The 57,671-nt window shown below is 42.0% G+C and carries 54 protein-coding genes, 1 pseudogene and 1 riboswitch (1 of these 56 running past the window's edge); of the genes and pseudogenes, 15 read left to right on the forward strand and 40 right to left on the reverse strand.

Translation table 11 applies throughout. The features are described 5' to 3' along the window. The first annotated feature begins 508 nt into the window (after positions 1-508). The gene (locus EGC86_RS18875) at positions 509-952 is read left to right on the forward strand and encodes an RNA recognition motif domain-containing protein (protein WP_123778590.1); all 444 of its coding nucleotides are present in this window, start codon (positions 509-511) and stop codon (positions 950-952) included. 47 nt (positions 953-999) lie between these two features. On the opposite strand, the gene murI is transcribed toward EGC86_RS18875, so the two are convergent. Further along, positions 1,000-1,779 carry a glutamate racemase gene (gene murI / locus EGC86_RS18880; protein ID WP_011635618.1) on the reverse strand — a complete coding sequence of 260 codons (780 nt, stop codon included), beginning with the start codon at positions 1,777-1,779 and terminating at the stop codon, positions 1,000-1,002. A gap of 129 nt (positions 1,780-1,908) precedes the next feature. Here murI and trmA point away from each other — a divergent pair, with 129 nt between their 5' ends. Continuing rightward, positions 1,909-3,006 (forward strand): tRNA (uridine(54)-C5)-methyltransferase TrmA, encoded by a 1,098-nt coding sequence (trmA, locus tag EGC86_RS18885; protein WP_123778592.1) that lies wholly within the window; start codon positions 1,909-1,911, stop codon positions 3,004-3,006. A 79-nt stretch (positions 3,007-3,085) separates the two neighbouring features. On the opposite strand, the gene fabR is transcribed toward trmA, so the two are convergent. Beyond that, on the reverse strand, positions 3,086-3,703 hold the full coding sequence (gene fabR / locus EGC86_RS18890; protein ID WP_011635616.1) for an HTH-type transcriptional repressor FabR: 618 nt from the start codon (positions 3,701-3,703) through the stop codon (positions 3,086-3,088). Positions 3,704-3,859: 156 nt separating this feature from the next. Here fabR and EGC86_RS18895 point away from each other — a divergent pair, with 156 nt between their 5' ends. Continuing rightward, positions 3,860-4,969, forward strand: coding sequence for an acyl-CoA desaturase (locus EGC86_RS18895; protein WP_123778594.1), 1,110 nt, complete (start codon positions 3,860-3,862; stop codon positions 4,967-4,969). A gap of 80 nt (positions 4,970-5,049) precedes the next feature. On the opposite strand, the gene EGC86_RS18900 is transcribed toward EGC86_RS18895, so the two are convergent. Both EGC86_RS18900 and EGC86_RS18905 read right to left on the reverse strand, forming a co-directional pair. After that, positions 5,050-6,906, reverse strand: a complete 1,857-nt coding sequence (locus tag EGC86_RS18900) for an MFS transporter (RefSeq protein ID WP_011635614.1) — start codon at positions 6,904-6,906, stop codon at positions 5,050-5,052. Then, positions 6,893-7,507 carry a TetR/AcrR family transcriptional regulator gene (locus EGC86_RS18905; RefSeq protein WP_123778596.1) on the reverse strand — a complete coding sequence of 205 codons (615 nt, stop codon included), beginning with the start codon at positions 7,505-7,507 and terminating at the stop codon, positions 6,893-6,895. The genes EGC86_RS18900 and EGC86_RS18905 overlap by 14 nt, the downstream gene beginning before the upstream one ends. Before the next feature lie 197 nt (positions 7,508-7,704). On the opposite strand from EGC86_RS18905, the gene selD reads away from it, so the two are divergent. Next, positions 7,705-8,760 carry a selenide, water dikinase SelD gene (gene selD, locus EGC86_RS18910; protein ID WP_123778598.1) on the forward strand — a complete coding sequence of 352 codons (1,056 nt, stop codon included), beginning with the start codon at positions 7,705-7,707 and terminating at the stop codon, positions 8,758-8,760. Next, complete coding sequence (gene mnmH / locus EGC86_RS18915) at positions 8,760-9,860, forward strand: tRNA 2-selenouridine(34) synthase MnmH (protein ID WP_123778600.1); 1,101 nt, start codon at positions 8,760-8,762, stop codon at positions 9,858-9,860. The genes selD and mnmH overlap by 1 nt, the downstream gene beginning before the upstream one ends. A 255-nt stretch (positions 9,861-10,115) precedes the next feature. Here mnmH and cysQ read toward each other — a convergent pair whose 3' ends face one another. The 5 genes from cysQ to EGC86_RS18940 all read right to left on the reverse strand — a co-directional run bounded on the left by cysQ (position 10,116) and on the right by EGC86_RS18940 (position 18,860). Continuing rightward, complete coding sequence (cysQ, locus tag EGC86_RS18920) at positions 10,116-10,925, reverse strand: 3'(2'),5'-bisphosphate nucleotidase CysQ (protein ID WP_123778602.1); 810 nt, start codon at positions 10,923-10,925, stop codon at positions 10,116-10,118. A 116-nt stretch (positions 10,926-11,041) separates the two neighbouring features. Continuing rightward, positions 11,042-11,629: an ADP compounds hydrolase NudE gene (gene nudE / locus EGC86_RS18925; protein WP_102036084.1), complete on the reverse strand. Its 588-nt coding sequence runs from the start codon at positions 11,627-11,629 to the stop codon at positions 11,042-11,044. Between the two features lie 227 nt (positions 11,630-11,856). Beyond that, positions 11,857-17,673 carry an Ig-like domain-containing protein gene (locus EGC86_RS18930; protein WP_165872461.1) on the reverse strand — a complete coding sequence of 1,939 codons (5,817 nt, stop codon included), beginning with the start codon at positions 17,671-17,673 and terminating at the stop codon, positions 11,857-11,859. Positions 17,674-18,400: 727 nt separating this feature from the next. Further along, positions 18,401-18,607 (reverse strand): GNAT family N-acetyltransferase, encoded by a 207-nt coding sequence (locus tag EGC86_RS21245; RefSeq protein WP_165872462.1) that lies wholly within the window; start codon positions 18,605-18,607, stop codon positions 18,401-18,403. 10 nt (positions 18,608-18,617) lie between these two features. Then, on the reverse strand, positions 18,618-18,860 hold the full coding sequence (locus EGC86_RS18940) for a hypothetical protein (protein ID WP_123778605.1): 243 nt from the start codon (positions 18,858-18,860) through the stop codon (positions 18,618-18,620). Between the two features lie 249 nt (positions 18,861-19,109). Here EGC86_RS18940 and yrfG point away from each other — a divergent pair, with 249 nt between their 5' ends. Continuing rightward, positions 19,110-19,775: a GMP/IMP nucleotidase gene (gene yrfG / locus EGC86_RS18945; RefSeq protein ID WP_123778607.1), complete on the forward strand. Its 666-nt coding sequence runs from the start codon at positions 19,110-19,112 to the stop codon at positions 19,773-19,775. A gap of 168 nt (positions 19,776-19,943) precedes the next feature. Here yrfG and EGC86_RS18950 read toward each other — a convergent pair whose 3' ends face one another. From EGC86_RS18950 to gspC, 12 genes are all read right to left on the reverse strand, one after another. After that, positions 19,944-20,705: a type II secretion system protein N gene (locus EGC86_RS18950; protein WP_123778609.1), complete on the reverse strand. Its 762-nt coding sequence runs from the start codon at positions 20,703-20,705 to the stop codon at positions 19,944-19,946. A gap of 9 nt (positions 20,706-20,714) precedes the next feature. After that, a complete protein-coding gene (locus EGC86_RS18955; protein WP_123778611.1) occupies positions 20,715-21,191 on the reverse strand; it encodes a type II secretion system protein M in 477 nt (158 codons plus the stop codon). Between the two features lies 1 nt (position 21,192). Then, the gene (gene gspL, locus EGC86_RS18960) at positions 21,193-22,398 is read right to left on the reverse strand and encodes a type II secretion system protein GspL (protein WP_123778613.1); all 1,206 of its coding nucleotides are present in this window, start codon (positions 22,396-22,398) and stop codon (positions 21,193-21,195) included. Between the two features lie 51 nt (positions 22,399-22,449). Further along, a complete protein-coding gene (gspK, locus tag EGC86_RS18965; protein ID WP_123778615.1) occupies positions 22,450-23,436 on the reverse strand; it encodes a type II secretion system minor pseudopilin GspK in 987 nt (328 codons plus the stop codon). Beyond that, entirely contained in the window at positions 23,436-24,092 is a 657-nt protein-coding gene (gene gspJ, locus EGC86_RS18970) for a type II secretion system minor pseudopilin GspJ (RefSeq protein ID WP_123778617.1), read from the reverse strand. The genes gspK and gspJ overlap by 1 nt, the downstream gene beginning before the upstream one ends. Further along, positions 24,073-24,510 carry a type II secretion system minor pseudopilin GspI gene (gspI, locus tag EGC86_RS18975; RefSeq protein ID WP_011635602.1) on the reverse strand — a complete coding sequence of 146 codons (438 nt, stop codon included), beginning with the start codon at positions 24,508-24,510 and terminating at the stop codon, positions 24,073-24,075. Before gspI ends, gspJ begins: the two co-directional genes overlap by 20 nt. Further along, positions 24,503-25,075, reverse strand: coding sequence for a type II secretion system minor pseudopilin GspH (gene gspH / locus EGC86_RS18980; protein ID WP_011635601.1), 573 nt, complete (start codon positions 25,073-25,075; stop codon positions 24,503-24,505). Before gspH ends, gspI begins: the two co-directional genes overlap by 8 nt. 1 nt (position 25,076) lies before the next feature. Continuing rightward, complete coding sequence (gene gspG, locus EGC86_RS18985; RefSeq protein WP_011635600.1) at positions 25,077-25,511, reverse strand: type II secretion system major pseudopilin GspG; 435 nt, start codon at positions 25,509-25,511, stop codon at positions 25,077-25,079. Positions 25,512-25,607: 96 nt separating this feature from the next. After that, positions 25,608-26,840 carry a type II secretion system inner membrane protein GspF gene (gspF, locus tag EGC86_RS18990; RefSeq protein WP_123778619.1) on the reverse strand — a complete coding sequence of 411 codons (1,233 nt, stop codon included), beginning with the start codon at positions 26,838-26,840 and terminating at the stop codon, positions 25,608-25,610. A gap of 3 nt (positions 26,841-26,843) precedes the next feature. After that, on the reverse strand, positions 26,844-28,388 hold the full coding sequence (gspE, locus tag EGC86_RS18995) for a type II secretion system ATPase GspE (RefSeq protein WP_425376053.1): 1,545 nt from the start codon (positions 28,386-28,388) through the stop codon (positions 26,844-26,846). Positions 28,389-28,395: 7 nt separating this feature from the next. Then, positions 28,396-30,528 (reverse strand): type II secretion system secretin GspD, encoded by a 2,133-nt coding sequence (gene gspD, locus EGC86_RS19000; RefSeq protein ID WP_123778623.1) that lies wholly within the window; start codon positions 30,526-30,528, stop codon positions 28,396-28,398. Positions 30,529-30,552: 24 nt separating this feature from the next. Continuing rightward, positions 30,553-31,467: a type II secretion system protein GspC gene (gene gspC / locus EGC86_RS19005; protein ID WP_123778625.1), complete on the reverse strand. Its 915-nt coding sequence runs from the start codon at positions 31,465-31,467 to the stop codon at positions 30,553-30,555. Between the two features lie 264 nt (positions 31,468-31,731). Between gspC and hslR the strand changes: the two genes are divergently transcribed. The 4 genes from hslR to EGC86_RS19025 all read left to right on the forward strand — a co-directional run bounded on the left by hslR (position 31,732) and on the right by EGC86_RS19025 (position 36,875). Next, positions 31,732-32,130 carry a ribosome-associated heat shock protein Hsp15 gene (hslR, locus tag EGC86_RS19010; protein WP_011635595.1) on the forward strand — a complete coding sequence of 133 codons (399 nt, stop codon included), beginning with the start codon at positions 31,732-31,734 and terminating at the stop codon, positions 32,128-32,130. Between the two features lie 25 nt (positions 32,131-32,155). After that, positions 32,156-33,016, forward strand: a complete 861-nt coding sequence (gene hslO / locus EGC86_RS19015) for an Hsp33 family molecular chaperone HslO (protein ID WP_123778627.1) — start codon at positions 32,156-32,158, stop codon at positions 33,014-33,016. Positions 33,017-33,270: 254 nt separating this feature from the next. After that, positions 33,271-34,827: a phosphoenolpyruvate carboxykinase gene (locus EGC86_RS19020; protein ID WP_123778629.1), complete on the forward strand. Its 1,557-nt coding sequence runs from the start codon at positions 33,271-33,273 to the stop codon at positions 34,825-34,827. 188 nt (positions 34,828-35,015) lie between these two features. Beyond that, a complete protein-coding gene (locus EGC86_RS19025) occupies positions 35,016-36,875 on the forward strand; it encodes a M14 family metallopeptidase (RefSeq protein ID WP_123778630.1) in 1,860 nt (619 codons plus the stop codon). 41 nt (positions 36,876-36,916) lie between these two features. On the opposite strand, the gene EGC86_RS19030 is transcribed toward EGC86_RS19025, so the two are convergent. Together EGC86_RS19030 and EGC86_RS19035 are read right to left on the reverse strand one after the other, a co-directional pair. Next, on the reverse strand, positions 36,917-37,810 hold the full coding sequence (locus EGC86_RS19030; RefSeq protein WP_123778632.1) for a hypothetical protein: 894 nt from the start codon (positions 37,808-37,810) through the stop codon (positions 36,917-36,919). A gap of 102 nt (positions 37,811-37,912) precedes the next feature. Next, positions 37,913-38,182: pseudogene (locus tag EGC86_RS19035) on the reverse strand (GIY-YIG nuclease family protein); the annotation flags it as partial. 160 nt (positions 38,183-38,342) lie between these two features. Here EGC86_RS19035 and moeA point away from each other — a divergent pair. Together moeA and moeB are read left to right on the forward strand one after the other, a co-directional pair. Then, entirely contained in the window at positions 38,343-39,596 is a 1,254-nt protein-coding gene (moeA, locus tag EGC86_RS19040) for a molybdopterin molybdotransferase MoeA (protein WP_011635589.1), read from the forward strand. A gap of 7 nt (positions 39,597-39,603) precedes the next feature. Next, on the forward strand, positions 39,604-40,374 hold the full coding sequence (moeB, locus tag EGC86_RS19045; protein ID WP_011635588.1) for a molybdopterin-synthase adenylyltransferase MoeB: 771 nt from the start codon (positions 39,604-39,606) through the stop codon (positions 40,372-40,374). Positions 40,375-40,406: 32 nt separating this feature from the next. On the opposite strand, the gene EGC86_RS19050 is transcribed toward moeB, so the two are convergent. Both EGC86_RS19050 and EGC86_RS19055 read right to left on the reverse strand, forming a co-directional pair. Then, a complete protein-coding gene (locus tag EGC86_RS19050) occupies positions 40,407-40,613 on the reverse strand; it encodes a DUF2986 domain-containing protein (RefSeq protein WP_123778634.1) in 207 nt (68 codons plus the stop codon). A gap of 114 nt (positions 40,614-40,727) precedes the next feature. After that, entirely contained in the window at positions 40,728-40,895 is a 168-nt protein-coding gene (locus EGC86_RS19055; RefSeq protein WP_011635586.1) for a YqaE/Pmp3 family membrane protein, read from the reverse strand. Between the two features lie 172 nt (positions 40,896-41,067). On the opposite strand from EGC86_RS19055, the gene EGC86_RS19060 reads away from it, so the two are divergent. Then, a complete protein-coding gene (locus EGC86_RS19060; protein WP_165872463.1) occupies positions 41,068-42,297 on the forward strand; it encodes a GGDEF domain-containing protein in 1,230 nt (409 codons plus the stop codon). Positions 42,298-42,373: 76 nt separating this feature from the next. Here EGC86_RS19060 and EGC86_RS19065 read toward each other — a convergent pair whose 3' ends face one another. From EGC86_RS19065 to moaA, 11 genes are all read right to left on the reverse strand, one after another. Continuing rightward, positions 42,374-43,051 carry a TIGR01621 family pseudouridine synthase gene (locus tag EGC86_RS19065; RefSeq protein WP_123778638.1) on the reverse strand — a complete coding sequence of 226 codons (678 nt, stop codon included), beginning with the start codon at positions 43,049-43,051 and terminating at the stop codon, positions 42,374-42,376. A 38-nt stretch (positions 43,052-43,089) separates the two neighbouring features. Then, positions 43,090-44,331, reverse strand: a complete 1,242-nt coding sequence (locus EGC86_RS19070; protein WP_123778695.1) for a sensor histidine kinase — start codon at positions 44,329-44,331, stop codon at positions 43,090-43,092. Positions 44,332-44,398: 67 nt separating this feature from the next. Beyond that, positions 44,399-45,076 (reverse strand): response regulator transcription factor, encoded by a 678-nt coding sequence (locus tag EGC86_RS19075; RefSeq protein ID WP_041413271.1) that lies wholly within the window; start codon positions 45,074-45,076, stop codon positions 44,399-44,401. Positions 45,077-45,089: 13 nt separating this feature from the next. After that, positions 45,090-45,566, reverse strand: coding sequence for a hypothetical protein (locus EGC86_RS19080; RefSeq protein ID WP_102036526.1), 477 nt, complete (start codon positions 45,564-45,566; stop codon positions 45,090-45,092). A 415-nt stretch (positions 45,567-45,981) separates the two neighbouring features. Continuing rightward, positions 45,982-47,103, reverse strand: a complete 1,122-nt coding sequence (locus EGC86_RS19085) for an ABC transporter ATP-binding protein (RefSeq protein WP_123778640.1) — start codon at positions 47,101-47,103, stop codon at positions 45,982-45,984. Continuing rightward, positions 47,084-47,764 (reverse strand): molybdate ABC transporter permease subunit, encoded by a 681-nt coding sequence (gene modB / locus EGC86_RS19090; protein WP_059745246.1) that lies wholly within the window; start codon positions 47,762-47,764, stop codon positions 47,084-47,086. Before modB ends, EGC86_RS19085 begins: the two co-directional genes overlap by 20 nt. Then, entirely contained in the window at positions 47,764-48,615 is an 852-nt protein-coding gene (gene modA, locus EGC86_RS19095; protein ID WP_123778642.1) for a molybdate ABC transporter substrate-binding protein, read from the reverse strand. The genes modB and modA overlap by 1 nt, the downstream gene beginning before the upstream one ends. A gap of 39 nt (positions 48,616-48,654) precedes the next feature. After that, positions 48,655-49,125, reverse strand: a complete 471-nt coding sequence (moaE, locus tag EGC86_RS19100) for a molybdopterin synthase catalytic subunit MoaE (protein WP_123778644.1) — start codon at positions 49,123-49,125, stop codon at positions 48,655-48,657. 1 nt (position 49,126) lies between these two features. Then, on the reverse strand, positions 49,127-49,375 hold the full coding sequence (gene moaD, locus EGC86_RS19105) for a molybdopterin synthase sulfur carrier subunit (protein WP_011635576.1): 249 nt from the start codon (positions 49,373-49,375) through the stop codon (positions 49,127-49,129). A 64-nt stretch (positions 49,376-49,439) separates the two neighbouring features. Next, positions 49,440-49,916 carry a cyclic pyranopterin monophosphate synthase MoaC gene (gene moaC, locus EGC86_RS19110; protein ID WP_011635575.1) on the reverse strand — a complete coding sequence of 159 codons (477 nt, stop codon included), beginning with the start codon at positions 49,914-49,916 and terminating at the stop codon, positions 49,440-49,442. Positions 49,917-50,002: 86 nt separating this feature from the next. Then, positions 50,003-50,983, reverse strand: a complete 981-nt coding sequence (gene moaA, locus EGC86_RS19115) for a GTP 3',8-cyclase MoaA (protein ID WP_123778645.1) — start codon at positions 50,981-50,983, stop codon at positions 50,003-50,005. Continuing rightward, positions 50,971-51,103: riboswitch (molybdenum cofactor riboswitch) on the reverse strand. (Overlaps the previous gene by 13 nt.) 236 nt (positions 51,104-51,339) lie before the next feature. On the opposite strand from moaA, the gene EGC86_RS19120 reads away from it, so the two are divergent. Next, positions 51,340-52,989 (forward strand): electron transfer flavoprotein-ubiquinone oxidoreductase, encoded by a 1,650-nt coding sequence (locus EGC86_RS19120; RefSeq protein ID WP_011635573.1) that lies wholly within the window; start codon positions 51,340-51,342, stop codon positions 52,987-52,989. A 218-nt stretch (positions 52,990-53,207) separates the two neighbouring features. Continuing rightward, positions 53,208-55,118 carry a methyl-accepting chemotaxis protein gene (locus tag EGC86_RS19125; RefSeq protein WP_123778647.1) on the forward strand — a complete coding sequence of 637 codons (1,911 nt, stop codon included), beginning with the start codon at positions 53,208-53,210 and terminating at the stop codon, positions 55,116-55,118. Between the two features lie 97 nt (positions 55,119-55,215). On the opposite strand, the gene EGC86_RS19130 is transcribed toward EGC86_RS19125, so the two are convergent. The 4 genes from EGC86_RS19130 to EGC86_RS19145 all read right to left on the reverse strand — a co-directional run. After that, positions 55,216-55,575 (reverse strand): DUF4870 domain-containing protein, encoded by a 360-nt coding sequence (locus EGC86_RS19130; protein WP_102036998.1) that lies wholly within the window; start codon positions 55,573-55,575, stop codon positions 55,216-55,218. A 56-nt stretch (positions 55,576-55,631) separates the two neighbouring features. After that, on the reverse strand, positions 55,632-56,324 hold the full coding sequence (locus EGC86_RS19135; RefSeq protein WP_011635570.1) for an MOSC domain-containing protein: 693 nt from the start codon (positions 56,322-56,324) through the stop codon (positions 55,632-55,634). Between the two features lie 293 nt (positions 56,325-56,617). Next, entirely contained in the window at positions 56,618-57,463 is an 846-nt protein-coding gene (locus tag EGC86_RS19140; protein ID WP_011635569.1) for a PfkB family carbohydrate kinase, read from the reverse strand. 88 nt (positions 57,464-57,551) lie between these two features. Further along, on the reverse strand, positions 57,552-57,671 hold the final stretch of the coding sequence (locus EGC86_RS19145; RefSeq protein WP_011635568.1) for a coproporphyrinogen III oxidase family protein. The gene runs 1,218 nt beyond the window's last position; 120 of the gene's 1,338 nt are visible here — the last part of the coding sequence; its start codon lies off the right edge, out of view — the gene reads right to left on this strand; its stop codon occupies positions 57,552-57,554.

Raw genomic sequence — 57,671 nt, forward strand, 5'->3', positions numbered from 1 at the left:
ATTCCGAAGAACAGAAGACAATTTCGAATAACTCAATACCTGTGAATGTCCACACAGATTACTTGATAAATTGTTAAAGAGCGTTGACCGTTTCAGTAGGTCAGGGCTGCGTATTCTACGCATTCCCCTTATGGCGTCAAGTGTTTTTTCAAACTTCTTTTTGCCTGTTATCAACATCACTAAGTGACTGTTAATAACGCTAACTGGTTTTCGCTTTCGCTGTATGCCGTGTCAGTGGATGCGCATTATAGGCAGCTTAAGATTTAGTGCAAGCGCTTTTGTGCAAGATATGTTTCGAGCGTTGAACTTTTATGCAGATCGTTCTTTTTTTAACTTTTTTGATTAAAGAACCACCTTTGGTTAATTAGTAAATTACTTGTTTTTGATATTTAAGTCGCTTTTGAGCTCAATTTTTCAACAGTGGTCTGGTTTATCTGGTAATTTTTAATTAGTATGTAATAGTATTTAACAGTTATTTATCATTTTTATATTCATTAGAGATTATTTTATGCAGAAATCATTCGTGATTGTTTTGATTGCGGCGCTTCTTGGCGCTTTTGTTTTTTCTCAGTTTGGCGGCACATCATCTTCGGTAGCGTTTATTGCTGGTGTAGTCGTTGCAACGTTAATTTTCACCTTTATGCCATCTAGTGGTTCAAGCTCTTCTGACGAACCTTATGTTGGTCCTACAATGACACTATATGTTGGCAACTTGCCTTATCGTGTTCATGAGGGAGAAGTAAAGGCATTGTTTGGTGAGTACGGGCCTGTTAACTCAGTTCGTTTAGTACGAGACCGTAAAACTGGACGTCGCAAGGGATTTGGATTTGTTGAGATGTCTGAGGCGGGAGCTCAAAAAGCAATGTCGAAATTAAACGACTATAGCTTTCAAGAGCGCACGTTAAAGGTAAGAGAAGCTAAATCACAAGAATCTGATTCAGAAAATAGCTAATCGTTATTGAACTAGGTTCTTAGCACTATCGTTAATTAATAGTGTTGTTAGTCGGTTATGGTTACCAGCGAAAAATCACTAAAACCATAATCGACTAATGCTGCTTTCAGCCCTTGGCCAATATCTTTGGTATAACACGCTTGTAATTGTTTATTACTATTACTTTCTTTACTCAGTAAAAACCTTACCCGCTTTGCTACCGCCTCCCCTGAATCTAATAGTGTTACCCCTTCACCAAGATAATGACTTATTTCTGTCGCTATCATAGGGAAATGGGTACAGCCCAATACTAGGACATCAATATTTGATGCCGCTATTGGTGCTAAGATTTCGTTTAGCTTGTCCATATCTATTTGCTGTTGAGCAACATACTGCTCAGCAAGTAATACTAAATCTGAAGTCCCAAATAATTCAACTTTACAGTTTCCTGCAAACTGATTGATTAATGCTTGAGTGTAATCTCGTTTCACTGTTCCAGGCGTAGCCAATAAGCCAATGTGCTTTTTCTTCGATAACATTGCCGCAGGTTTAATAGCAGGAACAACTCCCACGATAGGAATGGTTAATTGCTGGCGTAATAGAGGCAATACCAAAGTGCTGGCGGTATTACAGGCAACCACCACAATACTGGCATTCAAACGTCGCGCATGATGAGTAATAAGTGCAACACATCCAGTTATTAACTCTTGCTCTGATAAATTGCCATAGGGTAAACGTGCATTATCAAATAAGTAACAATAATCATGCAGTGGTAGCTGTTTTCTAATTTCGTTCATTACCGACAATCCGCCGATACCAGAATCAAACACTAAAATAGGTCCAGACAATATGGGCTCCAAATATGTATATGCTCAGCATTAATCGTCGGGTCACTTTATACTTAGGTGCGTAATACTAGACATCAGCGTCATTTAGTATAATATTTGCGCCCTTTTTTACGTAATTAGGTGGACGATATGAATTTAGCTGCAATGGATCCTAAAAACTACGATGCACAATTACAACAAAAGCGCATCAAGCTAGAAAAGGCCTTTGCCGATTTCAATCCACCAGCACTTGAAGTCTTTGCTTCTGAGCCTATGCATTATCGTATGCGTGCTGAATTTAGGATGTGGCATCAAGGTGATGACTTATATTACTACATGTTTGATAAAGCACTGAATGTAAAAGTGCGTTGCGATCAATATTTACCTGCGGGTTTAATCATTAATCAAATGATGGCTGCATTAATTGCAGAATTAACACCTAACCCTGCATTACGTTATCGGTTGTTTCAAGTTGATTTCTTGTCGACGTTAAGTGGCGAAATTTTAGTGTCTTTGTTGTACCACCGCCAGCTTGATGAAGAATGGCGTGAACAAGCGACTCAATTAAAAGCTAAGCTATCTGCTCAATTCAATGTCAACATTATAGGCCGTGCGCGTAAGCAAAAAATCGATTTAGACAAAGATTTTGTTGTTGAGACCTTAACGGTTAATGAACAGGTATTGCATTACAAACAAATTGAAAACAGCTTTACTCAGCCGAATGCAAAAGTCTCTGTAAAAATGTTGGAATGGGCTATTGATGCGACTAAAGACAGCCAGGGTGATTTACTAGAATTGTACTGTGGTAATGGTAATTTTACGATTGCACTGGCACAAAATTTCAATCGTGTATTGGCAACAGAGCTGGCCAAGCCTTCAGTTGATGCAGCGCAATACAACATCGATATTAATCACGTTGATAATGTTCAAATTATTCGCATGTCTGCTGAAGACTTTAGTGATGCTATGGCGAAAAAGCGCCAATTTAGACGTTTAGAAGGCATCGACTTAGACAGTTACGATTGTAATACTATCTTTGTTGACCCTCCTCGTGCAGGCATTGACCCTGAAACATTAAAGCTTATCCAAGGTTATGAGCGGATTTTGTATATTTCATGTAATCCAGAAACACTGAATGACAATTTGTTAACCTTAGGCCAAACGCATAAAATAACGCGCTTTGCGCTATTTGACCAATTTCCATATACCGACCATATGGAATCGGGCGTATTACTGGTTCGCAAGTAACCTGATTAATTTTAGTTACACATAATACTAGGGCGCGAATATTCGCGCCCTTTTTGTATCTATCACGTAATGCTTATACTTAGGCGCGATTGTCTATTTTGTGCTGTAGCGCTTCAGCTCCCGTTGCGACCATACGCAACTGCAGTACGAGCTGATCGGCCAATGATTTACGCTCACTACGTTTAGAGTCCAAAGCTGATGCTCCCGCATTAAACACTAAAATAACCAACGCTTCAGCTTGAGCACGCGCTAATACAGGTGTTCGGTTTGCCTGTGCTTCGGTGTAATGGGCAAGTTCAGAAATAAAATGTTCAATTTCACGCTCAACTGCAGCTCTAAATGCTGCTGAGGTACCGGAGCGTTCGTGTAATAGTATTCGAAATACGTTCGGATTTGACTCTAATACTTCCATAAAAGTGTCGACAGAAATACGGATCACACTACCACCAGCTTCCGCACGTTGACGACCTTTACGCATCATTTGACGTAATGTTAATCCGCCTTCATCGACCATGGTCAAGCCAAGTTCGTTCATATCTTTAAAATGGCGATAGAATGATGTGGGCGCAATACCAGCTTCGCGAGCAACTTCACGTAAGCTTAGGCTGGAAAAACTTCGTTCAGCACTGAGTTGATTAAATGCAGCATCCACTAATGCACGACGTGTTTTTTCCTTTTGTTGTGCTCTAACACCCATTTACTAATCCATTCAGTCAATATTAATTCACAGATAATACCGTTTTTAAAACAGAAACACAGCCCTGTTAAGCTTGACCATGACTAGTTCACTAAGTTAAATTAGCGTACAATTGTACGCTCAACTTATTTAAACCTATTATTGGAACCCTACTAAATGAAAAAACCTCCAATCATTTGGCTTAATACCTTGTTATTTGCCATTACTTTTATCGGCGCCGTGGTATTAATCCCTTGGCGTGGTTTTACCCATGGCTTTGATGGCATTGAATGGATTGCATTTGTTGTTTTCGCTTACGCAAGTGGTCTATCGATTACTGCGGGTTACCACAGATTATGGTCACACAAAGCTTATAAAGCCCATGCATCAGTTCGTTTTTTATACGCATTAGGTGGAGCATTGGCGCTACAGAACAGCGCATTGCATTGGTGTAGTGATCACCGCATCCATCACAAACATGTTGATAATAATGATAAAGACCCGTACTCAGCTCAAATGGGATTTTGGTACAGCCACATAGGTTGGATGCTACGTGAGTATCAAGCGAGTCGTTACAGCGACTACAACAACGTGCGCGACTTACAAAACGATCGTATCGTTATGTGGCAGCACAAGCACTACTTAGCCTTAGTGATCTTAATGAATATTGGTTTACCAGCATTTATAGGTTGGTTAAATGGCGATATTTTATCAATGGTTCTTATGGCCGGTTTACTACGCCTAGTGGTTGTACATCACTGTACTTTCTTTATTAACTCATTAGCCCATATTTGGGGTAAACAACCGTACACAGATAAAAACTCAGCCCGAGATAATGCATTTTTAGCGTTACTTACATACGGTGAGGGGTATCACAACTTCCATCATATTTTTGAAAATGATTATCGCAATGGCATCAAATGGTGGGACTACGATCCAACCAAATGGTTAATCAAGCTTATGAACTGGTTTGGTTTAGCGAGTGATTTACGTAAAGTGCCACAAGAGCGTATTGAAAGTGCACGTTTGCAGATGCAACTTTTACAAGCTCAGAATCAGGTTGCTCACTTACCTAACTGCGATGAAATTATAGAAAAGTTTCAAGCAGAGTATGAGCTGATGAAGCAACACTTAGTTGACTATTATCAAGCCAAAAAGAGTTTGTTAGAGGCGAAGCGTAAGCAACTTACAGATCACAATCTGAAGCAACAAGTGCAATTATTACGTAATCAGTTTCTTGAACAACAACGAAATTGGAAAAGCCTCACAGCTGCCTACGCCCAGTAAAGCTAATGCCTAACCATTTAAAAGGTCACGTACGCACGTGACCTTTTTTGTTTTGAGCAGCTTCACTAGTACATCATGTGCTAATTAAATTGCTGAGTCACCTGCTGCTGTAACGCTTTGCAATTGGTCGTAGCTCCGTCAACTGAAGGTGCAATACTCACCGATACTTTAGACCAGAAACGTTTAGGAAAAGTGGTCAGTGCATGCCCACCTTTATGGCTAAAGTAAGATCCCCATAACCCTGTTAACGCTAACGGTATTACCGTCACAGGATCCCGTTGTAAAATTTTATCAATGCCAGGTCTAAACTCACCAATTTCACCGTCTGGAGTTAACTTCCCTTCCGGAAAAATACACACTAACTCATCGTTAGCTAATGCTTGGTGTATCTGTTCAAATGCATTTAGATATGTCGACTCACACTTTTTAGGTGAACAGATTGGGATAACGCCAGCGTGCCGAAACAAATACTTTAATAATGGAATTTCGCTAATCGACTTATCCATTACAAACCGAATAGGTCGAGTCGATGCGCCCATAATGACTAACGCATCAACGTAACTCACATGATTACTGACAATAATTCCTGCCCCTTGTGCCGGAATATGTTCTCTACCTCGTACATTCACCCTATACATAACATGGCTCAGCAAATAACTGATAAAGCGTTGGGTAAACTCTGGCACTTGCGAGTAAACATATAACAGCACAACCAAATTAAGCACGCCGACAAGCATAAATAATTCAGGGATACTCCACTGAAATACCCCAAGCAACACTATCGATAATACTGCAGAGCCCACCATAAAGAAGGCATTAATGATGTTATTCGCCGCAATAGCTTGAGCACATTCTTGTTTTTCTGCACGAGTTTGAATAAAAGCATACAGTGGCACAATGAATATCCCGCCACTTAGGCCGACAAGAAACAAATCGATCATCACACGATAATGCTGCGCGTTAGCGATAAATGACTCGAAGCTATACACAAAACCTGGCTCAACAAGCTCTAGCGGAATAGCTGCTATCATGTCAAAACTAAATACGCTTAAGCCCAAGACCCCAAATGGTAATAAGCCTAACTCAACATGCCCAAACGAAAAACGCTCACACACGTACGACCCAACCGCAATACCGACAGAAAATAACGCCAGTAACAATGATACTACCGTAGCATCCGCATGTAAGTGCAGCTTGGCAAAGTTAGGGAATTGAGTTAAATAGGTGGCACCCAAGAACCAAAACCAGCTAATGGCGAGAATGGCCATCCAAATAGTCTTGGTTTGTCGCGCTTTATTAATACAACGCCAAGTGCCAGAAAATAACGAAAATTTACTAGGGTTTAAATCACCTTGGGCAGGCAATGAAGGAATCGCACGGCTGGCAAGATAACCACAAATAGCCAACACACAGACAATGATTGCAGCCCACGTTAAACCATTTTCATTAGACACCACCAAACCGGCGCTTAGGGTACCGACAAGAATCGACAAAAAAGTGCCCATTTCAACCAGAGCATTACCTTTTACTAACTCTGCTTCGCTTAGGGCTTGAGGTAATAATGAGTATTTTACTGGACCAAAGTATGCAGACTGGCTGCCGGTTAAAAATAGCAGCAGCAACATCACCATATAACTCTGACTGATAATCGCGATAGCCGCTGTCGACATGATAATCAGCTCTAACAACTTTAACCGTCGAATCAATTTTGCCTTATTCATATTGTCAGCCACGATACCAGCATGAGCAGAAAACAAGAAAAAAGGTAAAATGAACACGCCAGCAGCTAAATTAACAAACAAGTTAACGTCAATCGGTAATGCATTTAATTGGCTGTACGTCACTAACAAGAGCAACACATTTTTATAAAAGTTGTCATTAAGCGCACCTAGGCATAAGGTCGCAAAATAGGGGAAAAATCGTTTAGTTAGCAGCATTTGAATTCCTTTTTATGCTCATTCCATCAATATAACTGCTTACATGACTCATCAACATGTCTTGTAAACAGGATTGTGTCTCAAATAGTTTTCCATCCAATGACAAACACGTTAACCCATGTATCCCACCCCAAAGTACGCGGCTCATCGTTTCAACCTCTTGCTCACATGCAAGAGGAAAGTATTGACTTAGCTGAGACTCAACGTCAGAAAATAATGATTTAATCAGCCCGAGGTGAGCCACAGGTAAAGGCTGGTCACCCGCCATTGATAATTCAAATACCAATCGGAAACAGCGTCGATTCGCGAAAGCAAACTGACTATAAACTAATGCCATTTGCTCAATTGTTTGTTTTGGCGTGGTCGGTTTAATTAACTGTAACTGCGCAGCAAGCTGTAACAATGTTTGCTCAGATACCGCGAGTAATAAGTATTGGTAACTACCAAAAATATTAATTAACGTACTTGGCACGTAACCAATGGTTGCCGCAACTTTTCGTAAACTTAAGTTATCGACGCCATGGCATTGTAAATGCTCAACCACTGCACTAATAGCCATATGGCGGATCTGCTCATGCGTATGCTCTTTTCGTCTCGCCACAATACCAACCTAAAAATGATATGCACCTTATGTAAGTTGATAAATTAACAGCAAGCAAAATAAAAAACAACGTTCATAATAATTATTTTTTTAATTAAAAATACACGACTAGGTTTGATAAACCGCGAATAACCAAGAAATAATCCTTGAGAAACATTATAATTGCTCATCAATAAGCCAGCGACAGAAACACAACCATGCCTCATACCAATATAAAACTTACCGAATATAGCCATGGCGCAGGCTGCGGCTGTAAGATCTCTCCTAAAGTCTTAAGCACTATTCTTGCGTCACAACTCCCCGTGTTTACTGACCCCAATTTATTAGTCGGTAATCAAACCCGTGACGATGCTGCAGTTTACAAACTCAATGAACAAACCGGCATTATCAGTACCACCGACTTCTTTATGCCCATTGTGGATGATCCATTTACCTTTGGAAGAATTGCCGCAACCAATGCCATCAGCGATATTTATGCCATGGGCGGCACGCCAATTATGGCTATTGCCATTTTAGGCTGGCCAGTTAATGTATTGCCACCAGAAGTGGCACAGCAAGTGGTTGATGGCGGACGCCAAGCTTGTGCCGATGCAGGTATTATGTTGGCTGGAGGTCACAGTATTGATGCGCCTGAACCTATTTTTGGTTTAGCGGTTACAGGCCAAATCCCGCTTGAGCGAGTAAAACAGAACAACACTGCCAAAGCGAATGATCGTCTATATCTCACCAAACCGATTGGTATTGGCATTCTGACTACAGCACAGAAACAGAAAAAGCTGCGTGATGAAGACAGTCAAATTGCCCCAAATGCGATGTGCCAGCTCAACACGATAGGTATTGATATCGCTAAAATTACTGGGGTTAATGCATTAACGGACGTCACAGGATTTGGACTGGCAGGTCACTTAATTGAAGTCTGCCAAGGTGCACAACTTAAAGCTAATATCGTTTTATCCCAAGTCCCTTTACTCCCTAAAGTCAGTGATTACCTCGCTCAAGGTTGTATTCCAGGCGGTACCCATCGCAATTTTGACAGTTATAGCGAACATTTGCCGCCATTAACAGATGACCAGAAAGCGATTATTTGCGATCCACAAACCAGTGGAGGACTATTAGTTGCCGTGAGTGCAGAGGCTGAACAGGAACTTAAAACACTATTAGAAGCCAATGGAATTGACGCTATTTGTATCGGTATGCTCAATACTTATGAGCCACGCGCTGACGGACACGATATCCTTGTGGAATTAAACTAATGAGCGAGGTCATCCCCAGCTCAGAATATGGCAGACTTCTATTAGAAAACCGTCCATTAATTGACGTAAGAGCGCCTATCGAATTCATTAAAGGTGCTTTTGGCCACTCGATTAATTTACCATTAATGCAAGATGGTGAACGCGAAAAAGTGGGCACATGCTATAAAAGACGTGGCCAAGAGGCTGCTATAGCATTAGGTCATGAGCTGGTGAAAGGTAAAATTAAACAGCAACGTATAGATGCTTGGCTTGCTCAATTGTCACAACATCCTGACAGCTATTTATATTGTTTTCGTGGCGGTTTGCGCTCAAAGCTATCACAGCAATGGATTAAAGAATCAGGCATAGACATCCCTTATATTGAAGGGGGTTATAAAGCCATACGTAGTTTTTTAATTAATACTATTGAGCAAGCGCCAAGCCAATCTAAAGTGCTGATTTTAAGTGGCATAACAGGTAGTGGTAAAACGGAAGTTATCCATCAGCGAGATGAGTCTGTCGACCTTGAAGGCCTTGCCAACCATAAAGGGTCGAGCTTTGGCAAAAATATCGATCCGCAACCCAGTCAAATTAACTTCGAAAATAATTTAGCCGTGGCATTGCTGCAGCATCAACAACAGCAACATAACCATTTGCTGTTAGAAGATGAAAGTATGCTAATTGGTCGTTCAGCCCTGCCAAAGCATTTTTACAGCGCAATGCAACAAGCTGATATTATCGTACTCGACGAGCCATTAGACGCGCGTTTACCGCGTTTATTAAATGACTATGTTGAGCAAAAACTGGCTGATTATGTATCTGGATTAGGTGAGCAAGCCGGTTTCGATGCATTTAAAGCATATTTGACTCAAAGTTTATTGGGCATTCGTAAACGCTTAGGCGGTAAGCAACATCAAGAATTGCAGGACTTGGTTGATAATGCGCTAAACGTACAACAAAGCCAAAATGATACCAGTAAGCATTTAGACTGGATAAATCTGTTACTCGATATTTATTATGACCCGATGTATCTATATCAACTTGAAAAGAAACAGGACAGAGTTATCTTTCAAGGCGACAGACAGGCGATACATCAATGGTTAGATAGTCATAAGTCATAAGTTATTTCAGCAAAAATGCCCTCATGATGAGGGCATTTTTATGTGTATCTCACCAAATTCAGTATTGAAATCAACATAAATCTGGTCACAGTAGTTCAAGACTCACTGTTATTAACGGGTAAAACTGCACACAGCCATCACGACTTACATCACGTGTTTAATGTCGTTGCCAAGTATATGATTAATAAATTGACCTATGTTTAAAAAAACAACACATCAAAAAATCAATTAATCTTCATTGAAAATATAAACAAACTAATTAGTTAACAATATATCCCACGGGAGATTTGCACTGCCTACAACAATAAAATTTGGGTTTTCGAGTGTTTCACGCTCATTGTAGGTCATAGGCTGTAAATTAATATCAATCAGTGCACCGCCTGCTTCTTCAATAATGATCTGCGCAGCACCGGTGTCCCATTCCCCAGTAGGTCCTAAGCGTACATAGCAATCAGCACGTCCTTCGGCCACTAAACAACTTTTTAATGCTGCACCACCCATCACCACTAACTCACAATGATTAGGTTTATTGAGTAACTTTAAAACTGATTGCGGATCTTGACGACGACTGACCGCTAAACGTAAATTCTCTGGTTCATCACCGGTTAATTGTTTACTGGTGATACGTATCTCGTTCTTACCATCACGCTTATAAGCACCTAGCCCGGCTATTGCGTAATAACACACCTTAGTCATCGGCACATAAACCACTCCCATAATAGGACGGTTATGTTCAACTAAGGCAATAATCACAGAAAAATCACCACTACCCGCAATAAACTCACCCGTGCCATCTAATGGATCAACTAACCAATAGCGTTTCCATGTTTCACGGACACTTAATGGAATATCTGCAGCTTCCTCACTTAAAATAGGAATATCAGGCGTTAGCTCCGCTAACTGGCGGCAAATAATATCGTGCGCGGCTAAATCGGCAGACGTGACAGGAGTATTGTCGGACTTAATTTCGCGCTTGAAGTTACCTTTAAGGTAAATATCACGAATTTTTTGCCCAGCTTCCGTTGCGATGTCTATAACTTGCTCAATTACATCTTCTGGCTTCATTATTACTCCAATTGCTGGATTCGATAAAGATGACCTCACAAGGACATCAATAAATAAGGCTATTGCCTATTCGATGTTGCTGTTTAATGACTAACTCAATACCACTAGTGAATAATCTATTTTACGCCGTTGACTTCATTTGTAAGATTATCTGTTGGTTTATTGAGATATTGCTGAGTTAAAAAAAGCGCACTAACACTACGAGATTCTGAAAAATCAACATTTTCGAGTAATAACTGCCAATCCGATAATGGCCAAGGGATCACGTCTATTGGCTCAGGCTCATCCCCTTCTAAACGGCTAGGGTACAGTTTTTCAGCGACAAAAATATGCATTTTGCTGGAAAAGTAGCCTGGCGCAAGTGATAACTCTTTTAGATGAGTCAATTGATAACTGCCAAAACCAATTTCTTCTTGGAGCTCACGATTAGCGGCTTCAACTGCTGTTTCGCCAGGGTCTATCAACCCTTTAGGAAAACCGAGCTCATAATTATCAGTGCCGGCTGCGTATTCACTAGCTAATAGTAAATTACCTTGATGAATAGGCACAATCATCACAGCACCTCTGCTACCGCCCTTCATTCTTTCATATTGACGCTCTACGCCATTAGAAAACTTAAGGTGTACCTGCTCGATTTGAAACAGTCTGCTTTTGGCAACAATTTCAGTATGCAGGATTTCCGGCTTTTTATGCCGCTGTGTCATTGAAGCCTCGTCAAATGATGTGATGTTCACAAAGGTCAATCTTATACCAAACACAAAAAATATGTGACCTGTTTTTACCCCTATAAAACGCCTAAAACAGCGATAAAAAGTGATAATACAAGCTAATAACGACTCAAAACAGCGATAGAATTATGACATAAAAAATATCCCCTTATCTAAGCATTAGAAATAACATGCTGATAAGAGGATATAAAAACCACTAAAGATTAAAACTGATAGCGAAGGTTTAATTGATAACTCAAAATATCGTTAGGTGCCAAAGCAATATAATCAATGCCCAAACCTGCTGACCAATTGCGAGTAAATTGATAATCTAAATGCATGCCGGTGTACCAATCTGTACCATCAAACTTAGTCGTTAACGTTTGCCCTTGAGAGTAACTTTTGACTTCAGACTCCCACACTAACACCCCTACAGGCACGGAAAATCGCCATCCATCATGCTCTACTAAACTCAAGTCGACACCCACATTGAATCCTGTAGGTAATATTGGCGACACGGATTTGAATAACTCATGATATTGGTCAGTATTTAAACTCTCGCCACTTATCTGCGTAGAGCCTTCACCAAAATCGATATATCCAAGCTCAAAAGCAAGTACTGAATTAACTTGATAGCCGATACTGAAGCCAAAGCTCGTATCGGATTTATCGAAGGCCTCTATCTGTCCTGTTGGGATTTCCCGCTGTAACTCTGCTTGGGTATTTACGGATTCGCTAAAACCAACAACAGCATCCAAATACCAAGGTGATACCGAAGATGATCCTTGGGCTTGAACATGGCTCGAGCTGGCCAGCAACACCACTAAACCCAATGATAAAACCTTATAATATTTAAAACCGCTCTCCGGTTTGAGACGCAGCATTATCACCAACAATAGCAAACCACTCCAAAGCCAGTGCATGCTACCGCCACTTGACTCATTTTCGACCACTTGAGCCTGATAAGCCTTCACTGTAACCATTACGTTCGCAGTAGCCTCGCCACCTTCACCGTCACTAATGGTATAACTCACGGTATCAACACCTTCAAAACCAGTTATTGGGGTATAACGGATTTTGTTGTTTTCAATCATTACGCTACCTTGCTGTGCACTAACTGCAATCACGCTTAATGTTTGATTGTCAGCATCAGTATCATTACTCAACACATCCAATATCAATGTGGTTTTATCATCAGTACTGGCCATATCATCCACTGCTATTGGGGCTCTATTCGCCACAACAGTCACGGTTAACTTGCTGCTACCAGTCCCACCTTTACCATCACTGATGCTATACACCAATACATCTGTCCCAATGAAATCTTCCGCTGGTAAGTAACTTATTTGCTGATTATCCAACACCTCTGCAGTACCAAACTGGCTAATGACTTGCTTCACCGTCAAGGTATCGCCATCAGCGTCACTGTCGTTCGCCAGCACATCAATTTCAATGCCCTGATTAACTGGCACTGTAACTGCATCGGCAATCGCAAGGGGCAATGCATTACCGTTGAGCATAACCGCTACCCCACCCGGATCTACTATGGTGCCATTGGCGATACCATCATCATCATTCGGACCACCATCTTCTATGGTTAGTTGCACACACCAGTGCCCTTCAGTTAATCCCGCCAGCCATTCAGCAGCGCCTGGTGGAGGACAATAACCGGAGTTACCTGCACTAGACATCACTTCGTTGTTGGCGTTGGACACAAAGTCTTGCCAGCTACCGCGTACAAATTTGCGATACACGGCATTTGTGGGGACGGGTAATGTTTGAGGAATAACGACTCTCACACTGTCGCCTTGTTTAGGTAAATCCGTGAGTTCAAAATCAAACAGACCACCGAGATTATCCGCTTGTAGATCGTCAATTAAATCATCTTCTTGAACTTCGATACCATCACTACCGTTTAGCTGCGCAGTATTACCCAAGCGCAAACAAACTCCTGATTGGCTCTCGGCAAGGAAAAGCGATTGGTCATTGTTTTGCTCTTGCAGCACGTTACATTCATTAATCGCATCAAGGTAATCCGCAATACCATCATTATCGGTATCAGCAAAACCTTCTTGATCATCAGGTATTAAATCACCATCAGAATCATCACCAGTAAGTATTGGTAATGCAGCTTTGACCAGCAAGGTTAATTGCACTGTTGTCGATAATTCAGGAATACCATCATCAGTCACTACAACACTAATTGGGTAATTACCCTCATCAAGCTCACTTGGGTCAAAATAACTTCCCTGTTCGTCGCTTTCTAATATCAAGGTACCTGTAGACCAAACCTCCGAGAGATTATCTTGTACATTAGCATCGCGAGTGCGCGCTTTAAGATACACCTTGCCTTCTTGCTTACTCACTTGACTGCGCAGTTCATCTGATTGCGTCACCTGAATACTGGCCTGCGGAGCAATATTGGCTTCAGTGATTAATAACCGTGTTTCATGTTGTCCACTGAGATTCAGGCTTGGGTCTAAGCTGATAATCAACTCTTCATCTGCTTCTGTTATGCCATCATCGAACACATTGACGCTAAAGCTTGCGCTTAAACCTGAAGTAATTTCAAACACACCATCCACTAAGTCATGGTCATTAGCATCGCTACTACCAGACACTGTATAAGGAATACTCACGGGGTACTGCACTGATATGCCATTTAAGTACACACTAAATTGCACCTCACCACCTTCCGCAACCACCTGATTTCGACTAATCGAAATCAAAGGATTCACCGTCACTTTTTGAGATTTAATTGAGCTGAGACCTTGGCTATCAGTCGCTTGCCAATAGGCTAAGTGTTCGCTTGGTGCAAATAATTGTTGAGTATTGACTAAAGATACCGCCAATTTATTACCCGCTTTATCTACTGCTTTAGCAACGCCTAATTTAATATTAGTGAACAACCCGGTCGCATTCGCGGTAATGTCCTCAGGCACGGTAATCACAGGCGCATCCGCAGAGCCTTCTCCTGTAATAAGCAGCTGGACTTTGGCATTGCTTCTGCCTTTTTGACCATCAGAGATGGTGTAACGCAAGGTTACAGGACCGACAAAATCAGTAGGTGCTTGATACTTAAGCTGCGACGCCACTACTTGTACACTACCCACATCGGCAGCTGCACCATCAATGATCAAAATATCGCCATCAACGTCGGTATCATTATCAAGTACAGCAATGGTATAACTGCTATCTGTTGATGCACTTTGACTATAACTGTCATCCACAGCCTGAGGTTCATCATTAATTGGATTAACTTTGATACTCACCAAACCAGGTTGTGAACTTAGCTCGGCATCTTTGGCAATAAAACTCACGCTATCATCACCATTAAAATCGGCCTCTGGTGTGTATAACCAAACCGATCCATGCTTGTCTAACTTACCTGATGTTGGTTGAGTTAAAACCTCAAAACTGAGGACATCGTTTTCAGGATCGGTGGCACTAAAGCTAATACTCAATGAGCCATCTTCGTCTAATGTGACACTGGTGTCGCTCGCAACCGGAGCACTATTGGTCGCATTAACGTCCAAAGTAAATGCTTGCGTCGCAAATAAACCTGCGGCATCGGTTACTTTTAATTCAACAGCATGGCTACCAATATTCTCTTTACTAGGCACACCAGTTAAATTACCTGTTGTCGTATTAAGGCTTAACCAAATAGGTATGTTTACAGCACTATAGGTGAGAGTATCGCCAACGGTATCCACAGCTGTCAGTGTGTAGCTATAACTTGCACCTTGATCAACGTTCAATATTGGACTCGAATTAATCACTGGAGCACCATTAGGTGTCACGCTGTTAGAGGCACTCGACGCGGCACTAGTGCCCGAAGAGCTTTTAGCCGTGACACTAAAGGTATAAGCGGTGCCATTGGTTAGCCCCAATACTGTTAATGGTGAGCCTGCACCGCTGGCGGTCAGACTACCTGGGGTTGAGGTCACTGTATAACCCGTAATAGTTGCACCACCATTATTCGTTGGAGGCGTAAAACTCACTGTTGCTTGGGTATCTCCGGCTACTGCAGTACCTATACTCGGCACTCCCGCTACGACTGCATTAACATCAAACGTCTGACTCACTTGCGCTGCTGCTGAATAAGCCGCATTACCAGCCTGGTTAGCATTAATCGTACAGCTTCCTGTCGTGACAAAACTCAAGGCCCCGCCACTGCTGATAGTACACACCCCGGAAGTCGATGAGGTAAAGCTTGGTGTTAAGCTTGAGCTGACACTCGCTACCAACGTTGGCATAGTGCCAAAATTTTGTGCTCCTGGATTAGTAAAAGTAATAGTTTGCAGAGCCTGAGGAATGACACTGTTAGAGCTTACCGAAGCCACACTACTACCAGCAGAATTGGTTGCCGTGACACTAAAGGTATAGACCGTACCATTAGTCAAGCCTGTTACAATTAATGGAGAAGAAGCACCACTAGCAGTAAAGCCTCCAGGACTAGAGGTAACTGTATAACCTGTTATCACCGCACCACCATTATTAGTTGGCGCGGTAAAGCTAACACTCGCCTCACCAATACCTGCTACTACAGTACCTATAATAGGCGCATCCGACACTGTTGCAGCATTACTCACAGTGATACCGTTACCTGTCAAATCAGCGATATTAATCGCAAGATCTGCACCTGTATTCCAGTCTTCTGCTGCTGCAATATTATAAGTTACAGCGCCCGTTGAACTAGTACCATTTTTATTGAGACGACTGATTAATTCGTTTTTATCAGTACTATTAAGAGTAACTGAAAAACTACTGCCATTGGTAATTTCAACGCTATTTGAAGTTAAGGTATGACTGCTCGCGTCACCCGTGAGGGTGAATTTGGAGATGTCGATATCATTTCCCCCCCCAGTTTTACTCAACAATCCGCTACCAGTGACCACTAACATCCCGGTACTTACATCATAAGTTGCACTGCTAATGGAAGGCGAAGGGACATTCGATACAGTAACGCCATTTGAGGCATCTGCAATATTGCCACCAGTGATTTCACTATTCCAATCATCCGCTGCGGCTAAATTGTAAGTCGTGCCGCTAGTGGAGCTATTGCCGTTTTTATTGAAAATGGTCTCAACCACGCCATAATCAGTGGTATTTAAGGTAACGGAAAATGAACTTGTGCTCGAAGTTTCAACATCAGGAGACGTCAACGTATAGGTCGCACCACCTTCAGCGGTAAGGGTTAACAGACTAACGCTAATATCATTGTTAGCGCCAGGCAGGCCAACTAAATTGGTACCTGTGGCGGTGAGTATATGGGTACTGCTATCGTAAGTCGCTGAGGTAATGGTAGGTGCACTCACATTACTGACTGTGATGCCATTGCCAGTTAAATCTGCTGGCGAAGATTTTGTAACATTCCAGTTAGCTGCTGCAGCCAAGTTATAAACGCTTCCGTTAATAGCATCGAAACCGTTTTGATTTAATAAACCATTAATAGCCAGTTTATCAGCAGCATTTAACGTAACAGAGAAGGCACTTGAGCTACTGGCTGTTACATTAGAGCTAGTCAGGGTATAAGTGTCATCATTGCGACCAGTTAACGTCAGTTTACTCACATCAATAGCGTCGCCAGCAGTCATACTAGGCGCTGTAACAGCCAATATTCCAGTATTGGCATCATAGTTAGCACTGGTAATACTCGGGGGAGCGGTAACAGTAAACACTAAGTTATCAAGACCATTTCTCCAGCCCGAAGCGGAATAGGAATAAGTTAATGATGTAACTCCGACCCAAGTAGAGGGGGTGTGGGTCGTAACACTTCCCGCAAGCGCGCCGTCGTTATCTGCGATGCTAAAAGCTGTGCCAATATTGGGCGTCAGCACATAATGGTTGCCTGTTGAGTTATTAGTAAACTCTGCGATTTGAATCGAAGATATGGTGATTGGGACATTAAATGTCACAGTATAAGTATCGGAACCGCCCATGACGCCTGGGTCTAGAAAGCCTGAGGATACACCATTGAGATTACCGCCATCGGAACGTGTGGCCGTCAAAGTCGTAGTGCCATCATCGGCGGTTGTCATTACTGTCGGAGTTCCTCCGCCTGTGTATATTGACATAGTGAATTTAGCAGCCAAAAGCTGATTAGAGCAAAGAAACAATGGCAAGATAAGCAGCCACCGAGAAAATAATGTAAATTGGTATTGTCTCTTCTCTACAACCCTGTTTTTTCTATTGGTCGACGGAAAAAGCGACCAATAAAAGTTTTTTTGTAGAATATTCATTTGCATCCCTTAAACTTAGATTGATTATTATTTATAAAGTAATACAGCTTTTACTACACACGCCTTGTATTTTTTATTGAAACACGATTGGCGACAACCAACATAACTACATGATTGTAAATATTAAAAATTAAATATTACTTTATTAAAACTTATGATGGAGTCACGCTATTAAGTAAAAAGTGTTCAATGACTCCTTAGAGTATTTATGATTAAGCTAATTAACCTTGACTGTTTTAAACGTCATAACTTCTGAAACCAAGCGTAAAAATAGAGACCTAGAGTTATCGATAATGAGTCCCTTGCAATTTACTACCTACCACCAGTAAAAAAATACAATGAGACGAGTGATACAATTGTAGTAAAAAAAACAACATTGTAACCTTTAGGTAACAGGAATATACATTAGAATATGCTTATCATAAAGTAGACCAACATCAAAAAACCTTCTTTTAATCTTCTACCTTTCAATCTTATTCTCAATATCAATCACATACATACATACATACATACATACATAATTGCACTACATACTTCCATGAGTGTCTGACACGCCTATAAGATTAAATCCTTGTCGAAGGTAAAGCGCTTTTGCTCTTGGATTGTCTAGCGCGACAGACAAGCAAATAGGGACCTGCCGTACCTTGGTATCATATTTAAGCGCTTCTAAAACCGCTGAACAAATGCCTTTACTGCGCGCCTCTGGAGCGCAAACCAAATCAACAAGGTGCAAACATTCTGGATTAATCGCTAAGGCCTGCTTGGCGGCATAGAATATAATCCCTTGAACTAGGAAACTGGCTTTTATAGGACATTTGTTGCAGTTGATATTGCTGCTGCAATATCAGATCCACTGCTGTTTGGGGTAAACCAAGCTGATTGAAATCGCTGCGAGTAGCATGAAACAGCTCTGCCATGATAAATACGTCATCATCACTAGCTGGGCGTACACTGAAATTCAATAGCGGGTTTAGCTGATTTAACATTAATACCTACCAACGGATGACAAGGTTAGCAATTGATTGTAGCTGGCTGATAATGCCACGATGCAACTCGTTTGAATTTAGCCACAAGCAAATATTTTAATAACCATGGTTAACAAGAGTTATACATTTAGGCCCTGATCTTTGCAGTATCAAAGTGGTGCCATAAATGTTAAAAACTAACTTCAAGGCTAGTACAAGTAGAGATAACCACAAGTGATTGCAATGCTTTTTTCTGCAAAGGATTAATTGATGTTTGACTGGAATGCTATAGACACAGTACTGCTCGATATGGATGGTACCTTGCTTGATCTGCATTTTGATAACCACTTTTGGTTACATCTTGTACCGCAACAATTAAGCATGCAACGCAAAATAAGCTTGGATGAAGCCAATACTCTAGTCAAACAAGCTTATTATGATGTGGTTGGCACCTTAGATTGGTATTGTCTTGATTACTGGCAACGCTATTTACAACTCGATATTTTGGCGCTACACCATGCATCGGCAGACAGAATTAAACTTCGCCAAGACAGCATGCCTTTTTTACAGGCATTGGCTGGGGCAAGTAAACAACGTATTTTATTTACCAATGCTCACCCTCAAAGCTTAGCGCTTAAGCTAACTCATACCAATTTAGGCCACGGTTTAGATAAAATGTTATCGAGCCATGAAAGCGGTTATCCCAAAGAACATCCGCAATTTTGGCAGTATGCACTGACTAAGTTCAACTTGGATCCGTCACGGTGTTTATTTATTGATGACAGCGAAGTGATATTAGCGGCATCGAAAAAGGCAGGTATAGGTTATCAACTCGGGATTAAAAATCCCGATAGCCAGAAACCTCATATTGAATTTGCCAACTTTCCCGCGATTACAGATTACCAGCCGCTATCGTTGGCACTGAACTCGGTATAAGCGATGTCGCTATAAAAACGACCCAAGTAGTGAATGATCGTTAAATAGCGGTTGATGTCTGATCATAGTTAATAAGGTAGTTGTTGAGGTTATTCGATAAATTATTGCCGATATAAAAATGCCTTGATAGTGATATCAAGGCATTAGTTATTCAAATATCAACCGATTTTACAAGCCAGGCACAACGCCTTGATAGTTGATAGGGTAATAACCTTGGCTGTCTTGTCGGCCTAAAAAGGATAACGAATCGCGTAAATCTTTAGGTTGGGCATCGGTCGGTTTAATTTTAGCACTTACTTTAATCAAGTTTGACTCGCCTAGAATAGCGGTTCCCGTTAAGCCTAATACGTTTTGGGTTTCATCAGTGGCAATTTGTAATTGACCATCAAGACAACTGAGCCCCAATGCAATGTTACCTAAAGGGTACACACCATATTGATTTTTAACATTGGTGTTATTTAAAAATAATTTACCGTTTAATTGTTCGCACCATGGTTTACCTTGCTCTAGCACTGCAACCATTAAACTCACATCGCCATCAATTTTGGTTTTAAAAGGTAAACGGGCGCCCGCTAATAAAAAACTATCGGGTAGATCAAGTCGAATATTTTTCGCACTCAACCCAGATAACGACCAACTCACACTACCTTTACCACTAACAGCCGTAGCTCGATTACCAATATTAAAATCGATATCGGCTTTACCAAGCAGTAATCCCCACGGACTTAACTGCCAACTAACGTGTTCTATTTGGCGTTGTTCAATAGTGATTAACGCCGCCTTTCCTTGCCAAAGCGTACCTTCGGCACCTGTGATAACCACATTATTAGGTAACGGAGCGATACTGACTAACCAGTTCGCCGGTAAATAAACCAATAAAAACGCTAGGTAAATAATGACGCCAATGACTATTTTTGAAAATAAGCTCACAAAAAATCCTTACTGAGAAAGCTGAATACGTCTTACTTTTACAAAGCCAGCAACGTCTGATTCGGTTAGATCTACGCTGTCTAACGTTAAGCCCTTTTGCTCTACTAAGTCATGTAAGTAACCCAGTAACGCATCAAATGGTACGTCATCCATCCATAGCTGAATTTTATCGCCTTGCGGCTGCATACGGGTGATCTCTAATTTATATTGTCCGGCCGTTTGATTTACCACAGAACTTAAACTGCCACGGACTTTAGCTTGCGCACCCGCTTGTTTCAGACCCGCTATTTTATTGGCGGTTTGTTTAACATAATTTAACGTTTGTTGCGCTGCGCTGTTATCACGTTCGGCGGTATCTTGAGCATTCGAAATGGGTGTCCAAATGCCCCAATAAATAATGCCAATTGCCAATACTGCTGCACAAAAACCAACAAGTTGTTGTTCTCTAATGGCTAAACCTTGCCACCAACTACGCATGTTTTCCATGTTATTTATTCCTTAACGTCAGCGTACTGGTAACGCTTTCTTCGCTACTATTCATGGCACCACCTTCGAGGAGGTAGTCTTTGCTAACAAGCTCTTTAAATGTATCTATTTGGCCGTACGTTTTTGCTGTGACTTGCATTCGTAACTCATTACGATTGGCTTCGTAACGCAAAGTGTTCGGTTTAAGTTCTGGCACCTTACTAAATGCAGGCTTTAAACCATCTAGCATTTCAAAAAATTCGGCTCCGCCACCTTGGCCTTGCATGCTGCGTAATTCACTGCCCATTTGTGATCGCATATTAACAATACGGTTAACACCCGGCACGGCTTGTTTAAAAATCATTTCGCTTTGAGCTTGCAGCTCTGTGGTCTGATTATTCAGTTGATGGATGGCGATGCCTTTATTTGCTAAGGCTAAAACAATCGCAATCATCACTACAATCGCCGCGTTTTTCCAGGTGAGTAACTGTTTACTGTATTCATGCTTAGGTTTATAAATGCCACTTAGTAAATTGATTGGGGCGTTCAAAATGCCTTTTGCTAGTACCATCATCGGTAAATCTAGTGGCTTGTTATTAATATCCACACCTTCAAATACAATATCGTCACTGTAGCTTGCAACACTAATCGATTCATTATCATTAGGTTTTGCAGCTATTAATAGCTTTGGCAGTGCAAATGCAGACCATGCTTTAGGCACGCTAACACCGCTACCTTCAGACGTTCGGATTAAATACTCGCTACCAACACTCATTGCTGCCCAACGACATTGCTCTAACGGCAACGCTAAACAATCTGGCACGATACGTTTTACTTTTAAGCCTGCATGATGAAGCCATTCAAGCCATATTTGCATTTGCTCATGTGCCACTGCAGCCACATTAAGCTGCTCACCTTCACGAGGCCCAACAACAAAATGCATATTGTCTACATTCGTCGCTAATGATTCCTCTAACATGTATGGCAACGCCTTTAATGCTTGGCGTTGGCCTTTTTCGGGCAACATAATTTGTGTCAATGTCATGTTGGCCGCAGGCACAAGTACATCAACAGGACGATTACCCGCACGCTCAGCTAAAGTGCTGAGACTGGCGGCATCAGATAATTCACCAGAAGCGATGATCTCTTGCTCTTGTTCTGACCATACAAGCCACGAACATGGGTGTTCTGATGATTTTCCTAACCGGATAAATAGCCGTTCAGACACTGTTTATTCTCCACCGATCTCAATACGTATTGTTACGCAATGAATTTGTTATTATTGTTGGCCACCATACTGACGGGTGAGCACATCTAAATCTTTACCATTACGCTTCAGGACACTTTCCATTCGAAATATTGCTGTATCGACTTTGGCGCCAGCTTTCAATAAAAAGTACTGGCTATCAACCACAAAACTCGACTTTACATTCGCTTCGGATTTTATGCCACTAAGTGACGATCCTTCCCAAAACTCTTCAATTTTTTCATATCCATCAGCTGGACGATTGTTAATAATATTTTCAGCCTCGCTGACTGATATTTTATTTTCTAGCATTGCTGCCAGTAAAGCAGCTTGCTCAACCTTAATGGTATTTACATTTAATAATTGGCTGTCTTCACCAGGTATTGCACATACATAAGGTATAAGATTCAGGTAAACATCTTGGCTGAATCCTAACACTGCACGTAACTCACTGCGATGCTGCATTAAGGTATTGGCTGCACGATATGGCACATTACGAGATTCATATTCGGCATCTTCAGCACCATATGGGCCAGATAACGTGTCTTCATCGATATAATCTTTAAGAGTTGACGTTAATTGCTCTGCGCCAAACTCATCAACCCCTAAGCTGATCAGTAACGATTGAAACTGTATGGCTGCAACGGTCATTTCGGGCTGACCATTTTTGTTTTTTTCCGATGCCTGACCGACGGCATTAACATTAAAGCATGCCCGCATATCTTGTATTTCACCGACAATTTCACCGTATTCAGCCGGAAATGCCACATTGGCCAAGGCCCAATACTGTTGTAAATGTACGGTTCCCTCTGAATCTTCAAAATCTTGCTTGAGCACTTTCATCGCCAGCTCTTCAGCAGAAAGGGCATACCAATAAGCCTGATCGTATTGGGCTAGATTAAGCGTTCGGCGCATTGACAGCTGATTACGACTACTAATGTTGGTGGCAATAATCACCACCATAGCAACAATTAGCATCACTACTATTAATGCAACCCCGCGTTGCTTTTGGCCGCCCATTATGAGGGTTTCCCATCATCGGAGGAGTCAGACTTAGTTGCTGGTGCACCTTTAGGCAGTAAAAAACGACGTTGAATTTTACCTAAACCTTCTAATTCTATTTCCATCGCAATCCCTTTTGGCATCACGGTTCCATCAACTTGCTTCTGCCATTTATCATCCATATAAAACGAATACTCAATTGACAGCACATGGTCAATAACCACGCTTTTTAATGGTTCAGCACCTGATACAGGTTCAGGATAAGGATAATACCAACGCTCAAGGCGGCCATTTTGAACCACATAAGCAACCGATTGCAGACTTCCTCTAGGTAACATGCCATCTGGGTTTAACCAGCCCAAACGGTAAAATACCAGTGCTTCGGTTTCTGAGTCGAGAATATTATCGCCAGCCTGAAAAAAACGGCTGCCACGATCACCTTCAAATAATCTAGGGCTACGCGCCACCATTTGGCCCAAATCACGTTCTAACGCACCAAAACCTTGCTGTAATGACTTAAGCCGAGTAGCAAACTCTTTGGTCACTTCATCATTTTTCATTACCGTCGACAATACTGAGTTTGCCGCGATACCCAGCATGGCAAAAATCGCAATCGCGATAAGCATTTCGAGTAAGGTAAAGCCGCTAAAATGCCTAGGCTTTGTTATGGACATAACTGCTTACCTGAGCCACTACGCGTTTAAATTTGTCGTCGTCACTGACGCTAATACGGATCATTCTAAATTTATCATCGGTGGTTTTAATCACTTCTTGGCGCCAATACCATTCACGACCTGCGAGCTCTGACTGACCCGTTTTTTGGCCTATATCAGGAAAGGTACCAGGTAAACGCACGTCGACCATTTGATTACTGGCTACCCATTGCGCTAACGTTCGTTCTTCTAAAATGGGCATGTTCGCCATTTGTTCGCCCAAACTTTTGGTCACCGATACCGCTGCAATGGAAAACACCGCTAAAGCAACGATAACTTCAAGTAAAGTCATACCACGATTCTTACCGCGTAAGCTTTTAATATCTGAGCTGTTAACTTTCCAGTATTGAGGGCGTCGATATGATGTGAGTTTATTCATCTACACGCCCTAATGTTAAGCGACCTAACGCGTCACCCACAACCAGCACATTGACTGGCTGACGGTCATCATTGATCGTATTAAAACCCAGTTCAAAGGGAGTCATCTCTCCGCTGGGAAACAATAAAATTTGCGGTTCAGGATGTTTCTTTTTATCTTCTTCGCTCTCTTCGTCGATAAAAGGCTCATCAAACCAAGACTCATTTTGCTCGTCTTCTTGAACTAATGGCATGCCATCGATCACAATATCTAAGGTAATACCGGTATCCATTTTTTTGGCCGATAATAGCCGGTCTTGATCAACAGGCATCCATTTACCTTCTTTATAAAACACAAACTGATATTGATCTTCGTCAATCACAATGCCAATAAACTGACCGCTTAAGACACTTTCATCAAGTACCATCTCAGTTGCAGTCATAAAACGTTGCGCCTGTTTTTTGAGCATTTGTTCCGGCCCAGCAACACTAATAGACATGGTTACCGCAGAGGCAACCAAACCCATTAGCAATGCCACAATTAACACCTCTAATAAAGTGAAACCGGCTTGACGATGATGAATCATCTTATTGGAAATCTTGTAAATTCCAGCTTCCGATATCGTCTTCAGAACCTGGTTGTCCATCTGGTCCTGCGCTGAAGATGTCAATTTTGCCATTTTCACCAGGGCTTAATAATAAATAGTCACTGCGCCATGGATCTTGTGGTAAACGTTTAACATACCCACCTTCACGGAAATTACGCGGCTCTGGTGACGAGGTAGGTTTTTGCACCAACGCATCGAGACCTTGTTCTGTGGTTGGATAAATACTGTTATCTAACTTATACATATCCAATGCATTTTCTAATGCCACAATATCTGATACCGCTTTTTGTTGATCGGCTTTATCTTTGTTACCCATCAGATTGGGCACAACCATTGACGCTAAAATACCTAAAATAACAATCACCACCATTACTTCGAGTAAGGTGAAACCACGTTGTTTATTATTATGTTGCATTAATTACTTCCTCTAAAAATTGTCTATATATTCGTGCGTAAAATTAAGTATTAATCTTGGTATACGGTTATCCCACCAAGATACACAACTTCAAAACTAGCCGCTGATTAAGTTATTTAACTCTAAAATAGGCTGTAAAATGGCCATTACAATAAATAATACAACCGATGCCATGCTCACGACTAGCATAGGTTCAAATACTCCCAATGCAATATTAACGTTCGACTCGAACTCTCGGTCTTGGTTGTCTGCTGCACGTTCCAGCATGTTTTCAAGCTGGCCACTTTTTTCACCCGATGCAATCATATACAACATCATTGCAGGGAATAGCTTAGTATTAGTCAACGCCGTGCCTAAACTAGTTCCCTCACGGACTCGCGCCGTAGCCTCATCAACAGCAGCGCGCACCTTAACATTTTGCAAAACTTCGCTGGCAATTCGCATCCCATCAAGTAATGGGACCGAGCTGGCTGACAAAATACTTAATGTTCGCGCAAATCGGGCGGTATTAAGCCCTTTACTGACTTTGCCAATTACGGGCATTTGCAAAAGAGCTGTATCATATTTCATCCGCATAATCGGATTGGTCAGCAGCCGCTGGAACATCACCATAGCAGCAAAAATAAGCAGTACGACCACAACCCCCCAATGTTGTACAAAATCTGAGGCAAGAATCAAAAACTGAGTTGTGCCGGGTAATTCTTGGCCCATGTGCTCAAACTGCCCAACAACCTTTGGCACCACAGCTGCCAATAACACGGCAATAACACCAATAGCGACCACGGTTAATACAATAGGGTAAATCATTGCTTGAGTAAGCTTGGATTTGAGTTGCTGACGACGCTCTGTGTAATCGGCAAGTCGATTAAGCACTACTTCTAAATGGCCTGATTTCTCACCCGACGCTACCATCGCGCGGTATAAGTCATCAAACACATGCGGAAATTCGGCCATTGAGTCAGCTAAGCTGTAACCTTCAACCACCCGAGAACGCACCGCCATAATCATGCTACCTAAGCGATCTTTCTCAGACTGTTGCCCCACCGCTTTTAACGCTTCTTCAATGGGTAAGCCTGCGGCCACTAATGTCGCTATTTGGCGCGTGATCAATGCCAATTCGGCAACAGAAATACGCTTTTTAAATAGGGAGGCTAAATTAAAACCGCCACGCTGTGAACGGGCTTCTTTCTCACTGACAGGCTGAAGTTCTAGCGGCATAAGGCGCTGCTCACGCAGCTGGCTTCTTGCATGACGCGCAGTATCAGCTTCTATCACACCTTTTTGTTGCTTGCCTTTACTATCAAGGGCTTTGTATTCAAACGCCGCCATTGATTACTCCTCGCGCGTAACGCGCAATACTTCTTCTAGCGTTGTCACACCTGTGAGTACTTTACTCATGCCGTCATGACGAATACTTGGAATCGATTTACGTACATATTTTTCAATGGCTAATTCGCCCCTGCCGCCATGAATTAACTCACGGACATTGTCATCAACGGTAAGTAACTCATGAATACCTGTTCGACCACGATAACCATTTTGACCACAGGCCTTACAACCTTTAGCGCGATAAATAATACGTGTGTCGTTTGCGGTAATACCCAGCAACTCGCGTTCACGCTCATCAGGCTCATGTGCTTCTTTACACTGTGGGCATAATGTCCGAATTAAGCGTTGAGCAAGCACGCCAAGCAAACTTGATGACACTAAAAAGGGTTCTACGCCCATGTCTTGCAAACGGGTAATTGCCCCAGATGCGGTATTGGTATGCAAGGTTGAAATAACTAAGTGACCAGTTAATGATGCTTGAACTGCAATTTGCGCCGTTTCTAAATCACGAATTTCACCAATCATGACTACATCGGGATCTTGACGTAAAATTGCGCGTAATCCTCGAGCAAAAGTCATGTCGACTTTAGTGTTTACCTGAGTTTGTCCAACGCCCTCTAACTCATACTCAATAGGATCTTCAACGGTTAAAATATTGGTATCTTTAGAATTGATTTCCGTTAACCCAGCGTACAAGGTGGTACTTTTACCAGAACCAGTAGGCCCGGTAACAAGAATAATGCCGTGTGGCTTACGAATTAATTCATCGAATTTTTCACGAATGCCTGGTGTCATACCCAGTTGTTGTAAGTCTAAGTTGCCGGTATTTTTGTCCAATAAACGCATTACCACACGCTCACCATGACTTGATGGCATAGTTGATACCCGCACATCGACAGCACGACCAGCAATACGCAACGAAATACGGCCATCTTGTGGCAGGCGTTTCTCGGCGATGTCTAAACGTGCCATCACTTTAATACGCGACACTAACAAAGACGACAATTTACGATTTGGCTTTAATACTTCTTTCAACACGCCATCAATACGGAAACGAACAACCAGTTGTTTCTCATAGGTTTCGACGTGAATGTCTGAGGCTTCTTCTTTAATCGCTTCTGATAACAGCGCATTAATTAATTTAATAATCGGCGCGTCATCGTCGCCCTCAAGCAAGTCTTCCGTTTGTGGCAGTTCTTCAGCCAGAGTAAACAAGTCCATTTCGTTACCAATATCTTCCATAAGCTGTTGGGCTTCTGAAGAATTAGCTTGATATGCTTGAGTTAGTTTGGCTTCAAACTTAGCCACTTCTAGTTTAATTAACGGTAACTCAACACCCGCGTAGCGCCGTACCTCTAGCATGGCGCTAAGTGGTGTGTTATCGGTATAGAAAAGACAAAGCTGCTCGTTTTCTTTCGCTAACACTAATTGAAAGCGGTGCGAGAAGGCAAACGGCAAGCGCTCTTTACTCGTCGAATGAAAAACCTCATCACCTTCAACAACTTCCATGGCAACTTCACTAGATACTTGGGCTAATGGTTCTGTCATCACGCTATCAGTCATTGTTTTGAGCCTTGTCCTTTTGCATGTTTTCATCGATAGTGCGCAAGGCTGGGTCTGAATCACGTATATCGGTGCTCAGCCCTTTGCCGCTTTTATAGCGATCAAGCATGTCATTCACTTCATCTGGCAAGTAGGCCTCTTGATCCCATTCTTCAAGAACTGGGACTTGAGTATTTGGCATTAAATTAATACCACGAGCTTGTTGTTCCAGCTGTAATGCTCTGAAATAATTATATTTACGACCAGCAATCCCTTCCATTGTCATACCGTCACGGATAATGGTGGGCTTAATGAAAATCATTAAATTCTTTTTCGTTTTCTTACTAGAAGAAGACTTGAATAAATGACCTATAAAAGGAATATCGCCAAGAATTGGGACTTTTTGAATACTTTCTTGTACTTCTTCGTTAATTAATCCACCCAGCACTACAATTTGACCTGAATCTGCCATAACCGTAGTCGTTAAACGACGAGTAGAGAAACTGATATCGACACCAGTATTACCATTAACACCCGACACTTCTTGCTCGATAGTTAATTTAACCGATGAACCTTCGTTGATTTGCGGTACCACTTTTAGCTTAACCCCGACTTCCTTACGTTCTACCGTTTGGAATGGATTATCATTGTTAGAGCTTGAGGTTGAACCGGTAATAATCGGCACTTCATCACCGACAATAAACGAGGCTTCTTGGTTATCTAGTGTGGTAATAGACGGTGTTGCTAGTACGTTTGAATTTGTATCACTCGACACAGCTTGGATTAACGCCGCAAAGTTACCTGTGGTCACGCCCCACGCCATACCATTAACTTTACCCAATGCTTGGGCAATCAAGGTATAGTCACCGTCTGAAGTTGGATTAGTTGTCGTAACCAGATTACCATTACCATCAATAGTCGTCACGCTAGTGCCATCCTCTTCACGTGCCGCCCAGACTCCAGCGCCGACTTCCCCAATGGTTGGGCCAATGTTGTTAAACTGCGTTAAGCCACCGGCTTTACTGCCCCATTGCACTCCAAAACCAACGTTATCGCCTTCCGCTATTTCAACAATAATGGCTTCAACGAGCACTTGAGCACGACGAATATCGAGCTGATTAATGACGCTTTCAATGGTACGCAGTTGATCTGGTTCAGCACTAATCACCAGTGAGTTAGTATCGCTGTGGGCCATAATATTGATATCACTACGACGCTTACTTGAGTTGCCTTGCTGAGTACTGGCACCCTCTTTATTATCTTGTAAGTTTTGTGCAAACCCGGTTAATACTTCAACCAAGTCTTCAGCTTTGGCGTAACGTAAATAACGTACCTTGGTGTTACCCGTACTCGCCTGTTCAGCATCAAGTCGTTTAATGAGTTCGATTACACGTTGGCGGCTTTTTTCATCGCCACTGACAATAACAGCATTCATGCGCTCATCAGCCACCACTTTAGGCGCTTGGCCAGGCAGTTGTGATTGATTAGCACTTGAGCGATATAAGGTATCGACTATGCGAACAATTTCCCCTGCAGAGGCGTAATCTAAAGCCACGACTTGTACGTCGGTGTCGCCTTGCTTATCAACTCGGCGAACAATCTCTACCAACTTGTTCACTACCGCTGCACGACCAGAAATCATTAACACGTTTGATTGATCATAGTTAACAACGTTACCGCCACCAGCATTATCATTTAACTGGCGAAGTAAGGGAGCAAGTTGTTTAGCTTCAGAATTGTATAAAGGAACAATTCGGGTGACCATTTCATCACCAACACCAGGCGACTTGTCATCGGCGACACGAATAGAAGCCATTTTGGCGTCTTTGTCTTTAATGACTTTAATGACGTGGTTTTCCATTTCAACCACTGCATAACCATACACTTGAAGTACGTTAAGGAAGAATTGGTAATATTGATCATCATTAAGTAAATCGTAACTACGGACATTAATTTTGCCACGTACTGTTGGATCTACAATAATGGTTTTATTGAGGTTTTTACCGACAATATTAATAAATTCTTGAATGTCAGTGCCTTTAAAATTGGCGGCATATTGTTCCGACCAAGCACTCGGTGCCGCTATCATTGCAGCGCCCATAAGCATTCCAGCAATAATGTTATGTCGGATCCCTTTATTATTCATTCTTCTCAATCCTCTAACGCCAAATTATTCTGGCAAACTAAACATGATTTCGACCAACTGCCCTTCACGCTCAACCATGACAGCCATTTCGGTGAGCTCAGGCAGTTGTGCCATCACTTCTAATGCCTGACCCATATCGGTCAGATCAAATCCATTTATTGATTTTGCTAAATCATTAGCTTGAAAACCCGCTTGCTTAAACAACGCGACATCTTTACCAGGATTTAAACGGTAACCCGCTAATTCATCACCATTACGTACCGGTGAAATAGCTAAAAAGTCTGTAATTTTACTTGGGTCTGCTAACAACTCATCACGAGAATTAGACAAATCTTCAGAAAAACGTTGATTATCGCGACGATCAACTCGGGTTACCTGTTGACCTACTTTTGCTTGTTGCAACTGGGAGTTAGCTTCACTTTGGGTAGTATATTTAAGGCCATCAAGCATTAAAGTTTCATAACGACCACTATTACTAATAATAATTCGGTCGGCATAAACCTCTTTTAAAGAAGCTGAAGTCCCTTTAATTTTATCGCCTAAGCTATAGGTTTCTTGTTGCCCACTTGATTCAATAACTGCTAAACCTTGAGCTTCTTCGGTAGACGCAACAACCCCTGTCAATTGGATAGACAAGTTTGTTTTAGGCGCATCGGTGATTTGCTCTACGACTTCAGCTTTGGGTTTATTGCTATTATTGTCTAAGCGACCAAAAAGCAATAGGTTACGTACACCGGCAAGCTCAATACGCTTTGCAGTGCCTGCTGATATGGGGGATGGTTGCCACATCGCAGACTGCGATGATACTGGCATCAACTTCCATGTGATCTGTGCAGCGAGTAGCAACACAATGACCAATCCAAGCCAAAATACAATCATACTCAATAGCTTATGTGGTATTTTTGCAGCGTTGGTGATCAGTTTATCTAATAAATCCATATGTTATTGGACCCTCTATACGACTTGGTACAGGTCTCTGTTCTAATTGTTAATAAAATGCGAAAATATATGTGCAGCGGTCATGCTAACCCACACAGGATAAAGCAACAACCCCAGAGCATATCGATTGGCGAATCTCCATCAAATATGCTAACTTTGCGCCCATAAAAAGAGCCATAATATTGCCCTCTATTACGATAATACACACATTGTATGGCAGTTAGGTTACTCAGTCTGTGAAATCATCCCTGTTTTGGAGGTCATGTGACTCAAAATCAGCCCGAAAAAAGCTTTATTCGGCTCGATAAATGGTTATGGGCGGCACGATTTTATAAAACCCGCGCTATCGCAAAAGACATGATCAATGGCGGTAAAGTACATTACAACGGTCAACGGACTAAATCCAGTAAGAATGCTGAAGCTGGTGCAAAAATCCGTCTTCGCCAAGGTAATGATGATAAAGAGATTATTGTCCTCCAATTATCTGGCCATAGACAAAGTGCTAATGTGGCGCAAACCCTATACGAAGAAACACCTGAAAGTATTAGCAAACGGATTATAAACGCTGAAGCCCGACGGCTAAATATTTTGAACAATCCGGCACCAGACCATAAACCGGATAAAAAACAAAGACGACAGATTATGCGCTTTAAAGATTACTAGGCGCCCAAAAAGTAAGAGAATACAAATGAACAACGATATTTTACATCGCTACATTTTTGATAATGCCGATGTGCGAGGCGAGATAGTCCAATTAGAAAGCAGTTACCAAGAAGTGCTTTCTGCACATATTTATCCGGTTGCATTACAAGCTCTAATCGGTGAGTTAATGGCCGCGACATCATTACTCACGGCAACGATCAAGTTCAGTGGTGACATTAGCGTGCAGTTACAGGGCGATGGTCCGGTTTCTTTAGCGGTAATTAATGGTAACAATAAGCAAGTATTACGTGGTGTTGCACGTTGGAACGGCGATATTGCTGCCGATGCAAGCTTGCAACAAATGTTCGGTAAAGGCTACATGGTCATTACGTTAACGCCTGATGAAGGCGAACGTTATCAAGGCATTGTGTCATTAGACCACGTAAACTTAGCTGCTTGCTTAGAAGAGTATTTTAATCAATCAGAGCAGTTACCTACCCAAATACAGTTATTTGCTAACGGCAAACAAGCTGCAGGAATGTTGTTGCAAGTATTGCCAGCAAAATCTGGTAATAATGACGACTTTGAACATCTCTCAGCATTGACCTCGACCATTAAAGCAGAAGAGTTATTCACTCTTGATGCTGAACAAGTATTACATCGCTTGTATCATCAAGAAGAAGTACGCTTATTTGATCCTGTTGATGTTACATTCAAATGTAGCTGTTCTCGTGATCGCAGTGCTGCAGCAATCAAAACGTTACCCCAAACTGAAGTTGAAGAGATTCTAGCTGAAGAAGGGAAGATTGAGATGGATTGTGAGTATTGCACAGCAAAGTACTCTTTTGATGCGATAGATATTGCAGCGTTATATTCTGGTAGTCATAGCAGCCAGTCACAACAGTAACCAATATCGTTACCGACAACGTAACAACTTACAAAAAAAGCGCTTAACGCGCTTTTTTTACGTCTTAACCGTCTAAACAAAACATCAAACAGCAAAAACTTTCAAAAAAATTACCAAACTGTTCGTTACCACGGCATTAACTTGCGTTACAATCCCCCACATTAGCTTATAGCCATCGCGCAAAAATAATAACAAGCTAAGTTTGAACACCTAACCCCCAATAGCAGTTCACAGCGAAACACGACCTAAAAGACATGGAGATCAACACTATGGCGGATGTATCTAACCGCGTTCACCTCAACCCTACGACTGCACAGCTAGTAGAAATCGCGCTTCTTCGTGGAGAAGGTCAACTGACCGCAAATGGTGCCTTAGTGGCCAAGACAGGAGAAAGAACGGGTCGTTCACCTAATGACCGATTTATCGTCAAAGAGGCAAATACAGAAGCCGACATTGAATGGGGCAAAGTAAACCGCCCGTTTGATGCAGGCAAATTTGATGCATTATGGGGCCGGGTAGAAGCCTACCTTGCAGACAAAGAGTTGTTTACATCTGAACTCGAAGTTGGTGCTGATGATGAACATTATATTCCTGTACGTGTAACCACTGAGTTCGCATGGCATCAATTGTTTGCACGTAATTTATTTATCGCTCCAGAAACCTTTAATCGTGGTAACAAAGACACCTGGCAAATCATCAATGCGCCAGGGTTCGTATGTGAACCTCAACGTGATGGTACAAACTCTGAAGCCGCTGTTATTCTCAACTTTGCCGAGCGAAAAGTACTGCTTGCTGGGTTGAAATATGCAGGTGAAATGAAGAAGTCGATGTTCTCGGTACAGAACTTCTTATTACCCGCTAAAGGTGTGTTACCCATGCATTGTTCGGCTAACGTCGGCCACGATGGTGATACCACATTATTCTTCGGCCTATCGGGTACCGGTAAAACCACGCTTTCAGCTGATCCAAAACGTTTCTTGATCGGTGATGATGAGCACGGCTGGGCACCCGGTGGCGTATTTAATATCGAAGGCGGTTGCTATGCAAAATGTATCGACCTGAGCCAAAAAAATGAACCTGTGATTTGGGATGCAATTCGTTTCGGTACCGTACTCGAAAACGTGGTGCTTGATGAACAGCGAGTGCCTGATTATAAAGATACTAGCCTAACCGAAAATAGCCGTGCTGCTTATCCTTTAGAGCACATTGCTCAACGTAAAGAAGATAACCGTGGTGCAGAACCTCATGCTGTGGTTTTCTTAACTTGTGATGTATCAGGTGTATTACCGCCAGTATCGATATTAAGCAAAGAACAAGCTGCATATCACTTCTTATCAGGTTACACCGCGAAGGTAGGCTCTACAGAAATGGGTTCTACGTCTGCAATTCAGTCAACCTTCTCGACGTGTTTTGGTGCACCATTCTTCCCACGTCCAGCTGGAGTGTATGCAGAGCTGTTGATGAAACGCATTGAGTCGTTTGGCAGCCAAGTTTACCTTGTTAATACTGGCTGGACCGGTGGTCCACATGGTGTAGGTAAACGTTTTGATATCCCGACAACTCGCGCCATTGTGGATGCTATTGTCAGTGGTGAGCTAAAAGATGTTGAAACCGTTTATATCGATAAACTGAACTTAAACGTACCTGTTAGTGTATCGGGTGTTGATACCGCTTTGTTAAACCCAGTCAACACTTGGGCAGATAAAGCTGAGTATGACAAATATGCACAGCAGCTAGCACAAGAGTTCAGTGATAACTTTGCAAAATATAAAGTGTCTGAAGCCATTAAAAATGCTGGCCCTAACGTATAAACAAGCTCCTCATTATTCGCAACGCTTTATTTAATGCGATGTAATTTAAAAATCCCAACTTCGGTTGGGATTTTTTATCTGCACAAAACCAGTTTATTTATAAGGGTAAAAGCAACTGAAACTGTTGATAGGCAGTGTTATGATGCCATTACCGTATTTCGACACAATCACCATTCACAGGGATATTCATGCGCCGCTTTTTGCTTGCTAGTTTAATGGTTAGTCCGTTACTTATCTGTTCCACTTTCACCTATGCTAACAATGCTGTGCCTACTGCCCCTCAGGTACCAGCAGAGCAAATAACGCATCTCGAAAACGACAGCATACTGCCACCCATTCACCCTTGGTCAGGCGCCAGTGAAACGTTACTGTTAAGTGCAGATCAGCCATGGGCAACCCCTTTTGAGCAACAAGGTTATGTTTCCAGCCCAAACTATCACGACACCATGGAATGGTTAGACAAACTCGTCGACAGTAGCGACGTGTTACAAAAAGTCAGCATTGGTAAAAGCCCCCAAGGACGAGATATATGGATGATTGTTGCGTCACAAGATGGGGTGTCAACGGCACAAGCATTAAGTGATAACGGTAAAGCAACGGTATTAGTGCAAGCAGGTATTCATTCAGGTGAAATTGACGGTAAAGATGCAGGCATGATGCTACTACGTGATATCAGCCATCGTAACAAACGCGATTTACTTGAAAACGTTAATTTACTGTTTATTCCTATCTTCAGTGTCGATGCCCATGAACGTAGCAGCAAATTCAATCGGGTCAATCAGCGTGGGCCGATCAATATGGGCTGGCGCACCACGGCCAACAATCTAAATTTAAACCGTGATTATGCTAAAGGTGATGCATTGGAAATGCAGCACCTCATTCAAGCGATTAATATATGGCAGCCAGACTTATATATTGATATCCATGTGACCGATGGTATTGACTACCAATACGATGTCACCTTTGGTTACAACGTTGCACAAGGCTATAGCCCAAGTATTTTTACATGGTTAGATTCTATTTACCGCCCTGCGGTTGAACATGCATTAACCGAACAAGGCCACATTCCGGGCCAGTTGGTATTTGCTAACGATAATACTGACATGACTAAAGGCCTGTCATTGTGGAACCCTAGCCCACGTTTTTCCAATGGTTACGGTGATGCTCGTCATTTGCCGACTATTCTAATAGAGAACCATAGCCTTAAACCTTATAAGCAACGCGTTCTAGGTACTTACGTTACGCTCGAGCAAACCCTTAAAACGGTGGCAAAAAATAGCACTAAACTAAAGTCTGCGATTAATGAAGATAAATATCGTAATCCAAGCGAGTTAACCATTAGTTGGCAAAGTGAAACCTTAGCAGAAGGAAAAGACTTTAAAGGGATTGATTACCGTGTTGAGCAAAGCCCAATCAGTGGTGACAAAGTAGTACGCTGGACTGGTGAACCTAAGTTATATGAAAACTTACCAATTGTGGCTAATACAAAAGCTGATATCACGGTAACTCGTCCTGTGGCTTATTATATTCCACCACAATGGACAAACGTTATTGAGCGTTTATCTTTACATGGTATTCGAATGACACGACTGAATAAGCCAGCCTCGATAACCGCGCAGCAATATCAATTTAGCGATCCATTATTCTCAAGCGCTGATTATGAAGGTCATCAAACGGTAACGGCAACAACGGCTATTCATAAAATAAACGCCTACCTTCCTGCAGGTAGCATGCGTATTCCAACCGACCAGCCTTTGGGTGACTTAGCAATGCTATTACTTGAACCTCAAGCTGAGGATTCATTGTTTTATTGGGGCATGTTTAATACCATTTTCACCCGTACAGAATACATTGAAGACTATGCAGTGGAACCTTTAGCGGCAAAAATGTTACTCGACAATCCAGCTCTACAAGCTGAGTTTGATCAAGCGCTTAAAGACCCTGATTTTGCGAAAGATAGCCAAGCAAGATTACGCTGGTTTTACCAACGTAGCCCATACTACGACAGCGAATACATGAAGTACCCTGTGTTGCGAGCATCTAAATAAGCTTCAACGCTGTATAAACGATGAAATTAAATAACGCCGTATCACTCCACAAGTGCTGCGGCGTTTTTTGTGGGATGCGGTAAATCAATCCATAAATCTTGGTTTTGAAAAGGTGTTTGTGGCGGTAACAGTGGATTAGCTAAGTCAAAAATACGACTGTTGTTATATTTACTGAGCGGGAACATATCTCGAGTTGTTTCATGCTGCTCAATAAACACATGTAGCAGACCTGTCGTAATGAGTGCCTCTAAACCTTGAGTAATGCGTTGAGCTAAGCGCGGGTGGTCATTACTAACAAAAAAATACATCGGTAATGGATAATGTAATATGAGTTTATCGTACACCATCAAGCTTTCGTTACCTTTCGTGTTCACCTCAGCATAAGCCTCATTTAAACCACGAGGAAAATAATCACAGCGCTGCTGTTTCAACATGCTGTAAATTAACTGGAAGGTAATCACCCGTTCAACTCGATAACCGTTATATTCTAAAATATCCGAATCTGGCCACTGTGCCCCTTGGCACGCGACTAATTGCTGCAGTTGCCTTGGCGTGTTTATCGCTTCAAATTCCGCGAATCTATCACGAACAATTACCGGTACTCTAGCACCCAATAAGCCACCAACCAGAGGAATTTTAATTGCATGGAACTTACGCTCGCGCTCAACAGTGGTGCCAGCCCAAAAGACATCTAGCAAATCGGCTTTTAACATACTAAAACCACGAGACTGTGACAATGGGGTGTTGATAACAACAATATCAGCCGAGCCATAATCGTCAGCGGTTTGGGTTAATATTAGCTGTAACAAATCGTAATAATATTGGTAGGTGATATTTTCTGAAGATTGAACAGATTGAATGCGTACTTGTTGTGCGGCTAAAGGAAATGCAAAACAACAAATGATCAGCGCAACACTCATTAACAACTTAACCATTGTACTGCCACCATTCACCATTGTGATGCCATCATTCAGTTTAGTCGTAAAACAATTGCAGACTAACTTTTTCAATATAGAAAAGTCATAAATATAGGCAACTTATCGTTCCGTTGGGTGGATTAACGCATGCTGTTCAATCAACAATAATTTTTGCTGCCTAGTATATTTTTTAACAGTAATCTCGCGTTTTGACGCTTCACTTCGATCAGTTAATGATTCTTGATAAACTAAGGTTAACGGGCCTTTACCTTTTAAATATTTAGCCGCTTTAGGACCACTGGCTTGATGCTCGGCAAAACGACGAGCAATATCCGTGGTGATACCCGTGTATAAATGTGAGTTTGCACAGCGAATAATGTACAAGTACCAACCCGTCTTGGCATTATTTTTCGACATAAAATATAAAACCTTAAGTGTGATCATAAAACTCTTGTGCCATCATGGCATACTAAGCACCATTAAAAAGCAAAGACCTATTTCAACCAAGATACAGTTGATAGTATTTTAGCTATTCATTAAGGAAGTTCTGATGTCCAGTAATCAAGATCCTTGCGCTCAACCAGCATTGCTTCATCCCGATCAAGCAATTGAGCAACTTTTAGCTCAAGTTGAAGCAACCCAAGATACCGAGCTAGTCACATTAACCCAAGCTATCGACAGAGTGCTCGCGGAAGATCTGGCATCGAGTATTGATTTACCCCCATTTGATAACTCGGCAATGGACGGTTATGCATTTCGTTTTACCGATTTAGCTGCATCACAGGATAAAACAACCCTTACCCTCGTGGGTAGTTCTTTTGCTGGCCACCCTTTCAAGGGTCATGTATTACCCAATAGCTGTATTCGTATAATGACTGGCGCCCCTGTACCAGTGGGTTTTGATACCGTGCAAATGCAAGAAAAAGTCCAAGCAAACGAAAATAAAATTACTATCGAACATCCACATCGATTAGGCGCTAATGTACGCCTATGTGGTGAAGAACTGCTTGCTGGCACAAAAGTATTGCATAAAGGCATCACTATCCGCGCTGCAGAAATGGGTGTACTCGCCACTATTGGTATTAACCAGGTTAGAGTGACACGCAAATTAAAAGTCGCCTTCTTTTCTACTGGTGATGAGTTACGCCCAGTGGGAAGTGAACTGGCTCCTGGACAGATTTATGATTCTAACCGCTATTCAATCCAAGGCTTACTCAGTAAAAGCCATGTTGAATGGATTGATTTAGGCGTAATAGCCGACAATAAAGAAGCCATTCGAGGTGCATTTAAAGAAGCAGCCAGCAAGGCTGATATGGTATTAACATCCGGCGGAGTTTCTGTTGGTGAAGCTGACTTTACTAAACAAATTTTGTCTGAAGAAGGCCAAATTACCTTTTGGAAACTCGCTATTAAGCCAGGTAAACCATTCGCATTTGGTAAAATAGATAATGCGATTTTTTGCGGTTTACCCGGTAATCCCGTTTCTTCAATGGTAACGTTTTATAAACTCGTGTTACCCATTTTAAATAAAATGCAGGGACTTAAGCCTATTAAGCCGTTATTTTGCCAAGCAAAGTTGCTGACAGATATACGAAAACACCCTGGTAGAGTCGAATATCAACGCGGCATACTCAGTCGAAATGAAGCGGGCGAACTTGAAGTTGCGATTACTGGCGGCCAAGGTTCAGGCATGCTCACATCAATGAGTTTAGCTAATTGCTTTGTGATATTAGATCAATTCCAAGGCGACACACCAACAGGCACCCAAGTCACCGTAGAGCCTTTTAATAACGTGTTGTGTTAGGAATAGTATGGATTCACTTGATCAAGAGATACTCACTGATAATGAAATGCTGCGCTATAGCCGGCAGATCTCTATTAAGGCTATCGATATCGATGGCCAAGAAAAGCTCAAGCTTGCCAAAGTATTAATTATTGGTGCAGGCGGACTCGGCTGTGCAGCAAGTCAATACCTTGCCGTGGCTGGGGTTGGTGAAATCACCTTAGTTGATTTTGATACCGTAGAGCTGTCTAATTTGCAGCGCCAAGTATTGCACTATGACGCCAATATTGGCCAAGCAAAAGTTGAATCGGCTAAGCAATCGCTGATGCTGCTAAATCCATTAATTAACATCAATACCATTAATGCGTTATTAGATGATGATGAGATTAACGTGTTGGTGAGTCAACATAGCTTAATTCTGGATTGCACAGACAATATGTTAGTGCGTGAACAGCTTAATAAAAGCTGTTTTGAGCACCAAGTGCCTTTAGTTTCAGCCGCGGCTATTAGAATGGAAGGCACTGTTACAGTATTTGACTACCAACAAGACAGCCCTTGCTATCAATGCTTTAGTGCTTTATTTGGTGAACAACAGCTAACTTGTGTTGAAGCGGGCATTCTTGCGCCTGTGGTCGGCATGATTGGCTGCATTCAAGCAACAGAAGCAATAAAAGTCATCACGGCTATCGGCGAGCCATTAACCGGAAAATTGTTGATGATTGATGCGATGACCATGGAGTTTAGGCAAATGCGTTTACCTAAACAACCACATTGTAAAGTATGCGGTGTTAATCCGTAGATAAAATCATCTCTAGGGTCATCGCTATAGTGTTACAGTGCTGGCGAATGTGCAGCATCAGAGTCGCTTAATACGCTGTCAGCTACACCGGCTGATGGCGCTATAACCAATTGCGCTTGGGCAAGCTGCTCACGGTCTGCTTTGGCAATATATGGCGATTTATTGGCAGCATGAAGCTTAGCATTGGCTTTTTTTGCTTTAGCTTTAAGAGTTTGATTAATTTTCTTTTTACGATTCATATTGGTCACTTGATAGCATTTACACGAGGCAATTATAATCTCAAACTGATTAAAACCCTATAAATTCCAACTTATCAGTGACCAAACAATATCGATAGCATAGGGTGTTAAACATTATTCTTGTAACACTACCCACAAAGCATGAACAAGCCCCGGTACAAAAAAGAAAATACATAATAAGATATTTATTAATAAGTCTTTACCCATGCCTTTTTTGAGTAAAACCGCCACTGGCGGCAGTAAAATCGCAATAATCACCAGTAATAATTTATTAGAATCCATTTGAGTTACCTTATTTAAGTTGATTAATTTCGCTATAGTTATTATAAAAACAGTATACGATACAATTTGTTAACTAGGACAATTTCTTAATTAGAACAATTAGCCTATTATTGTAGTTGCGATGTTGATATCACATTATGGAATAGTCTTTTTCACGAAACTAATGAGTCATATGGAACATAACCAAAGTATTATTTTCGTTCAATTTTTTAGCTTAATAGCAGTAAGTTGCGCCATAGCTTGGACATTACTTGCCTGCCTATTACGCATTGCACCTAAAGCCAGTTGGTGTTTCGCCGCCACCAATATTTGTACACTTATCGGCATTATGCTTTATACCCAACGTACTGAAGCAATTAACTATTTATACTGGTTTGTGGCAGACATGACAATACTTGTGGGGTTTGCTCTGGTGCGTTGGGGCAGCCAACATTTATTTAAGCAGCCTTTATCTTACCGATTCGATCTTATTTTGCTGGCAACCACGGCATTATTAATGCTGTTGGTTCCACCATCCCTGACCTACGCTGTCTACTTAGTTATTGTAATGAGTATTACCGCAGCAACGTTCATCACCCTTAGTGGTATTGATAATTTTCGGGCGGTAAAAAAACACTTACCGCTGCATTATGCCGCGTTGATTAACGTACCTTTTTTCACCATAGGCTTACTGTTTATCATACGCGCAGTTGTTTTATTACTTTTCCCCGACGAACTTGCCAACATTTCAGCTGCAGACAAGCTTAACTCATCGTTAGTGATGTGGAGCTACATCATATTACTGCTACTCACTAATCTAGTATTGTTTGGTAATGCGCTAACTCGCTTAGTCTACAAGGTCGCTCGATTAGCCAACAAAGATCAACTAACTGGCTTATGGAATAGGCACTCTTTATTAAACAAGCTCGAAGAAGTTGATGCCCTATGGCTTCGAAATGGGTTGGCGTATAGTTTAATGGTACTCGACTTAGACCACTTCAAACGCATTAATGATACTTACGGGCATTTAGCGGGTGATATGGTGCTCAAAAATACTGCCGACATATTACAAAAATCATTGAGGAAAATTGATTTCGTTTGTCGTTATGGTGGTGAGGAGTTTTTAATCATACTGCCATTAACCAATAAAAAAGAGGCTCAAATAGTGGCCGAAAAAGTACAACAAAAAATCAATGAAAATACTGTTTTATGGCAGAAGACCCATATCAATACCACTCTCAGCATTGGTTATGCTACCTGTAAAACTCACCTTAGTATTGAACAATTATTACAACTAGCTGACGACGCTATGTACCTTGCTAAAAGTAAAGGCCGCAATACAATTTGCTCAATGGATGCAATGGAAGATTCAATGGATTCAATGGAAGAATCAAATGCTGCGATAATAACAGAGCAATCGTAACGGCTATCCAGTCAGCTCTTTCACATTATGATTTTAGTCAATTAACCAATACCCTATTAGGGTAAGCGGGAGACAATTAGTCTTTACTCGGCCACGGCAAGTCATTCGGTGATTGCCATTGATTCATCATAAGTTGTTGGCATTCAGGTAACAAAAACTGCTTACCGAATTGAGGCTGTTGCTTAAAAGAATAATCCTGTTCTAAGTAGGTAAAATGCACACTATAAGCATGTAAATAACATCTACCGCTCAGCTCATCACCATATAGTTTATCACCTAAAATAGGCACGCCAATACTGGCTAAAGCCACTCTTAATTGATGGGTTTTACCGCTCAACGGTTTCAGTAAATACATCCGCATACCAGAGGCAATACTCTGACTAAAAAACTGTGTCACTGCAGGGTTTTCAGTGGTCCGCAGTAACTTATACATACTGCGACGTGACTTAGCCATGTCGCCGATAATCCAGCCTTGTTTCTTTTTCGGTTTACCACAAGCAATCGCCAAATAATATTTTTGTACTTTATGCTCAGTAAACATTTTGGTAAACACATTTGCAGCTTGAGGAGATTTCGCCACAATCAGCAACCCTGAAGTCGGTGTATCGAGTCGATGAACAGGGTAAAGCTTGTAACCTAAATCAGCCTCAGCCTGCGCAATCACCCCAGCACTTCCATCTTGACTGTGAAAATGAACATTCACGGACTTGCTGATGACAATAAAGTCTGGTTGATCACTGAGCACTTGATACATAGATTATCCAACAACGATTAAATGGGAGGCTTGTGGGGTTATTTAAAGTGAATACTCACGAGTAAACCAGGGTTATTATCATGGAGTGAAATCGTCGCTTTGTGACGCGATAGAATAGCCTTTACCATCGATAACCCTAAACCAGTGCCTTTGTAATGCCGGCTAGGGTCTAAACGCACTAAGCGATCGAATACCCGCTCTTTATCTTCGTCAATAATACCCGGTCCATTATCACTAATTTGAATGTGTTTACCGTGTTGAATAATATTAATCGTGGCGCCATTAGGTGAATACTTTATCGCATTATCCACTAGATTAAACAAAGCTTGGAACAACAGATACTTATCACCATTCACGTGAACATCATCGTTTAAACTAATACTCAACACTTGGTCATGACTCTCGGCAATCACCTCTGCCATTTCAAATAAATCTTGGCAGATTTGCTGTAAACTCACCGGCTGCAAATCAAGCATTTGCTGACCTTCTTCGATGCGCGTTAACGATAACATCGCATCAAAAGTTCCTAAACAGTGGTCTAACTCTTCAAGTAACTCAGCAGTGGCATCGGCAAGTTCAGCTGTAGGTTTTTGCGACAACTGCTCAATACCAATGCGTAAATGCGATAGTGGCGTGCGTAAATCATGGGCAATGTTATCGGTCACACCGCGAACAGCACGTAAGTTTTGCTCTAAGGTGTCGAGCACTAAATTAAACTGCCGTGCCAACATATCAAATTCATCTTGGCTTTCACTGACTGGTAGACGGGTTTCATAGTGCCCGGCTTCAATTTGTTCACTCAAACGGTTATATTCGACCAGTCGTCTAAGGATGGCTTTTGAGAAAATATAGCCTAACGCTAACGTGAGTCCAAGCGTGAATGCCACGGCCCAAAATGCAGCGTTAATAAATTTCTCTATTAAGGCCGCGAGTTGATCGGTACGCGTAGCAATTAATACTGGGCCATAACGGGTGATAACTAAGCCACCAGTTAAGATATGCAGTTTATCTGGACCACCAGTAAAGATAGGGAAATCTTTCGTTTCAGGCAGCTGTGGCATATTTTCAGGTAAGAAAGTCAATGCGCCCACCATATCAACACTGTTGCGCCAGGCAATCAGTGCTGTTTTAGGATCGGCTGCACGAATTTGAGCCGCAAAGCTGCGACGGTTAACCGTTAATGCTAACTGTTGATAGCGCTGCATTTCTGCAGCTAGATGTTTATCTACTTGATTTTGTTGCTCAATCACTAACTGTCTATAGAGACTAAGCACCAACATAACAATGAGTATGGTTACTAGTGTCGAGAAGATCAGCGTGATCCGCCACGCACTACTTTGGTAAGGCTTAATGCCTTTTACAAAGGCGATATCCAGCCCCTCTAACGGTTTCAATTAACTCACCGTGACCAAGTTCTTCAAATTTGCGACGTAACTTGGCAATATGTACATCAATCACGTTGGTGCGAGGATCAAAATGGTAGTCCCACACTGCTTCAAATAATAATGTACGGCTAATCACTTGATTAGGATGTTCCATTAAGTATTTAAGCAATTGAAATTCTTTTGGTTGAAGCATTAACTCGCTATCGTCAAGGGTGACTTTACGAGTTAATAATTCCATTTTTAAACTACCCACTTCAATTTCAGTGGCAGCGGGTTCAACCACGTTACGTTGCGCAAGTTTTTCAGCACGTACTAACAATTCAGCAAAGGCAAATGGCTTGGTCATGTAATCATCACCACCCGCACGTAAACCTTTTACACGCTCATCAACATGGCTTAATGCCGATAAAATAAGTACTGGTGTTTTATTACCACTGGTACGTAGAGCAGACAATAATGTTAAGCCGTCTAGCTTTGGTAACATGCGATCGAGGATCAGTAAATCATATTGGTTATGTTTAGCTAACGTGAGGCCTTCTTGGCCATCTGTCGCGCTATCAACTTGATATTTCTGAGCCGTAAATCCGTCGGCTACATACTTTAACGTAGTAGCATCATCTTCAACCAATAAAATACGCATAGTCATAGAGTCTTTAATCCCATTTGAGCAGAGGTAGTGGACGTAGAGTCTCAATATCGAAAGCAATAGTATTTCTACTATCTTGATTGAGTAATTTTAGTTCGAGATAACTAATCGATAAATCGTGGTCTAATTCCGCCTGTGTTAAATATCCTTGTTGATTTTTAATCGCGAGGGTCACTAGTTCTGAAAACTTCATGTGCTTAGCTTGCAGCTTTTTTGCCGCATTAACTTGGCCAATATCATCAGAGGCATAAGCAGATGATTTTTCGGTTAATAATGTACCGTCTAAGGCTCGGTATTCGTATTTATTGATTCGGTGTGTCTCTACATTTATCATAGAAATCTTATACACCAGCAAACCTTCTTCAACATCAACATCAAAGTCACAAATGGTGCCTTTGTCTTGTTGCTCTAATTGTTCCATGACCGTTATTGGCTTTAAAAAGTCGCCATTGATCAATAAAGAGTGCATAGATGGAGTGGCCATCACGGCACAAGGAAGAAAGCATATTGCTAGCAGCAACCGAACCATCACAAGCCTCTATATAATTGAAAATTCTATCACACGACTACTCTACCTAAGAGCAGCCAAAGTCCCAAGAAATCTAAGATTAATAATTGATCATAAATACCATTTTTCAGTGAGATGGGTTGTCGTTGTACAATGTTTTTTAGAAATACAGGTTCTGGTAAACCTATACAAATCAGCCCAAATGGGACGGTTTTATATCAAATGCGCTATTTAGATCGTTAAATGGCCTTATTCAAACATAAATCCCCGGTTTATTATCCGAAAAATGACATTCTGAGCGATAAAAAGAATTATTTAACCTCAACGCGGGTTAAGAAGTGGGATCTGTAAGGCAAAAATACAATATTCGCCTATTTTATTTCAAACTTGGTTATCCGAGTTCTGACTGTGCACTTAAAATATGAATTTGATCTGACTTAAGCGCAATAGTCGTTTGCACTCCTGGCGCTAAGGCTAACTTATGGACTAAATGTGTCGGCACATCTGCATTGATAATAGATCCAATGCCTACAACTGACGCTATCACTCGTGACGATTCACCCATCACCAACACAGACTCAATTAATACTTCTAATTTATTTAAGCTTTTACACAGACGACCGCTGCTAATGGCGTTAAAACGAATACCTTGGTTTGGAATAACCCAACGGATAGATTGGCCGACAGTTAATGCTGGTGCACTGTCGCTGACAATCAATTCATCACCCAGCGTAAACTGGGTCATATTACGTTCAATATCTTGCGATACGACTTGACCGTCAAAAATATTCCTCAAGCCCATTTGCCGTGCAACCGCTTCGTTATTGGGATGAGATAACACCTCAAATGGTTTGCCTTGTTGCAGCATTTGGCCCTGACTAATAAGTATCATCTTATCAGCCAATAGCAATGCCTCATGGATGTCATGCGTTACCATGACCACCGGGATAGACAATTGCTGTTTTAAGCGAGCTAACTCAATATACAAGCGTTCACGGGTTTCCCGGTCTACTGCAGAAAAGGGTTCATCTAACAGTAAGATAGCTGGCTCACGTGCAAGAGCACGGGCTAGCGCAACTCGTTGACGTTGTCCGCCAGACAATTGCGCGGGTAAACGATCAGGCAACCCATGTAAATTGACACGTTCTAGCCAATCTAATGCTCGCTGCTTTCGTAATTCTTTTGGCACATGATCAAGCCCAGAAATAACATTGTCTAGTGCTGTTAAATGTGGGAACAGACCAAAATGTTGTGGCATATAACCGATATGCCGCTGCTGGGGAGTTAACGAAATAGACTGCTTTGCATCAAACCATAATCTATCACCACAATGAATGTGGCCCCGTTGAGGTAAACTCAAACCGGCAATCATTCTCAGCAAAGTCGTTTTACCGCCACCAGAAGGGCCAACCACGGCTAGCACTTCACCAGCCCGACAACTGAAATGAGCTTCCAATGGAATAGGCAATGTTTGTGAAATATCACATATAAGGTCAGCGTTGTGTGGCACCACGATGCCCTCCTAAACGCTTCGACATACTTGTAGTGAGTGCTAACGCACTTACCGCAAACAACAATAATACCAAAGACATCATTCCTGCTGAATCAAAATCGAATGCCTGCACACTATCATAAATCGCTATTGAGATAGTTTTGGTTTCGCCGGCAATATTACCGCCCAGCATCAACACCACACCAAATTCGCCCAGCACATGGGAAAAACACAGTACAACGGCCGTTAAAACGCCAGGCCATATCATAGGCAATTCTATTCGAAAAAATATCCGTAATCGACTCATGCCACAACAAGCAGCGGCATCACGAATGTCGATCGGAATCGTTTCAAAAGCACGTTGAATGGGTTGAACTGCAAAGGGAATATTAACGATGATAGAAGCTATTACTAATCCAGAGAAATGAAACACCAATTGTTGTCCGGTTAATTGCTCAACCCATTGACCAATCATGCTCTGATTGCCTAACCCGACTAGCAGGTAATAACCAATGACTGTTGGCGGTAACACTAACGGCACCATGATCAAAGCCTCAAGCCATGATTTACCTTTAAATTGGCGATATGCCAACGCCCGCCCGACAATAATCGCCAACGGAATTAACAACACTACGGTAAAACAACTCAGTTTGACCGACAGCCACAGAGCTTGCCAATCCATTAATCAGCCTTCTTAACAGCAGGTTTGGGTAAATTAAACCCAAATTGAGTTAATACTTCCTGCGCATCGGGTGATTGCATGTATTGATAGAATCGCTCAGCAGTTTCAGATGCATTAGGCATTAATGCCATACGTTGATTAAGCGGTTGATATAGCGAATCAGGAATAACCACATAGTTACCACGCTTGGTAAACTCAGGAGTGAGCACCAATGATAACGGTACGATACCGCCTTGAGTTGATCCACTAATGGTAAATTGGGCAGCTTGTGAAGCATTTTCGCCTAGAATCAGTTTAGATTGCAGTGCGTCCCACAAACCTTTTGCTTTAAGTACTTCACGCGCACGTTCACCATAGGGAGCATGATCAGGATTTGCTATTGCAAAACGAGACACCTTTCCATCGGCGATTAATTGCGTTAATCCAACTAACTCAGGATCTAAAACTAACGGCGACTTCTTTGGTGCAGCAAGAGCAAGTCGACCGATGGCATAAACAACACCATCATTTTGCGTAAAGCCTGCTTGATGCAACCGCTCAATATATTCTTCATCAGCACTGAGCATCATCTCAAACGGTGCACCATGCTGAATTTGGGTCACAAAATTACCTGAAGAACCATAACTGATCCGCAGAGCTAAACCCGTTTGCTGCTGAAAACGTATCGCTATCTCATCTACCGCAAATTTAATGTTAGCAGCCGCAGCAATGGCAGGAGCATCACTCGCGACACTTGCAGAACTAAACCCTACGGAACTAACAATGGCAAAGAATAATGCGATAGCAGCAGCACGGAATCGAGGCCTAAATGAGTCTGCAAGCTGAGTAATGTTGGCGTAAATAAAAGACATTGAGGGTTTATCCTTGCGATGTACGAGTCATAGAGACGATTACTTTTGCCACATTTTGGCTGCTTGCTGATCGCTATCACGCGCTTCAACCCACTTAGCGCCAGTATCGCCAGCTTCAAGCTTCCAAAAAGGCGCTTTCGTTTTTAAAAAATCGATTAAAAACTCACATGCCGCGAAAGCTGCTTTACGATGAGCGCTAGTCACACCAATAAACACAATTTGTTCACCAAGCGACAACCTACCAACTCGATGAATAATCGTCACTTTATTTAAAGGCCAACGTTCACAAGCCTGTTGGCTAATCTGCAGTAATACCGATTCAGTCATACCAGGATAATGTTCTAGGGTTAAGTCAGTTACAGCACTACCATCGTTAAATTCTCGTACTTTGCCAACAAAATTAACCACGGCACCGTCCTGCTTATCACAGGCAAGTAGGGTATATTCATCGGCGACACTAAAGTCTTCCGTATGGACTCGTACAACAATTTGGTTACTATGATGCTCCATGTTATCCCCCTGTGACTGGAGGGAAAAAGGCCACTTCATCGCCGTCATTTACCGGTGAATCCCACTGGCTCATGGTTTGATTAATCGCCACCAGCAATTTGTCTGATGCCAACACTTTGGCCCACTTATCATCAGTAGCGGCAAGCGCTGCACGTAATGCTTCAGCAGTATCAATATTATCGCCACTATGTTCGACTTTAGCGGTGCCTAATAACTCACGGATTTGCGCAAAAAATAACACTTGGATCATAGTGGTCTCTCAATGCATTTATTTATACAATATACTGGGTGTACGTTAGCTCATAATGGGCGGATTAGGCTTTAAAATGGCCAGATTTCCCGCCACGTTTTTCAAGCAAACGAACTTGAGAAATAATCATGTCTTTTTGTACGGCTTTACACATGTCGTAAATGGTTAAGGCTGCCACAGAAGCTGCGGTTAGCGCTTCCATTTCAACACCGGTTTTACCCGACAACTTACACAAACTGGTAATGCGCACACGGTTATGCTCAGGCTGAGCTTCAAGCTCCACTTCCACCTTAGTCAACATCAAAGGATGACATAATGGGATCAAATCAGATGTTTTCTTTGCCGCTTGAATACCGGCAATACGTGCGGTAGCAAATACATCGCCTTTGTGATGGCTGCCATTCATGATCATGGCTAAGGTATCTGGCGCCATATCAATAAAGGCTTCAGCGCGGGCTTCACGCTCGGTGACGGCTTTTTCAGTCACATCGACCATATGGGCATTACCATCGGCGTTAATATGGGTAAAACAATTGCTCATGCTTTTTACTGCCTTAATCAAATTCAATGTCCATCGACTGAGCGTCACAAGTATTGCCGCGTCAGTCGGTTTAACTCAATGACGGCTTAACCACCAATAGAGGCGAGGTGTTGAGTCACACCTGTAATACCTTGATGTAAAAAGTGGGTTTCTTTTTTCTGCGCTAATTGACCGTGTAAGCGGCTAATTAATTCATCTCGCTGCGAAGGGTTTTGTATTAAATCGCGTAAATCGACGCCATTTTCAGTAAACAAACATAAATGCAATTTACCCTTTGCAGAGACTCGTAAGCGGTTACAGCTGGCACAGAAATTCTTTGCGTAAGGCATAATTAATCCAATACGACCTTGATAATCTGCATGGCTGAAGTTTTGCGCAGGACCATCATCAACACTTGGCAAGTCATATAACCAGCCTTCTCGCTCAAGTTGTTTTTTAATGTCTACACCCGCTAAATGATGTGCATTGAAGTAGTCGTGACCTAAGCCAGTTTCCATTAATTCAATAAAACGTAAATCAATAGGTGTGTTTTTAATCCACTGTAAAAAACGCGGTAAATCTTTGTCGTTTAAGCCTTTCAATAACACGGCATTGACTTTAACTCGCTCAAAACCCGCTTCAAGAGCCGCTTCAATGCCACGCATCACTTGGTTGAATTTATTTTCGCCAGTGATTTGGTAAAACATTTTAGGATCTAAGCTATCAACTGACACATTAATACGTCGTAAACCTGCGTCATACCATTCTTTGGCATGCTGCTGTAAACGATACCCATTGGTGGTCATCGCTACGGTATTAATATTAGGATTGTCGGCAACGATCCGCACAATATCTGTGAAATCTTTGCGCAAAGTGGGCTCGCCACCAGTGATACGAACTTTTTGTGTGCCTACTTCACCGAAACCAGCAACCAGATTTTCAATCTCGTTGAGCGTTAAGAAAGTAGGTTTACCATCTGGACGATATCCGTCGGGTAAACAATAAGTGCATTTGAAATTGCAAACATCAGTAACTGACATCCGCAAATAGTGAAATCGTCGACCAAAGCTGTCTTGTAGTTGGGACATGTTAACCTTTCCAAGTGTGGGAGGTGAGTGCATTTCTTTACTCACCCCGGTGGCAAAATTACCACGGCTAACTGCCCATATCATTGACGTAGGGCAAAAAGCTCGGAGAACCGTCAGATCCAATTATAGGCCTAATTACCGCTATACAAATACCCCTTTAGGTGAATATCTTGGATCGAAAGACTATATCGTTGACTATTTGTGACTCGACTCACGCTAACAAGATTGTGTTTGCCACTGTGACAAACGTTCATTTTGCGGTAAGGTGAGTAAAGGATAAACGATCGTTTACTTATTTTAATCGTTATAAAAAACAATAAACCCGCAATGAACGGGAAACTTTGAAAGGTGAGAAGATGGAACGCGAGTCAATGGAGTTCGACGTAGTAATTGTCGGTGCTGGCCCTGCAGGTTTAGCGACCGCTTGTCGTTTAATGCAAATATCTAAAGATGCCGATAAAGAAATCACCGTTTGTGTGGTAGAAAAAGGCTCTGAAGTGGGTGCTCATATTTTGTCGGGTGCGGTATTCGAACCTGATGTACTGGACGAATTATTTAATGATTGGCGAGATTCAGACATCCCGCTAACCACTAAAGTCACTCATGACGAAATCTACCTGCTTAACTCAGAAACACAATCTCGCTTAATGCCCAACAGCTTAGTGCCTAAAACCATGCACAATGATGGTAACTACATCATTAGTGTGGGTAACTTGGCCCGCTGGTTAGCCAACAGAGCCGAAGCCATGGGCGTAGAGATTTTCCCTGGTTTTGCAGCCAGTGAATTACTGTTTAATGAAGACAACAGTGTTAAAGGTATTTTAATCGGTGACATGGGTGTTGGTGAAAATGGTCAACATAAAGACAGCTATATGCCGGGTATGGAATTACATGCCAAATACACCGTATTTTCAGAAGGCTGTCGTGGCCATCTAGGTAAACAACTGATCCAAAAATACCATTTAGACAATGGTAAAACACCACAACATTATGGCTTAGGCTTTAAAGAAATTTGGAAAATCCCTGCTGAACAACATCAGCAAGGTAAAGTGGTTCACACTGGTGGTTGGCCACTCGTGAATGGCTCATCTGGTGGTGGCTTCCTATATCATATGGAAGACAACCAAGTTGCTGTAGGGTTAATTATCGACTTAAATTATAAAAACCCTCACCTCAGCCCATTTGATGAATTTCAACGCTATAAAACTCACCCTGTAATTGCCGCAACATTAACGGGCGGAGAGCGATTATCTTATGGTGCACGAGCCATTGCCAAAGGTGGTTTAAACTCACTACCGAAAATGAGCTTCCCTGGTGGTTTAATTATTGGTTGTAATGCGGGCACACTTAACTTTGCTAAAATCAAAGGCACGCATACAGCGATTAAGAGCGGTATTATTGCGGCAAAAACCTTAGGTGAAGGCTTAATTGCCGGACTAGAAGGTGGCAAAGATCTTGACTGTTTCCAAGACCGTTTCGAAAAAAGCTGGCTTCATGAAGAGCTTTATAGCTCGCGCAACTTTGGCCCGGCCATGCATAAGTTTGGTACGCTACTCGGTGGCGCCTTTAACTATATCGACCAAAATTGGTTTGGTGGTAAGTTTCCGGTGACCTTTAGAGACACCACTCCAGATTATGCCACGATGGGGCTAGCGAGCGATTACAATAAAATTGACTATCCTAAACCTGACGGCAAGTTGAGTTTTGATAAGTTATCGTCGGTATATCTGTCGAATACTTTTCATGAAGAAGATCAGCTGTGTCATTTACATCTAAAAGACCAAAGCATCCCAATATCGGTAAACTTAGTTAAATTTGATGAACCCGCGCAACGTTACTGTCCTGCCGGTGTTTATGAAGTGGTTGAAGAAGCCGGTGACAAAAAATTTGTCATTAATGGTCAAAATTGCATTCATTGTAAGACTTGTGACATTAAAGACCCAAGCCAAAACATTACCTGGGTCACACCAGAAGGCGGCGGCGGGCCAAACTACCCAAATATGTAAGCGAACCAATCGTTAAAATATTGGCATAGTCAATAAAACGCACTTAAATATAGGTGCGTTTTTTTTGTTTTATCGACTATCATTACCCACATAAAATCAAAACAACCTACACCAAAAGACTATTTTGCTGATTAAATCAACTTAACAGCAAAATAACTATCAATTTATTGCCATTGTGTCCGATATACCATAGAGATACTCCCAAGAGGCTGTTGTAGATGAATACACTTACCATTAAACAAAAAATATTACTGACCGTGACGGTTGCTGTATTGCTATCGACGATCTTAGTCGGATTATTAAGTCAACGCAGTGCTAAGCAAATCGTTGAACAGCGGATGCTTAATTCGGAACTGCCAAGCTTAGTCATGCAAATCCGCAATGACGTAGACCTGCAAATTAGTAGTTTAATGAATGCTGCAGAACAACTAGCCAATAGCAGAATGTTACTTGGCTGGCTCCAAAATGGTCGCCCGGCGGACCAAGAAAGCCTAGTCATCGCGCAATTAAATGACCTAAAAAGTCAATACGGCTTAGCTCAAGCGTCTTACGCCGATCGAGAAACCGCAGCTTACTATACCCAAGACGGCTTTTTACGGGTATTAACCCCAGAGCAAGATGGTTGGTTTTTTGATTATCGCGACAGTAAACAAGAGCGCATGCTCAATGTTTTTACCGAAGCCAATGGTGAAGTGAAATTATTTATCAACTACCAGCAACCTAATGGTCGTGGCCTTGTTGGTTTAGCCAAATCATTAGATGACATGGTTAACTTACTGGCTTCGTTTAAAATTGAAGACACTGGACTTGTGTATTTAGTTGATGCAAAAGGCGACGTCAAACTGCACCAAGACACTCGTAAAGTGGGTAAATCTAAACTCAGTAACCTTTACCCTAACGCCAATACTAACCAGCTACTCAACAAAAGTGACTTCAATTTAGTTAAAGCCGATGTCGATGGTCAGCACATGCTGATTGCCAGTAGCTACATTAAATCAATGGATTGGTACTTGGTTGCTCAAGTACCTGAAGCAGAAGTATTTGCCCTGCTACAAGAGTCGGCTTATCAGATATTATTATGGACCGTACTCATCGCCGCGGTATTTATTGCTATTTCGATTGCCGTTGCCGGTTCGGTTAGTCGTCCTATTGCACACATTGCCGAGCTATTTCGTAACATTGGAGAAGGTGAAGGCGATTTGCGCCAAAGACTACCTGTTAATGGTGATGACGAAATTGCCCAGCTTGCCCGAGGTTTTAATAGCTTCATCAGCAAAATCCAAGATACTGTCGTCGAAGTAGCTAAAACCAGTGAGCAGCTTGGTTTATCGGCACTTGATGTATCAAACCAATCCAATCAAACATTAGCTGATAGCCAGTTACAAAAAGACCGTACCATCATGGTTGTTACTGCTATTAACGAAATGGGCGCCACGGTTAACGAAATTGCTAGCAATGCAGCTCAAGCAGCGGTCACCGCTCGTGATGCCGATACTGAATCAGTGGATGGTCAAAAAGTTGTAACCCGTGCACGTTCGACTATCAATCAGTTGTCTAAAGACGTCGAGCAAGTCGGTGAAGTGATTGAGTCACTAGCGACGCACACTAAATCGATTGGCAGTATTTTAGATGTTATCCGTGCCATTTCAGAGCAAACAAACTTACTGGCACTTAACGCCGCGATTGAAGCTGCTCGTGCTGGAGAAGCGGGACGTGGCTTTGCTGTAGTTGCAGATGAAGTGCGTAACTTAGCCTCTCGAACTGCGGCGTCGACCAACGAAGTGCAAACTATGATTGATAAACTTCAATCAGAAACCAGTCGTGCTGTTAACGCTATGGAGCAATCTCGTAGCCGCTCACACGAAGGTGTTACAGCTGTCGATGAAGCAAGCCAGTCGCTAAGTGGTATTAGCGAACGTATTGCACTGATTAGCGATATGAACATTCAAGTGGCTGCTGCGACAGAAGAGCAATCTACTGTGGTTGAAGACATTAATCGTAATGTGACCGAAATCAACGATATTACTCAGCGAACAGCAGATACTGCTCACGCAGCTGCAAATGCGAGTAAATCATTGAATCAGTTAGCCAGTAGACTTGATATCTTAGTGGCTCGCTTTAAAGTGTAGTCCGTAGTTAACTCGCTTTAACAAAAACGCCACTCATTTGAGTGGCGTTTTTTTATGGCCATTCTATTCGGCCATCACGACATGCTTATAGTGCGGGTTACTTAATAAACCGGATAGTGAGCGGGTATTGGTAAGCTATACCATCGTTAGCTTTAACAATAGCGATAATAGTACAAATAATATCAAGCAATGCTAGAGCGGCTAATAGTATGACTCCCACACCAATCAAAATTAATATTGCAGATACCATGGCATATATCATTAAGCTCAATTTAAAATTAAGACAGTTCTTTCCGCATTGATTGGCAAACTCAAATTCATCACGCTTCATTAACCAGACAATTAAAGGGCCCAAAACACTTCCTAGCGGAAATACGTAACCGGCAAAACTGGCGGCATGGATCAATAACCCCATATCTTTGGCTTGCTTGCTAACGTCGTCTATCGGTTCAGTCATTTGATATTCCTTATCATGTTATTTTTATCATATCGTTCTTATCATACTGGGAGGCATTAACTGGCGTTGCCATATAAGCGCATTGCCCAATCTTCTATACTTTGCAGATCTAGTCGGCGTTGTAATGAGTTAACCCAACTTTGCGCTAAGCCTTCGCACCCAAGCAATGTCTGATATTGTTCTGCATCAAATTCAGCTAAAAAATAAATCTGCATCGCTTTAGCCACACTGATATCCGATTTTCTCTCTAGCAGAAAAATACTGTCACTTGGACGAATGTCACCTTCAGACAGCACCCGATAAAACCAACCGCACATACGACTTTCTTGCATGGCTAAGGCAAATTTAGGGTGGCCAAACTGTAAATTGAGCTTAAAACAAGGAGAACGAGGTTGAGTCACTTGTAATGTCACATCACCAATTTGAACGATGTCACCGATATTAACCTGTGCTTCATTAAGGCCAACGGTACTGATATTTTCACCCATTGAAGGGGCATCACAAAACGTAGACATTAAATCCCAGCGGCGATATTGACCATAATGCTCACGCGGAAAATGATGCAACACCCTATCGAGGCCGCCGTGATGTTTAGGGTCGGCCTCACGATTGCCGATTACGTGGTCAAATTGCACGGTCAACTGCTTAGCGGCATGTTTTTGGTTAATACAACTGGCAACACCGTTATGCATTTGCACTTGGTCGCCTAAATACAGCCCAGAAATACTCTTTACCAATCGCTTACTCATCCAGCATACCCTTGCTTAAGCATGATTATAGAGTGCCAATATACCCAATTTTCAGACAAAAAAAAGCCTTACTGGGGAAGAGTAAGGCTATAAATAAAATGGGAGATAATATAGCAAAAATAATAGCTAAGAATAGCCTGAACCATTAGACACTATAAAAGTTGTTTAGACGGGCTCATCATAAAGGCCAACAATGACACTAAAATGACAAAGTAATACTATTTGAGTTATCCGCATACACTTAACAAATACACAATGTTCGTCAGCAAACCATCGCTTAAGCCAAATTGGGTTTAGGCTAGATACTGTTTAAGTGCCTCACCAGGAATCGAGCTTTTTGTTGCTACCGCAAATGATGCCCACAACGCACCTTCATGCATCGCATCTGTAATAGGCATCTGCTCGCATAGGCCATGAATAACGCCTGCTGCATAAGCATCCCCTGCTCCCGTAGTATCGACCACATCGGCAATGACAGCTGGCACATGTTGTTCTCCAGCAGCGCTGTACACCATCGCCCCTTTGTCGCCGTCGGTCACAATAAAGTATTCTAATGCATTGCCAGCAATAGCCTGTGCAAATCGCCATGGATCCTGGTTGCAACGACCTTGCATATCAGTAATTGACGCAATCAACACATGACAAGGACGATTACGCTCATCCTTGGCTAATTGCGATATCACTTTGCAGTTAGGGTTGCTCACCATCGCATCAGCTGCCCAAGCACCAGCGCCTTTGGCAGAAGAGTTAATATAAAAAGCATCCCAATGTTGCCAGTCTGGTGGTGCAGGAAGTTCAAAAATAGGTCGCTGAGGTCGAATAATGGTTCGTTCACCATCAGGCGTCATCACCAGTAACATCTCACAAGTATTACCAACAAAACGATGAACTAAACGACAATCAAGCCCTAAGGTACTGGCTTTAGCTAAAATCCAGTCGCCGATGTCATCGCTACCGACTTCACTTACCAGTGAAACATTATGTTGAGCCCACACTAAACCTAATCCCGTGTTTGCGCCGCCGCCACCTAAACGCAATCCACCATCCTGATAATGAAATCGACCACCCGTTTGTAAGGGCTTATCAAGCATTAAAATGCGATCACAATTGATATTGGCAAGCAAAAGAATATTGGCCATGCAACTCACCTAAAAAACGTAGATAAAAAGAGCCTTGAGTATAACAAAAAGGCCGTGATAATCACGGCCTTTGCTAATCTAAACAAGATTACATATCAGTTGCGCCAAGTGGTTGTCGTAATTGGGCGCGCACATTGTCCATACCAGAGTAAAACTCCTTCATCATCAACAACCCCAACATTTTGCCATTATCGGTTACGATCAATTC

The sequence above is a fragment of the Shewanella frigidimarina genome (genome assembly GCF_003797125.1).
Lineage (GTDB): Bacteria > Pseudomonadota > Gammaproteobacteria > Enterobacterales > Shewanellaceae > Shewanella > Shewanella frigidimarina.

Excerpts from the sequence above, each read along its gene's own strand:
- EGC86_RS18875 (WP_123778590.1), top strand. The coding sequence starts at position 509 with ATGCAGAAATCATTCGTGATTGTTTTGATTGCGGCGCTTCTTGGCGCT.
- trmA (WP_123778592.1), top strand. The coding sequence starts at position 1,909 with ATGAATTTAGCTGCAATGGATCCTAAAAACTACGATGCACAATTACAA.
- fabR (WP_011635616.1), bottom strand. The coding sequence starts at position 3,703 with ATGGGTGTTAGAGCACAACAAAAGGAAAAAACACGTCGTGCATTAGTG.
- EGC86_RS18895 (WP_123778594.1), top strand. The coding sequence starts at position 3,860 with ATGAAAAAACCTCCAATCATTTGGCTTAATACCTTGTTATTTGCCATT.
- EGC86_RS18900 (WP_011635614.1), bottom strand. The coding sequence starts at position 6,906 with ATGCTGCTAACTAAACGATTTTTCCCCTATTTTGCGACCTTATGCCTA.
- selD (WP_123778598.1), top strand. The coding sequence starts at position 7,705 with ATGCCTCATACCAATATAAAACTTACCGAATATAGCCATGGCGCAGGC.
- mnmH (WP_123778600.1), top strand. The coding sequence starts at position 8,760 with ATGAGCGAGGTCATCCCCAGCTCAGAATATGGCAGACTTCTATTAGAA.
- cysQ (WP_123778602.1), bottom strand. The coding sequence starts at position 10,925 with ATGAAGCCAGAAGATGTAATTGAGCAAGTTATAGACATCGCAACGGAA.
- nudE (WP_102036084.1), bottom strand. The coding sequence starts at position 11,629 with ATGACACAGCGGCATAAAAAGCCGGAAATCCTGCATACTGAAATTGTT.
- EGC86_RS18930 (WP_165872461.1), bottom strand. The coding sequence starts at position 17,673 with ATGACAACCGCCGATGATGGCACTACGACTTTGACGGCCACACGTTCC.
- EGC86_RS18940 (WP_123778605.1), bottom strand. The coding sequence starts at position 18,860 with ATGTTAAATCAGCTAAACCCGCTATTGAATTTCAGTGTACGCCCAGCT.
- yrfG (WP_123778607.1), top strand. The coding sequence starts at position 19,110 with ATGTTTGACTGGAATGCTATAGACACAGTACTGCTCGATATGGATGGT.
- EGC86_RS18955 (WP_123778611.1), bottom strand. The coding sequence starts at position 21,191 with ATGGAAAACATGCGTAGTTGGTGGCAAGGTTTAGCCATTAGAGAACAA.
- gspK (WP_123778615.1), bottom strand. The coding sequence starts at position 23,436 with ATGGGCGGCCAAAAGCAACGCGGGGTTGCATTAATAGTAGTGATGCTA.
- gspJ (WP_123778617.1), bottom strand. The coding sequence starts at position 24,092 with ATGTCCATAACAAAGCCTAGGCATTTTAGCGGCTTTACCTTACTCGAA.
- gspI (WP_011635602.1), bottom strand. The coding sequence starts at position 24,510 with ATGAATAAACTCACATCATATCGACGCCCTCAATACTGGAAAGTTAAC.
- gspH (WP_011635601.1), bottom strand. The coding sequence starts at position 25,075 with ATGATTCATCATCGTCAAGCCGGTTTCACTTTATTAGAGGTGTTAATT.
- gspG (WP_011635600.1), bottom strand. The coding sequence starts at position 25,511 with ATGCAACATAATAATAAACAACGTGGTTTCACCTTACTCGAAGTAATG.
- gspF (WP_123778619.1), bottom strand. The coding sequence starts at position 26,840 with ATGGCGGCGTTTGAATACAAAGCCCTTGATAGTAAAGGCAAGCAACAA.
- gspE (WP_425376053.1), bottom strand. The coding sequence starts at position 28,388 with ATGACAGAACCATTAGCCCAAGTATCTAGTGAAGTTGCCATGGAAGTT.
- gspD (WP_123778623.1), bottom strand. The coding sequence starts at position 30,528 with ATGAATAATAAAGGGATCCGACATAACATTATTGCTGGAATGCTTATG.
- gspC (WP_123778625.1), bottom strand. The coding sequence starts at position 31,467 with ATGGATTTATTAGATAAACTGATCACCAACGCTGCAAAAATACCACAT.
- hslO (WP_123778627.1), top strand. The coding sequence starts at position 32,156 with ATGAACAACGATATTTTACATCGCTACATTTTTGATAATGCCGATGTG.
- EGC86_RS19020 (WP_123778629.1), top strand. The coding sequence starts at position 33,271 with ATGGAGATCAACACTATGGCGGATGTATCTAACCGCGTTCACCTCAAC.
- EGC86_RS19025 (WP_123778630.1), top strand. The coding sequence starts at position 35,016 with ATGCGCCGCTTTTTGCTTGCTAGTTTAATGGTTAGTCCGTTACTTATC.
- EGC86_RS19030 (WP_123778632.1), bottom strand. The coding sequence starts at position 37,810 with ATGGTTAAGTTGTTAATGAGTGTTGCGCTGATCATTTGTTGTTTTGCA.
- moeA (WP_011635589.1), top strand. The coding sequence starts at position 38,343 with ATGTCCAGTAATCAAGATCCTTGCGCTCAACCAGCATTGCTTCATCCC.
- moeB (WP_011635588.1), top strand. The coding sequence starts at position 39,604 with ATGGATTCACTTGATCAAGAGATACTCACTGATAATGAAATGCTGCGC.
- EGC86_RS19050 (WP_123778634.1), bottom strand. The coding sequence starts at position 40,613 with ATGAATCGTAAAAAGAAAATTAATCAAACTCTTAAAGCTAAAGCAAAA.
- EGC86_RS19055 (WP_011635586.1), bottom strand. The coding sequence starts at position 40,895 with ATGGATTCTAATAAATTATTACTGGTGATTATTGCGATTTTACTGCCG.
- EGC86_RS19060 (WP_165872463.1), top strand. The coding sequence starts at position 41,068 with ATGGAACATAACCAAAGTATTATTTTCGTTCAATTTTTTAGCTTAATA.
- EGC86_RS19065 (WP_123778638.1), bottom strand. The coding sequence starts at position 43,051 with ATGTATCAAGTGCTCAGTGATCAACCAGACTTTATTGTCATCAGCAAG.
- EGC86_RS19070 (WP_123778695.1), bottom strand. The coding sequence starts at position 44,331 with ATGTTGGTGCTTAGTCTCTATAGACAGTTAGTGATTGAGCAACAAAAT.
- EGC86_RS19075 (WP_041413271.1), bottom strand. The coding sequence starts at position 45,076 with ATGCGTATTTTATTGGTTGAAGATGATGCTACTACGTTAAAGTATGTA.
- EGC86_RS19080 (WP_102036526.1), bottom strand. The coding sequence starts at position 45,566 with ATGGCCACTCCATCTATGCACTCTTTATTGATCAATGGCGACTTTTTA.
- modB (WP_059745246.1), bottom strand. The coding sequence starts at position 47,764 with ATGGATTGGCAAGCTCTGTGGCTGTCGGTCAAACTGAGTTGTTTTACC.
- modA (WP_123778642.1), bottom strand. The coding sequence starts at position 48,615 with ATGTCTTTTATTTACGCCAACATTACTCAGCTTGCAGACTCATTTAGG.
- moaE (WP_123778644.1), bottom strand. The coding sequence starts at position 49,125 with ATGGAGCATCATAGTAACCAAATTGTTGTACGAGTCCATACGGAAGAC.
- moaD (WP_011635576.1), bottom strand. The coding sequence starts at position 49,375 with ATGATCCAAGTGTTATTTTTTGCGCAAATCCGTGAGTTATTAGGCACC.
- moaC (WP_011635575.1), bottom strand. The coding sequence starts at position 49,916 with ATGAGCAATTGTTTTACCCATATTAACGCCGATGGTAATGCCCATATG.
- moaA (WP_123778645.1), bottom strand. The coding sequence starts at position 50,983 with ATGTCCCAACTACAAGACAGCTTTGGTCGACGATTTCACTATTTGCGG.
- EGC86_RS19120 (WP_011635573.1), top strand. The coding sequence starts at position 51,340 with ATGGAACGCGAGTCAATGGAGTTCGACGTAGTAATTGTCGGTGCTGGC.
- EGC86_RS19125 (WP_123778647.1), top strand. The coding sequence starts at position 53,208 with ATGAATACACTTACCATTAAACAAAAAATATTACTGACCGTGACGGTT.
- EGC86_RS19130 (WP_102036998.1), bottom strand. The coding sequence starts at position 55,575 with ATGACTGAACCGATAGACGACGTTAGCAAGCAAGCCAAAGATATGGGG.
- EGC86_RS19135 (WP_011635570.1), bottom strand. The coding sequence starts at position 56,324 with ATGAGTAAGCGATTGGTAAAGAGTATTTCTGGGCTGTATTTAGGCGAC.
- EGC86_RS19140 (WP_011635569.1), bottom strand. The coding sequence starts at position 57,463 with ATGGCCAATATTCTTTTGCTTGCCAATATCAATTGTGATCGCATTTTA.